Raw genomic sequence first — 57,100 nt, forward strand, 5'->3', positions numbered from 1 at the left:
AAGGCGGCAGATTGGCTTTGTGCCAGCAGCGGTTTCCAGCGGGCAGCATTGGGGATTTCCAGCGCAATTAGCAAATCGGTTAACGCCCGCCCTCGATTCTTTTCTTCCAGCAATAACTCGCTGGTCTCGCGGCTGGCGTTGAGGGTGTAAATCCAGTATTCCAACGCTTCCACATCAGCGCGTTCCACGGCGTGATACAGGCGTTGCAATACCGGAATATCCAGATGCGTCATACCGCTGTGCAACTGGCTTGCCAGCCAGTTTTGCAAATCGGTGGGAGTCGCAATCCAGCCGCATTCCACCGCCCATTCGATCCCCTGCGAATAGGTAAACGAACCAATCGGCAAGGTCGGGCTAACCAAATGCAGCAGGCGCAGCAGTGCGAGGTCAGTGATCATGGGAATGCGAATGCCCGCCGCCATACGCGCCCGCTTCCGGCTCGAATGGCGCTTGTTCCACCACCACATGCAAGCCTAAACCGTGCAGCATGTCATCCAGCACATGGTCGTGTTGGTAACGGATCATGCCCGGCATGATTTGCACCGGCACATGGCGGTTGCCGAGGTGGTAGCAGGCGCGTGCCAGCAACCACGGATCGGCGCACGTCAGGGTGGACACGGTTTCGGGGGCAGCTTGAATGCGAATGAGTTCGCCGCTTGCACCTTGCAGGACATCGCCGTGTTGCAGGCTGGAACCACGTGGCAGGAACAAGCCTGCATCGCTGCCATCGTCGAGGGTGACGCGCTGGCGGCTGATAATGCGGCGTTCGTGCGGCAAGGTCAGCGACAGGTGCGGCTGGCGGGGTGGGACGCTGCTTTTATCCAGAATACGTTCAATTTTGAGCATTACTTAACCTAGATAGAGGAAATATAACGTTTGCACATTCACAGAGCAGTTTTCATGCCAACACATAATACCCCGCCCTTGCATCCAGTCGAGCCTTTACCCTTTCCCAACTGGGCATCACCTGAGACAGCAAACGGTAAAAGCGTTCGCTGTGATTATGCTCGGCAAGATGACACAACTCATGCAGAATAACGTAGTCAATGCACTCGCGTGGGGCTTTCACCAGATGCGGGTTAAGCGTTAGCCTGCCTTGGGGGGAGCAACTGCCCCATTGGGTTTGCATGGTGAGGATGCTTAACGACGGGCGTTCAGCCACCCAAAGTGCCTGTTCCAGCATGGCATCCAGCCGTTTGGCAAACACTTCTTTAGCACGCGCCTTGTACCAGTCGCTCAGGAGTTGTTGCACCTTTTCTGCACTTTTTTGACGTAGCGTCACTTCCAGTTTGCCGCGTAACAATTTCACTTGCTGCGTGGCATTAGGGTCTTCCAGCACTTTCAGCAGGTATTGTTTACCCAAGTAGTAATGGCTTTCACCGCTGATGTATTGTCGTGGGGTGACGTAAGCGGATTGTTGGCGAAAATCACGCAGTTGTTGATAAATCCAGCGACCGCGTTTTTTCACTGCTGCCAGCACTTCGTTATCATCTGCTTGGGTAGGGGCAGCTACTTCAATCCGGCAATCAGGATGAACCTTGATCAGAACGCGCTGGATGCCTTCGCTACGCGGCAAACGCTCAAACGTAATCTGTTCATCGCCATAGCTAAACTGAAGCATCCGCTTACACTCCATTCAAACCCACACGCACAATCTGTATCACCCGCTCGACCATTGCTTTAGCCTGATCCATGCCACCGCCAATCGCTTTGCATTCCTTGAACAGCAGCGGCAACAGTTTCTTACGAATGTCAGCTTCAATGTTTTGTGGGTTGATGGAATGTTCGGCGACAGATTGTTCCACATGCGCATCCAGTGCGAAGGCCAGTTGCACCCATTGGTCTTGCGCGGCTTGATCGGCAGCCGTGAATACTTCCGGCAAGGTTTGTTTGAACACGCCGAAATACGCCTGCGCGTGGTGGTTGCCTGCAAACACATTCGGCATATCCGGTACGCGCCGTTGTTGCACTTGCTCGGCGAAATCGTGGAACAGCAGGTATTGCTTGAGCGGGTGGTCAAACAGCTTTTCTGCGTCGGCAATGGCTTGGCGCAACAGTTTGGAAAAGGCTTCCTGCGCGTAAGGGTCATCGCGCAAATCCTGCTCGATCAGGCGGGTCACGCGGGTTTTGATAATGTCGGTTTCGTTGCGGGTTTTGTCCGCGCTCCAATCTTCGGGGGCTTGCTTTTGCCCCAGTTTGTTGACTTCGTAAACGCCTTGCGCGTCTTTGATGTCAACGCCGACCACATGCTTGTCCAGCAGCTTTTTTACCTGCGCGGCGTATTGGTCGTACTGGACGGTTTCGCCTGCATCCTGTTTTGCCAACTGGCGCAGGCTGGAAAATTGCTTGAGGGTTTCCTTGTAGTGGCGGCGGTCAGTATCACTGAAACTGGTATCGGCAAAGAAGGTGGCGGATTGTAGTGCGACTTTCAGGCAACTGGCGAAGGCGGTCAGGGCTTCGTAGAAGTCTTCGCGCACTTTCAGGTTGGCATCAACCAACTCCCCGCTTTGCTCCACCATTTTCGGCACGAGTACCTGCCGTAATTGCTCAATGTCGTGTTTGTTTTTGACCCCGGCAAAAATCGCCCACAAGGTTTTGTAAAGTTGCGGCAAGCGTTTGTATTCGGTACTCATCTGGCTGTACAAACCCGCAATATCATTGATGTCGTAGCCACCTTGGGTACGCGCTGCCAAATCCTGATATTTTTGGAGGGTGGTATCCAGTTCCGCCAGAATGCCGCGATAGTCGATTAGCAAGCCGAACTTTTTCAGCGGGTGCAAACGGTTGACCCGCGCAATGGCTTGGATCAGGTTGTGTTGCTTTAAGGGTTTGTCGATATACAACACGGTGTTTTTCGGCTCGTCAAAACCCGTCAGCAGCTTGTCCACCACAATCAGCAGCTTCAACGCATCGTCTTTGTCGAAACGCTCGATAATGGCTTTGGTATAGGCTTGTTCGTCGGTTGAACCAATATTGTCTTTCCACCATTTAGCCACGGCGGGCAAAGCGGCTTCGTCGACATCGGTATTGCCTTCGCGGGTATCGGGCGGACTCATGACTACGGCGGATTCAAACAATCCGGCTTCGTCGAGGTATTGTTTGTACTTGATGGCGGAGGCTTTGCTGTCGCACGCCAGTTGCCCTTTCAAGCCGTCGTCGATGTTTTTCACGAAGTGATTGGCAATGTCGAGTGCAATCAGGCGGATGCGGTCATCCACGCTGTAGATTTCACCTTTGCGGGCAAACTTGCGTTTCAGGTCGGTCTTTTGTTCAGCGGTCAAGCCTTCGGTAATGCGCTCGAACCAGCTATCAATGGCGCGTTCGTTGACATCCAGATCGGGGATGCGCTCTTCGTACAACAAGGGCGTAACGGTTTGGTCATCCACGGCGCGTTGCATGGTGTAGGCGTGGATGATCTTGCCGAATTTGCCTTCGGTCTTGTCGTCTTTCAGCAAGGGCGTGCCAGTAAACGCCACAAAGGCGGCTTTGGGCAACACCTGTTTCATGCGGATGTGGTTTTCACCGCCTTGGCTGCGATGACCTTCGTCAATCAGCACAATGATATTCGGGCTGGAATTGCGGCATTCGGGCAGCTTGGTGGCACTGTTAAATTTCTGGATCAGCGCGAACATGATGCGTTCCGTGCCTTTGCCAATCTGTTCGGCAAGGCGTTTGCCGGAGGTTGCCATTGCCGCTTCTTTGTCTTTTTTGCTGGCTAACTCGCCGCCGGAGGTAAAGGTTTTGCTGAGTTGGCTTTCCAAATCTACCCGGTCGGTGACAACCAGAATGCGGCAGTGTTTGAGGGAGTCGTGCAGAATCAGGGCTTTGCTCAGGAATACCATTGTGAAGGATTTGCCTGAGCCGGTGGTGTGCCAGATAACGCCGCCTTCGCGTCCGCCGTCTGGGCGTGGGGTGTTGATACGCTCAATTAGCCGTTTGATACCGAAAACTTGCTGGTAACGGGCGACAATTTTCCCAACCTTTTTATCGAACAGCGTGTAAAACCGCATCATTTCCAGCAAACGTTGTGGCTGTAACAAGCTAATCAGCAAATGATCTTGACCTGTCACTGCCAACTCAGCAGCACTCCATGCCTGATACCATGCCCAATCTTGGGCAGTGCGGTGGGCAAACAGAAGTTCGGTTTGCAGCGCAGTCAGCGGGCGGTTTTTGATGGCGTGCATTTCAGCGGCACTGATGTCTTCTTCACGCCATGCTGACCAGAATTTGGTTGGGGTCGCGCAGGTTGCGTAACGGCCTTCTGCGCCATTGATGGAAAGCAATAATTGGCTGTAGGCGAACAGGTGCGGGATTTCGTCGGGGCGTTGATTGCGCAGGCTTTGTGAAATGCCTTCGTCGATGGTGGGGGCTTTTTTCGCATGACCATTGGGGCGTTTAGCTTCGATGACTACCAACGGGATGCCGTTGACGAAACACACGATGTCCGGGCGGCGCGTATCGACACCGCCAGCGCGGGTGATGCTGAATTCTTCGGTAAAGCTGAAATGGTTGTTGGCAGGGTTGTGCCAGTCGATCAGAGCAATGGTCGGGTTGGCTTTTTTGCCGTCGACAAATTCGGTGATGGAAATGCCGTACAGCAAGTGGTTGTAGAGCTTTTCATTGGCAGACAGCAAACCTTCATTGAGGGCGGGGCTGCACACTTCGGCAATCAGGTTATCCAGCGCGTGGCTCGACAGGGCGTATTCACGCCCCGCGAAGGTGAAACGGCGTTTTTGCAATTCGCTGCGCAGGATGTCACGCAACACCACTTGGTCGTAGTGACCTTGGCGGGCAATCACGGCTTGTTGTGGGGAGAGAAATGACCAACCCAATTGGCTCAACAGTGCCAAGGCGGGGAGTTTGGCACTGTATTCTTCTTGGAATTTGGGCATGGGCTGGTTCATTGAACGGCCTGTGTATAACGCTCATGCAAGCCTTCTAACCCCGCAATATCTGAATCTTGCGATGCCAGTTCCAAATCATGGCACTTGGCACTGGCAAGGTGGAACACATCAAACTTGCGCTTTTCAATATTGCGTTGCTGGTTTGTATTCTCTGCACGGTCAAAGCGGAATAAGTTGGCTGCCAGTTCGGAGACATGGCGATTAACATCCAACTCGGTCAAGCCATCCAGTGATTGTTTCAACTGGGCAAAACGTACCTGATCTTGCCAGCCAATGCCGCGCAGCACTTCGTAGCGAATCAATGGGGTGATAATCAGCGTCACCTCCTCATTGCTCAATAAGGCTGCCAAAGTCTGCTTGGCTTTGGTACGTTCGGTTTCGGAAGTTGTGCTACCGTCATCCAAGGCGGCGATCAATAAGTTTGCGTCTAATAAAACCTTGCGCATGGTCATTTACACCCCTTGCCCATTGATCAGATTCAACAACTGTTGTTTCGCTTGTTGTTGATCAGCGGGAACGAGACTGTCCAGCTTCAGACGATTTAGATCAATATCAAAGGCTTCTTGCAGCACATCAATCAACGAGGTGGTATTGGGTGAAGTAATCGCTTGGGTACGCACCACGCCATCGGTATCGCGTTGCAGGCGATAGGCTTCTCCTGCCTTTAGCTGTGACAGCACGATGGAAGAATGGGTGGTGATGTAAAAGGTGGTATTCGGGAATAATTGTTTGAGCAAGGGGATGATTTTTGCTTGCCAAGACAGATGCAGGTGGCTTTCGATTTCGTCAATCAGCACGATACCCTTCACCTGTTGCAAGCGGGTTTCATTGGTGAAATAGCCGTAACCGGAAACAATCGCCTGTAGCATTTTCAGGATGGAAGCAAAGCCGGTACTCAGATGGGAAAGTTCACGCGGCTGACCATCAATTTTCAGATTGACCCGACCATCACCGCTGATTTGCATGTATTTGGGGTCGATACGGCTGTCGATCTTGTTTAGCAACTCCAGCACTACCCGGATTTCGATGTCGCGGTTATCTTCCTGCTTCTGGTAGGGGTTAGCGGATTGGGCAAGGGTAACAAACCATTCTTCAATGCCCGTATCCATATTCAGGCTGGTGAAGTTGTTGTTCATGCCTTGAATCAAACGCTGGAAATAGGCATTACGGCGTTGTTCCAATGTACCGATAGCTTTAGCTGGTTTGTTGTCGTGTTGGATAAATCCCCGGTTTTGCGAAGCAAGAAACACAACAGGTAGGGCATGAGCAGGATATTTGATTTTATCTTTCAATGTCGCAGGAATATTATTTGACAGAGGGGCATTAAATCTATCCGTATTTAGCGACATTGTTTTAAATGACCAGCTTGCAGAGTCTATTACCGTCATTCCTGTAAATTTTTGCACGCTTTGATTGCTGAAAATACACATCTGAAACAACGCTTCTAGCGTCTTGGTTTTACCTACCCCATTTGCACCAATCAGGGTATAAACTCGCTGGTTTTCCTGTAAGTTCAACTCGATACTGCCTACGCCTTTGAGTCCTTCGATTTTAATCGGATATATCAACATACATTTTTCCTCATACCTTCACCCGCCGTTTTCCCGTCAGCAACTGCTGCATCAGGGCTTTTTTCTCCTGCTTCAAACCCTCAAGCTTTTGCTGCAAAACATCAATTTCACGATCAGCCGCCGAAAGCACAGCCGTGATCTTTTGCTGCTCCTCAAATTCTGGAAAAGCCCACGAAATTTTCCTGAAATAGTCAAACTTAAGATTCCATGTGTCTGACACCAATCCTTGTGAATGTCTATAGAAAACGTGTATTAAGGATGGATGTTTAAATAAGTAAGCCGCAAATTTTGGATATATATCCTTGTTAGGTATAACAATTGTATACGCAGGACTTACAATACCCTCTTTATCCGATCGGCTTGAACGACCTTGCCACATACGCATGGTGTTGTATCCAATGTCATTTACACATATTCTACGATACTTTGACTTATCTTCATTGGAAGTATCTTTTCGTCCAGTTTCATCCTGATAAACAACGCCATCTTCAGCAGTGATAGATAAAAGCGGTAATCCCTCACGACCAAGCTCAACTCGTTCTTTGAATATTTCTCCAAATTTTTTTTCTTTCCACTCTCCTCCAAACCCCTTCAGCCGCTTCTTCCCCGTCAGCAATTGCTGCATCAGGGCTTTTTTCTGTTGCTGGCTGTTGGCAAGCAGTTGTTCGGTAGTAGTGATGGCTTTGTCCCAAGTGGAAAGGATTTGAGCGATTTTCTTTTGTTCGGGGAGAGTAGGAATGTCAACAGGAAAAGATTTAATACTTTCCGTATCTAACCGTCCTGTGCCATGTCCAGCCGTACTAACCAATTGTCGTATTTCTTCTTTTTTTCCGACAAGAAGAAATGATAAAAACAAACCATCAATACCTTTTTTAGGAATTAAAGCCTTAATATCTTGATTAAATGATACGGTTTTTTCAACAAACCCAACTGGAAAATCTTTTAGAAGTGTCATTCCCCTAACAAGTATTAATGATGCACCTTTTGGTGCTTTGCTCACTACAGCAAATCCTTCTTCAGACAGCATGTCAATACTTGACGAGATGTAATGTTGCTTAAGATCTTTTCCTGAAATCCAAGGGTTGCTTCCTCCCCAAAACTCAGGCTTTGCTTTTGATGGTGTTCCACCTGACTTAAAGTCTGCTAATTTGCCAATTTCTGTAGATTGCCAACCTTCTGGAATCATGCTTTTACTCCCAACGCCCACCAATAGGGATCAAAACTTTCCACCACCACTGCTGCAATCAATGTCAGAAATGGGGCGTAGTCGTCGTGGCAATGCGCCCGATCCAAAGCTTCGTAGTATTCCAAGCGTCGTTGCACCGACAACACTGCCGCCGGAAACCCGGCTTTCATCAATTCCAAATTCATCAGCAGGCGCGAAGTCCACCCATTCCCATCCACAAACGGATGAATCTTCACAAATTCACCATGTACCCGCGCTGCCCGTTCCACCGGATGCAACTGCATTGCCTGTGTGTCATACCAACCGATAAAATCCGCCATCGCTTGCGGTACATGCAACGCTTCCACAGGTTTATGTTCCGCCCCGCAATCAGCACGTTGATTTGCCGATAGCGTCCTGCGTTGGCGTTATCAATGTTTTTCAGCACCAGTTGATGCAGTTGCTTGATGTCCCACTCATTCAGCGGCGCGTTTTGCTGTACCAGTTCCTCCATGAACAAAATGGCTTCACGGTGATTGATTGCCTCAAAATGTTCCCGCAAGGTTTTGCCACCAACGGTAATGCCTTCCAGCGCAACCTTGGTTTCCTTGAGGGTGAGGGTGTTCCCTTCGATAGCATTGCTGTGATACGTCCATTGCAACACCAATGATTCATGCAGGTTGGCAACCACCGCAGGCGGTAAGGGGCGGTAGCTGTCGAGTTTGGTTTTGAGGGTCTCCAAGGTTTGAAAGTTGACACTCATGGCTTATCTCCTTTGTGCAGTACAGCGCACAAGCCCTGCTTCTCCTCTATCCGCTGTTCCTTTTCTTGCAGTTCCCGCTCAATTTCTTCAATGCTAGGCAAGCTGGTTTTGAGTTCTTCGGGTAATGTTCTGGTGAGTTGTTGCTGCCATTCGGCAACACCAATGGGTTTATTATAACTGGCAAGTGCATATTCAACGATCAGGTTGTTTTTTTCCTTTACCAGCAACAGACCGATAGTAGGTTGGTCATCGGGATGGCGGAGTTGCTCGTCTATGATGGTTTGGTACATCTGAAGTTGACTGACAAAACCGGCGGTAAATTTACCCATTTTGAGTTCCACCACCACATAGCAACGCAACTTGAGGTGATAAAACAGCAAGTCAGCATAGAAATCTTCGTCGCCTACTTCCAAATGCACTTGTCGTCCCACAAAGGCAAAACCTTGTCCCAGTTCCACCAAAAACTTTTCCAGATGGTGGATGAGTTGCTGTTCAAGTTCTGCTTCCCTGCGTGGCGCATCCGTACCCAAAAAATCGAACAGGTAAGGGTCTTTGAAAAGCTGTACCACCATATCTGATTGTTCAGGTGGAAGTGTTGCCGGAAAGTTGTTTTGACTTTGCCCTTGGCGTAAATGCAGCCTGTTTTCAATTTGCAAATACAGTATATCCCTGCTCCAACCGTACTCTAGCGTGCGACTGGCATACCATAGGCGTTCATTAGAACAATGCAATTTATCCAGTAGAACAATATTTGAACGCCAGGAAATTAGTGCAACGGTGCGTTGCACTAATTCACGATCGTCCCAATTCTCAGCAAACTTGCGCATATATTTGAGATTACGAGGACTAAAACCGCTCATTTCGGGAAAGGCTTGTTTAAGATCGTAAGCAAGACGGTCGATAACTTTTGCTCCCCAGCCTTCCTGCTGTTGCTGTTGCAGAATTTCTTGCCCTATTTGCCAATACAACAAAATCATCTGCTGATTGGCACGCTGAACTATACGCAAACGTTCATTACCAACCAGTTTACGCAAACTGTCGAGCAAAGCTGGATAATTAGCCGGAAGATCGGACAAAGTGGTTGGCGTTGGCATCATAACAGCAGGATTGCTGGACTCGCCCCGCTGTTTACGTTGTTGTTTGTCACTCATACCCCAACTCCTGCAAATACCCCGCCATCTCCGTTTCCAACGCCGCCAACTGCTGTTGCAGTTGCAGCCGCTCGCGCCGAACCGCCATCAAATCAATGGTTTCCTCTTCCTCAAACGTATCGACATAGCGCGGAATATTGAGGTTGTAATCGTTCTCGCGGATTTCGGCAAGGCTGGCGAGGTAGGCGTATTTCTCCACGCTTTTGCCAGTCTGGTACGTTTCCAGCACCTTGCGGATATTCTCCGCCGTCAGCAAGTTCTGGTTTTTGCCCGCCTTGCACTCGCGGCTGGCATCAATGAATAACACGTTGGTATCGTGCTTATCCTTGCGGAACAGCAGAATCGCCGCCGGAATGCCCGTGCCGTAAAACAGCTTTTCCGGCAAACCAATCACCGCATCCAGCAAGTTTTCCTCAATCAGCTTCTGACGAATTTGCCCCTCGGATGAACCCCGGAACAACACCCCATGCGGCACAACCACGCCCATACGCCCGGTATCCGGCTTCAGCGTTTCGATCATGTGCAGGATGAAGGCATAGTCGCCCTTGGTTTTGGGCGGAATGCCGCGCCGAAAACGGCTGAACTTGTCATTTTCCGCGTCGTCATGCCCCCATTTATCCAATGAAAACGGCGGGTTGGCGGTCACGATGTCAAACAGCATCAGATTGCCGTTTTTATCCAGCAGCTTGGGGTTGCGGATGGTGTCGCCCCATTCGATCTTATGATTGTCTTCGCCGTGCAGAAACATATTCATCTTCGCCAGCGACCAAGTAGAACCAATCGCCTCCTGCCCGTACAGCGCGTATTGCCTGCTGCCGAAGTTGGCGACGATCTTACGCCCACACTTCATCAGCAACGACCCCGAACCACACGCCGGGTCACAAATGCTGTCGCCCGGTTGCGGCTCTAATAGCTCCGCCATCAAATCGGACACTTCCGGCGGGGTATAAAACTCGCCCGCCTTTTGCCCACCGCTGGCAGCAAAGTTCTTGATCATGTACTCGTAGGCGTTGCCAATCACATCCAGCGTCCCCACACGACTGGGTTTGAGATTAAGTTCCGGCTTGGCGAAATCTTCCAGCAAGTGGCGCAAGATGGTGTTTTTCTGCTTTTCCTCGCCCAGCTTGTCAGTGTTGAAACTGATGTCTTGGAACACGCTTTTGCCCGCATCCTTGAGTTTCGTGCCGTTGGCTTCCTCAATCGCGTGCAGGGCTTGGTCAATGCGCTCACCATTGCCCGGTTCATGGCGACGCTCATACAGGGCATAGAAACTGGCGATGGGCGGCAACACAAAGCGTTCGCTTTTCATCATTTCGGTAATCAGTTCCGGCTCATCACCGTACTCCACCTGATAGCGTTCGTAATGATCCTGCCACACATCCGAGATGTACTTGAGGAACAGCATGGTGAGGATGAAATCTTTGTACGTATCGGCACTGATCGTACCGCGAAAGGTGTCGCAAGCTGCCCACAGGGCTTTGTTGATGCTGTCTTGGCTGATTTTGTCGGTCATGCTGTTATTGATCCTTTTTACCCAATGCTTTTGTACCAGTTTCCAATTGTTTAATCGCCTTCTCTGGCGTAGGCAGGTTTTCTGGCATTGTTCCACCCAGTTCCTCAATGGTTTGCCTGACTTTCCGACCCACTGCAAAATGGGTTTGGTTAGCCTGATGCTTGCCTTGCACATTATCACGCTTTAGTTTTTCTTCTGTTTGCGTGGCTCGGAATAGATTGGCTGCCAGTTCGGTTGACCCCATGTGATCGAGGATTTTTTGGCTTTTCTTCAGCCCTTTGCGGGCATGAATACCTTTTTGATCAAGCCCACCGTACAGCCCTTTGTAACCGTGATTCTGAAAAATGGCGAAGTCCAAGTTGGTCGCCACCCCCGCCTGTTGGGCTGCTTCAACCAATTGCTTATTGTGTTCCCGGAGTTCGTTGCGTAAAAACAGGCGTTTTTCATCCTCCTTAAGCTGCTTGAATGCGTCATCGTCCGCCAGCTCTTGCCGCCGTGTTTGCACCGCAAAGTACGTCTGTCCTGCGGCGATGACAGGCTTGGAGGGATCGCCATTTTGTACCACCAGATAGCAGGCGTAACGGGAAAGGTGTATGTCATCCAGTTTGCGTTGAGAGCCTGAGCCAATGGAGACCATTTTGGTGGCTTCAACGAAATGGTCTACAACTACGTGGTTGCTGGTTTCGCAGGCTTGCATCGCCTTGTTGATAACTTTGTGGAAATTCCGCCAGTCACGGTATTCGAGAAGTGGCGCTAAATCTCTCGCCGACCAATACTCAAAACCATCGGTTGAGAGTTGCCTCAATTGTTCAAAAGACTGGTGTTGTTCGTTCATGGTGTGACTTCCTTGTTATTGAGTAAATCATTAGCAATGGTATTCATTAGATATTCGCTGTTACGCTGTAGCTGCGCTAGTACTTGCTGTTCCCGTGTGAGCGTGTTGGCAAAGCCAATAATGGCATGTTGTTTGCCCAGCGAAGGTGCAACGATAGGAGTATTTTCCAACACATTGCGGCGGATGCTTTTGGTCACACTGCCTTCGGCTTCACGCTGGAAATATTGCTGGCTGGGGTATTGATTGAGCCACCATGCTAGAAATGCAGGTAACACGCTGGGTGTTGTCAGACGTAATACATAAAAGTGAGGGGCTACCACTGCTTGGTAGTTCACAACCGCCGCATCGACTAACACGGCATAATTTTTCGTACCGCGTGCTACAAACAAAATATCATTTTCTGATAAAAAATCCGCTGAGCGTTGGCTGGGTAGCTCTGTGCAAATACAAGCCGACCACTCAATAGCTTGATCGACAAAGGTATCTTTCATTTGCACCACCCGCACTGCTGCGTTGGGTATTGCCGTGATTGCCCCGCGAAACGGATAACCTGCTTTGGCTGACACAATGTCCTTGAGCAACATTTTCTACATCCTCAATGGTGACGTAGACACAATAACAAGCCAAAACAGGAATGGCAATATGCTTTTTTTTGCGTAAATAGCAATGATGCAATGAGTGAGTGGTAGACAGAATCATTGTCTACCACCCACAAAGGAAGGGATCAGAACAAGAAATAACGTTGAGCCAACGGCAATTCACTCGCCGGTTCGCAAATCAGCAGTTCACCATCCGCCCGCACCTGATAGGTTTGCGAATCCACTTCAATCACCGGCTGGTAGTCGTTGTGAATCATACTGGCTTTGCTGATCGTGCGGCAGTTTTTCACCACACCAATCAGGCTTTGTAAGCCCAATTGCTGATGCACGCCCGCGTTGTAGCCCGCTTGCGAGAGGAAGGTCATGGTAGTGGCGTGTTTAGCTTTGCCGAATGCGCCAAACATCGGGCGGTAATGCACCGGCTGCGGGGTGGGAATCGACGCATTCGGGTCGCCCATCGGTGCGGCGATAATCATGCCGCCTTTGATAATCAGGCTCGGTTTTGCGCCGAAAAATGCCGGTTTCCACAGCACCAAATCCGCTAATTTACCCACTTCGATCGAACCGACTTCGTGGGAAATGCCGTGCGTAATCGCGGGGTTGATGGTGTATTTGGCAATATAACGTTTGGCGCGGAAGTTGTCGTGTGTGGCGGGGTCAGTGCCGAGGCTACCGCGTTGCACTTTCATTTTGTGCGCGGTTTGCCAAGTACGAATGATGACTTCGCCGACGCGCCCCATCGCTTGCGAGTCAGAGGAGATCATCGAGAATGCGCCCAAGTCGTGCAAAATGTCTTCGGCAGCAATGGTTTCGCGGCGAATGCGGCTTTCGGCAAACGCCACGTCTTCGGCAATCGCAGGCGACAGGTGATGGCAGACCATCAACATGTCGAGGTGTTCGTCGACCGTATTGATGGTGTAAGGGCGCGTCGGGTTGGTGGACGATGGCAAGATATTCGCTTGTCCACAGGCTTTGATAATGTCGGGAGCGTGTCCGCCGCCTGCGCCTTCGGTGTGGTAAGTGTGAATCACGCGCCCTTTCATGGCGGCAAGCGTGTCTTCGAGGAAACCAGATTCATTCAGCGTGTCGGTATGAATGGCAACTTGCACGTCCAGCTCATCCGCCACTGTCAGGCAGTTGTCGATGGCGGCGGGGGTTGTGCCCCAGTCTTCGTGCAGCTTCAAACCGATAGCACCCGCTGCAACTTGTTCGCGCAAGGGTTCGGGTAGGCTGACATTGCCTTTGCCCAAGAAGCCGAGGTTCATCGGTAAACTATCGGCGGCTTCCAACATACGGTGCAAATTCCAGATGCCGGGGGTGCAAGTGGTGGCATTCGTACCGGTTGCAGGCCCCGTACCGCCGCCGAGCATGGTCGTCACACCGGACATTAAGGCTTCGTCGATTTGCTGCGGGCAAATGAAGTGGATGTGTGAATCAATCCCTCCAGCGGTGAGAATATGGCCTTCACCTGCAATCGCTTCCGTACCTGCACCAACCAGAATGTTTACGCCCGCTTGGGTGTCGGGGTTTCCCGCTTTGCCGATGCCGACAATGCGCCCGTGTTTGATGCCGATGTCGGCTTTGACAATGCCCCAATGGTCGAGGATCAGCGCGTTGGTAATCACCACGTCCACGACTTCGGCGTCGTTGCGTTGGCATTGCCCCATACCGTCGCGAATGACTTTGCCGCCGCCGAATTTGACTTCATCGCCGTACACCGTGTGGTCGTGTTCGACTTCGATAATGAGTGCGGTGTCGCCCAACCGCACGCGGTCGCCGGTGGTAGGACCGTACATTTCAGCGTAAGCCTGTCTGCTAATCCGTGCCATTATAATGCCCCCATGATTTTGCCTTGGAAACCGTAGACTTCGCGTGTACCAGCGAGTGCTACCAACTCGACCTCGCGGGTTTGCCCCGGCTCAAACCTTACGGCAGTTCCGGCGGGAATATTGAGGCGGAAACCGCGTGCCTGGTCGCGTTCAAACGCGAGGGCGTTGTTGGTTTCAAAGAAATGGTAGTGCGAACCGACCTGAATCGGGCGGTCGCCGGTATTGGCAACGGTGAGGGTCACGGTTTCACGCCCTGCGTTGAGTTCGATGTCGCCTTCAGCAGCGAAAAGTTGTCCGGGAATCATGGGGTACTCCTTACACAATCGGGTCATGCACGGTGACAAGTTTAGTGCCATCGGGGAAAGTCGCTTCCACCTGCACGTCGTGGATCATCTCGGCAATGCCGTCCATTACGTCGTCACGGCTTAACAACGTCCGCCCGTAATCCATCATTTCGGCGACGGAACGCCCATCACGTGCGCCTTCCATAATCGCGCAACTGATGTAAGCAATGGCTTCGGGGTAGTTGAGTTTTAAGCCACGTGCTTTGCGGCGTTCAGCGAGTAATCCTGCGGTGAATAGCAGCAGTTTGTCTTTTTCGCGGGGGGTGAGTTCCATTGTGTTGTTCCTCCTAAGTATTCCAGATGCGCGGCGGTGTGGCGGAGCGCCCCGTGACCAAGGGACGGATAATCTGCCAAAGCTGCCGGAATAAGCGCTGTGCTTGCGCGGTGCTATTGCCGAGGTAACGCACGACCAATACACCGTTGAATAAAGTTACGCCAGCACTGCCGTTGGCAATGTCTTGACAATGTGGGCGCACGGCTTCGAGTAGTTCCGGCGTGGCAGGGGTAGCCAACAGCGTTGCCATGACGGGTTGCCCGCGTAATCCGGCGGCGGTGTGCAAAGCGGTTTCGTCGGCAATCAGCAAGCGATCCAGTAATAGCGGTTTGCCGTCACGATACAGTGCGGTTCTGAATAATGCCCTGCCTTGTGCGAAAGTTTCGCCAATCACGGGGCGACCGAGGCAGTGGATTTCCCAGCCGATGTATTGCGCCGTCGCATCCAAATGAATCGCGCTGTGCAAGGCTGTATTTGCGCCGGGGAAAAAGATGTTTTCCTGCGGCAACCACTCCAGACAGCCTTGCGTGACGTGGAAATGTTGGTGTTGTTGCGCTTGTAGTCCGGCGCTGCGGTAAAACTTGGTTGCACCGGGCGTGGTAAGCAGCGCATGGGCGGCGGGGTCAACCTGAAAGTCCATCTGCAAACAATCACCGCCCACGACACCGCCGGGCGGGTGTAGCACGTAGGCGTGGCAAACATCACCTTCGGGGTAAAACGGGCGTTGCACCGCCAACGGCCCCCGCTGGGAACGGCTGGCAAGCACGGTTTTGGTGCTACGCTGCTCGAAACCGAGTTGCAGTTTGGCTTGCCAGCCTTGCGTGGTAGTAGTTATGGTCACACTGTAAGATACCGCTGAATCAGCATGTCATCCAGCGTGTGCATCTCCCCCTCCGCCACGCGCCGCCCGCGATCCAGAATACAAAACCGATCGCCCACTTTCCGCGCAAACGGCAATTTCTGTTCCACCAGCAACACAGTCAGCCCAATGTCTTTATTGAGCTTGCGGATAATGTCGCCGATTTCCGCCACGATATTCGGCTGAATCCCTTCGGTCGGTTCGTCGAGAATCAGCAATTTCGGGTCAAGCACCAACGCCCGCCCAATCGCCAACTGTTGCTGTTGCCCGCCGGACAAGTCGCCGCCACGCCGCCCCAGCATTTCCTTCAACACCGGGAACAGCTCAAAAATGAACGGCGGAATGCTGCGCACCTTGTCACGCCGCGCTGGCAAACCAATCAGCAAATTCTCCTCCACCGTCAGTAGCGGAAAAATCTGCCGCCCTTGTGGCACGTAACCAATGCCGAGGTTGGCACGCTTTTCCGCATCCACCCCCAGCAGGTTTTGCCCTTGATACTGAATCACGCCATCCCGTGCTTTGATCAAGCCCATGATGCACTGGAGCAAGGTGGTTTTACCCACGCCATTGCGCCCCATCAGCACGGTGCATTGCCCTTCCGGGACGTGCATTTCCAGATCCCACAGCGTGTGGCTTTCGCCGTAATACTGGTTGAGTTGTTCGACTTTGAGCATTTATTCCCCCAGATACACTTCGATCACGCGCTGATCGTTTTGTACGTCGTCCATTGTGCCTTCGGCTAACACGCTGCCTTGGTGTAACACCGTGACTTTGTTGGCGATGGAACGCACAAAATCCATGTCATGTTCCACCACGACCACCGAATGTTTGCCTGCCAAGGAGGTGAGCAATTCGGCAGTACGCTCCATTTCCTGATGCGTCATTCCCGCCACAGGCTCGTCAACCAGCAACAAATGCGGTTTTTGCACCAGCAACATGCCGATTTCCAGCCATTGCTTTTGCCCGTGGGATAATGCGCCAGCTTGCTGATGGTAATGGTCAGTCAAGCCGATGGTGTGCAAGGTTGCGTCGATCAGGGCTTGCTGTTCGCCGCTTAACCGGGCACGGAGGCTGTACCACACGCTTTTATTGCCGTGCATCGCTAGTTCCAGATTTTCGGCAACGCTGTGCGACTCGAACACGGTGGGTTTCTGGAATTTGCGCCCGATACCGGCGTTGGCGATTTCGGGTTCGGAGAGTTTCAGCAAATCCACCGTTTGCCCGAACCACGCCTGCCCGCTATTGGGACGGGTTTTGCCGGTGATAATGTCCATCATGGTGGTTTTGCCCGCACCGTTGGGGCCGATGATGCAACGCAATTCGCCGGAATCAATGTACAGCGTCAGGTCATTGATAGCCTTGAAACCGTCAAAGCTGACGTTCAACCCTTCCAGATACAGAATCGCCTTGTGGCTGGCATCCGGTTGCCCCGCTTCCGGTTGGCGTAAATGTGCGCCTTCACTCATGCCGCAGCCCTCCGTTGTAACCAGCCTTTCGCTTGAAACTGTTGCACCAGCCCCGCCAAGCCTTGCGGCAAATACAGCGTGACCAGCACGAATAATGCACCTAACATGAAAATCCACGATTCCGGCATCAGTCCCGTGAACACCGTTTTGGCGTAGTTGACCAGAATCGCGCCCAACACCGCGCCGTAGAGCGTGGCACGCCCGCCAATCGCCACCCAAATCACGATTTCAATCGAGTTGAGCGGGGAAAATTCGCCGGGGTTGATAATGCCGACTTGCGGCACGTACAACGCCCCCGCGACACCTGCCAACATTGCCGACACGGTAAACACCCACACCTTGTAGTGCTCAACACGGTAGCCAACGAAACGGGTACGGCTTTCCGCATCACGAATCGCCACCACAATCCGCCCCAGCTTGGAGTTGATAATGTAACGGCACAGCAAATAGCCGCCTGCCAACGCCAGTCCCGACAGCACGAACAAAGTCATGCGCGTATTGTCCGATTGCAGGCTGAAACCGAGAATATCTTTAAAGTCGGTCAAGCCGTTATTGCCGCCAAACCCCATTTCATTGCGGAAAAACGCCAGCAACAGCGCGTAAGTGAGCGCTTGGGTAATGATCGACAAATACACGCCTGTCACCCGTGAGCGAAACGCCAACCAGCCAAACACAAACGCCAGCAACCCCGGTACGAGCAAGACCATCAGCATCGCAAACCAGAACATATCAAAGCCCTGCCAAAACCACGGCAGTTCCTTCCAGTTCAGAAACACCATGAAATCCGGTAAGTTGGCATTGCCATACACGCCGCGATCCCCGATTTGGCGCATCAAATACATGCCCATCGCGTAACCGCCGAGGGCAAAGAATGCCCCGTGTCCGAGGCTGAGGATTCCCAGATACCCCCACACCAAATCCACCGCTACGGCTAACAGTGCGTAGGTCAAATACTTGCCGAGTAACGTTACCAAATACGTCGGCATGTGCAGAAAATTGCCTTCCGGCACGAGCAAGTTCAGTACAGGGACAAGCACCAACACCAGCGCGAGTACCGCCAGCATGATTTGCCCACCCCGATCGTTTTGCAGAATACGTGTGATGAACATGACTTAATCCCCCGCTGCCCGACCTTTTTGCGGGAACAACCCGCGTGGACGTTTCTGGATGAACAAAATAATGAACACCAGCACCAGAATTTTGGCAAGCACTGCCCCGGCCCACGGTTCCAGCACCTTGTTGACCACGCCCAGCGACAAACCTGCCACCAGCGTTCCCCACAAATTGCCGACCCCGCCGAACACCACCACCATGAACGAATCGATGATGTAAGACTGTCCTAAGTTGGGACCAACGTTGGTTAACTGACTGAGTGCGACACCCGCGACACCCGCAATGCCCGAACCCAGACCGAAAGTGAGCGCATCGACTCGCGCCGAACGCACCCCCATTGCCCGCGCCATTGCCCGATTCTGCGATACCGCCCGTACCTGCAAACCCAGATTGGTATTGCGCAATACGAAATACAGCAGCGCAAACACCAGCAGGCAAAACAGCACGATGTAGAGGCGGTTATAGGTCAGCGACAACACGCTATTGATTTCCAACGAACCCGACATCCATGACGGATTGGAAACCGGCACGTTTTGCGGTGAAATCACCGTGCGCACCAGTTGTTGCAGGATCAAGCTAATCCCAAACGTTGCCAGCAAGGTTTCCAGCGGACGCCCGTACAAATGGCGGATCACAGTACGTTCGATCAAAATCCCCATTGCACCGGAGACAATGAATGCCGCAGGTACTGCCACAAACAGCGAGTAATCAATGGCGTGGGGCATGAGTTGTTGCACGATGTAGGTGGTATACGCCCCCAGCATGATCAGCTCGCCGTGCGCCATATTGATTACGCCCATCACGCCAAAGGTAATTGCCAAGCCAATCGCCGCCAGCACCAGCACCGAACCAAGGCTCAAGCCAAAAAACAGTGTTTCGACATGACCGTACAACGCTGCGGTGTCTTCAATACTGCGCAAGGCTTCCTGCGCGGCTTTGGCAACCTCCGTATCGCTATCGGTGGTCATGGTGGTCAAACGATTGCGCACACCGGGGTGTAAATTGCCTGCTAATGATTCAATCGCCGTTAGCCGCACCGCTTTATCGGCTGCATTCAAATCCGCCATTGCCAAACCGAGTGACAGGGCTTCTTTGACGGCGGAGTCGGTTTCTTTGTCCAGCAAGCCGCGTAATTGCGCTGCCATTTCTGGCGTAACCGTTTCCAGTAAACCATTGGCGGACTTGAGGCGTACTACGGCATCGGGGTGGCTTAAACTGAGTTGTCCCACTGCCGCCCGCACGTATTTGCGCAAACTGTTATTGGTAGGAATTTTGCGTAATTCATCGCCAGTGTTGCCATCCTTGGCGATGACTAGCGTTCCTTGTGCTTTGTGTTGGTAGAGTTGCCCGTCGAGCAAGGCTTGCAAATACGGCACGGCTTCAGCGTCGCCGCTCACTGCCAACAAGTCGACTGCCTCGCGGGTTTTGTCGAAAGAGGCTGCCTGAAAGAGCGGAACAGCTTGGGTGAGGGTTGCACTTTGCTGCTCAGCTTGTAGCGGTGGGCAAACCCACAACAACACGCTCAATAGCAAAAGGCGGGTGAAATCATACGTTTTCAGCATACTATTTCCTGAATACCGAGAAAGAGTTCCCCCCATCCCCAGCCCGTCCCAGCCGCTTGAACGCGGCGCTTCGCCCCCCGCAAGGGGTGAAGGGAGTCAAGAGAAAGAAGGGAGTACCCTCTTGTTCCTTCCCCCCTTGCGGGGGAAGGTTAGGATGGGGGGTATTTATTCGTATTTCTGCCCGGAACACTTCTTGGTTTCGGTGTTGAAGTTGCCGCACGGTTTGCCGTCGGTTTCTTTGCCTGTCCAGTCAGCGACGATGTTTTTGGAATCCGGCAAGAAGTCAGACCATGCGTCGCCCGGTACTTCAGGGGTTTTGGAGACGACTTCAAACTGACCATCTGCTTGGATTTCGCCAATCAGCACGGGTTTAGTCAAATGGTGGTTAGGCAGCATTTTCGCTGTACCGCCGGTGAGGTTAGGCACTTCCTGCCCGATCATGGCTTCAGCCACTTTGTCGGTGTCGGTGGATTTGGCTTGTTCAACCGCTTTTACCCACATCTTGAAGCCGATGACGTGCGCTTCCATTGGGTCGTTGGTAACGCGCTTGTCGTTTTTGGTGTATGCCTTCCACTGTTTGATGAACTCTTTATTGCCGTCATTTTCGACGCTCATGAAGTAGTTCCATGCCGCCAAGTGACCGACCAGTGGCTTGGTGTCGATACCGGAAAGTTCTTCTTCACCCACCGAGAAGGCTACGACAGGGATGTCTTCCGCAGAAATGCCTTGGTTGCCGAGTTCTTTGTAGAACGGTACGTTGGCATCACCGTTGATGGTGGAAACCACGGCGGTTTTCTTGCCTTCGCCGCCGAATTTCTTGATGTCAGCCACGATGGACTGCCAATCAGAATGACCGAACGGGGTGTAGTTGATCATGATGTCTTTTTCGTCGACACCTTTGGATTTCAGATACGCTTCCAGAATCTTGTTGGTGGTGCGTGGGTAAACGTAGTCTGTACCTGCCAATACCCAGCGTTTCACTTCGCCTTCTTTCATCAGGTAATCAACAGCGGGGATGGCTTGTTGGTTCGGCGCTGCACCGGTATAGAACACGTTTTTGGAGGATTCTTCACCTTCGTATTGTACGGGGTAGAATAGCAGGCTGTTTTTTTCTTCAAACACGGGCAATACGGATTTGCGGGAAACCGATGTCCAGCAACCGAAGGTTGCGGCAACTTTGTCTTTCTCGATCAAGTCACGCGCTTTTTCCGCAAACAATGGCCAGTTGGAGGCTGGGTCAACTACAACTGCTTCCAGCTTCTTGCCCAGTACGCCGCCTTTTTTGTTTTGTTCATCAATCAGCATCAGCATGGTGTCTTTCAGGGTCGTTTCACTGATCGCCATGGTGCCGGAGAGGGAATGCAACACGCCGACCTTGATGGTATCGCCATCCGCCATTGCTAAGCTGGATGCACCCAGCGCCGCAGCCATACTGACAACCAACAAAGTGCGTTTGAAAACGTTATTAAGAAACATTGGGTCACTCCTGAATGATGGATGAAAGGTGTAATCTGTTCAGGAATAAGCACAAAGCGTGCCAGAGATTGCAGTCGTTGTATTTGCGCACCAAGTCGATGCAAAAAAACAACGTTTGTGGCATTAATGCCCTGCAATAAGGCAGTGGGCATAAAAAAAGGGATGCGCGTTGCATCCCTTTTTCTCAACACATGGCTGATAGTGTGTTGCTATTATTTAGTCAACGGTATGCTGTAGCTCACCAAGAATTGTGGATCTTCATCCACCGTGTCGCTATCCACCACGAATTTGCTCATCGCAAAACTGAGGTTGTCGTTGTATTGATAACCGACTTGAACATGACCGGGATTCGCCGCGCCTTCCTTGCTGTGTTGCCCGTAAAGGGCAGAGTATTTCCCTTTGGTGTAAGCAACGGAGGCGTAACGGGATTCCGCTGCATCATCGCCTGCGACCGTTTCGTATAGCGTCGCTTTCACAGGGCCATAGCCTGCGGAGACGACGACATCCATCAAGTCGCCCGGTGCATTAGCGGGTTCACCGTCATCATTGGTATAAGTACCTTTATTATCGGGGTAAACATAAGACCAGAGGCTGGCATCCACATCCACTTTCCCGACCTTACCGGCCCAACCGCCGTACAAGTCATACTCATTGCCGCCTGTCGCATCGCCGGAAGAACCCCAGATACCTGCATAAGCGCCAGAATCATGCTTCAGTTTCAAATCACCCGAAATGGCAGCATCGCCATGACCCAGATCATAACCGCGCCACAAGTACATATTGGCAACACCTACAGAAGCCGATACTTCAGTACCCGCCTGTGCAGACGGAGCAGCAAACGCAGTTGCGGCTAGCAGGGCTACAAGACTGGTAGCGAACATCTTTTTGGCTTTTTGCATACGACACCTCAAGTATTTCAATTGTAATAAAAAATCAACACCACCACCCAACAATACGGCTTACGCGTCAGATGAATAGCAAACTGCAAAGCAAGATGTGTGCCAGTGTTAATCACCATCATCCTATCGCTTCACGAGAGTGCATCAGCCGAGTACCCCGCACTATTTCAAGGCAGCATAGCGTTATGCAGGTTTTCCTGCTTAACACTCAAGGGATTTTATGACGGACATCAAGCAATTGCTTGCTTTCTTGCCCTGATTGTTTTATTGCTTGCTCTTCGTTACCGTTGCTAGAGAGAGTTCATCTGAATGCCCCCGGAACACGCCCTCGTCGTCAACAATATCAAAAAACGCTTCGGTGATTTAACCGTCCTCAATGGCATCTCGCTAACCGCCCACAAAGGCGATGTGATTTCCCTCCTCGGCTCTAGCGGCTCTGGTAAAAGTACCCTGTTACGCTGCATCAATCTGCTCGAAACGCCCGACGAAGGCGAGGTCTACGTGACCGGCGAACGCATCGAAATGATCCATGACCGCCACGGTAAAACCGTTCCCAAAAGCCAAAAACAAGTCGACCACATCCGCACCCGCTTAGGCATGGTGTTCCAAGGTTTTAACCTGTGGAGTCACCGCACCATTTTGGAAAACATTATCGAAGCACCCGTGCATGTGCTCGGCATTCCTAAAGCGGAAGCCAAAGAATACGCGATGGAATTGCTTAACAAAGTCGGTATTGCCAACAAAGCGGACAGCTACCCCGATCACTTATCCGGTGGACAACAGCAGCGCGTGGCGATTGCGCGAGCGCTAGCGATGAAACCCGCCGTGATGCTGTTCGATGAACCCACTTCTGCGCTTGACCCCGAATTGGTCGGTGAAGTGTTGCGCGTCATGCGCCAGCTTGCCGACGAAGGCATGACCATGCTGGTCGTGACCCACGAAATGGGCTTTGCGCGGGAAGTATCCTCCCAAGTCATCTTTTTGCACCAAGGGCAAATCGAGGAGCAAGGTAGCCCCGAACAGGTATTCAACAATCCACGTTCAGAACGTTGCCAGCAATTTCTCGCCACCCAGCTCAAATAACCCAACAGGAGACAACCATGAAACTACTCACTACCTTACTGTCGAGCGCTGTACTGGCACTGGCTGTGGCTGGTACGGCGCAAGCTGAAGACAAACTACGCCTCGGCACGGAAGGCGCGTATGCCCCGTTCAATACCGTGGACAAAGATGGCAAGTTAGCAGGCTTTGACATCGACATCGGCAATGCTTTATGCAAAGCGATGGCAACTGAGTGTGAATGGGTCACCTCCGATTGGGATGGCTTGATTCCGGCACTGGATGCGAAAAAGTTTGATGCCATCGTTGCCTCCATGTCGATCACCGCCGAACGCAAGGAAAAAATCGACTTTACAGGCAAGTATTACACCACCCCGATTAAATGCATCCGCGCTGTCGGCACGGACGTTGACCCCACCGATGAAGCTAAACTCAAAGGCAAAATGGTCGGCGTGCAAAGCGGCGTGGTAGCGGATAATTTCGTTCGCGGCAAATTCAAAGACAGCGTGGAAGTAACGGCGTACAAAACCCAAGACGAAGCCAATCTGGATTTGCTGGCAGGGCGCGTGGATTTGGTGTGTGCAGATTCGGTGGTGCTTGCCCCCGTGGTCAAGGATGAAAAGAATGTCGGTAAAGTCGAATTTGTCGGGGGCGATTTCAAGGATGTGGAATTCGTCGGGGAAGGTGTCGGCATCGGTATCCGTAAAGGTGATACCGCTTTAGCAGAAAAGCTCAACAAGGCAATTGCCAAAATCCGCGAAGATGGCACTTACGCCGAAATCAATAAGAAATACTTCGACTTCGATTTGTACGGGGAATAAGCCTTGCTGGATTTACAAGGTTACGGTTGGTTACTCCTGCAAGGTCTGCAAATGACCGTGTTGGTGGGGCTGTGCGCCATGTTCGTGGCAATCCTATTCGGATTGCTGGGCGCATGGGGTAAGTTTTCGCACTCAAAGTTGGCGAATTGGGCGGCGGATACGTATACCACGGTGGTGCGCGGCGTGCCGGAGCTGATCCTGCTGTTGCTGGTGTATTACGGTGTGCCGAAGCTGATTCAGGATGGCGCGGCGGCGTTGGGGTATGAGTTGCGGCTCGACCTCAACCCGTTTGTGGCGGGTTTTATGACCATCGGTTTTATTTACGGCGCGTTTTGTACCGAAGTGTTGCGCGGGGCGTTTTTATCCGTCCCGCGTGGGCAGATGGAGGCAGCGCGAGCGATTGGCATGAGCAAAACGCTGGCATTCCGGCGGGTGCAATTGCCATTGGCGATGCGCATGGCATTACCCGGTTTGGGCAATGTGTGGATGGTGTTGATCAAAGCCACCGCGCTGATTTCCTTGATTCAGTTGGATGAGTTAATGCGTAATGCCAAACTCGCCGCCACCGCTACCCGTGAACCGTTTACCTTTTACTTTATTGCGTCCCTGCTGTTCCTCGCGATTACCTTGGTGTCGATGTTGGTGTTGAAACGCGCTGAAGCGTGGTCAAAACGCGGGGTGCGCGTATGAACTGGGAATTGATCGGCGAGAGTTTACCGAAATTGCTGGCAGGGGCGGGTGTCACCGTGCAACTGACCTTGTTTAGCCTTGCGATTGGTTTGTTGTTGGCTGTGCCGCTGGCATTGGCGCGGTTGTCACACAACCCCTTGTTGAAGTATCCGACGGCGGGGTTTGTGTTTTATTTTCGGGGTACGCCGTTGCTGGTGCAATTGTTCCTGATTTATTACGGCAGTGGGCAATTCCGTGACGTGCTGAGTGATATGGGTTTGTGGACGTATTTTCGCAATGCGTGGTTTTGCGCGGTGCTGACCCTGACGCTGAATACGGCAGCGTATACGGCGGAAATTTTCCGGGGCGCGATTCAAGCCGTGCCGCGTGGCGAGATTGAGGCGGGCAAAGCGTTTGGGATGTCGGGTTGGTTGCTGTTTCGGCGTGTAACCTTGCCGAAAGCGTTTCGGATTGCGCTGCCTGCGTATGGCAATGAGGTGGTGTTTTTGCTGCAAGCCACCTCGTTGGTGAGCGCGATTACGGTGATTGATTTGACGGGTGCGGCGGATTTGATCCGCTCGAAAACCTTTGCGGTGTATGAAATGTATCTCACCGCTGCGGTGTTGTACCTGATCATGACGTATGGGTTGGTGTATGCGTTTCGCTTGCTGGAAAAGCGTCTGAATGCTTACCAACACAGATCGGCTTGAAGCAATCCCCACGCAATCGTCCACATAATGATGCCGATCAGGATGTCGAGGATTTGCCATGTTCTGGGCTTTTGGAAGAGGGGCGAGAGTAATCTTGCGCCGTAGCCTAGCCCGAAAAACCAGATGCCCGATACGCTGACCGCGCCCAGCAGAAATAAGAGCTTGTCGTGCAAGGGTAGGGCGATGGCAACCCCGCCAAGGATGACCACGGTATCGAGATATACGTGCGGGTTCAGCAAAGTCAGCGCAAAGGTGGTGGTGATGACTGCTGACAAGCTGGTTTTGGTGGCATCGCTTGCCGCTGCTTCGAGATGGCTAGTGGCTTGATAGGCACTGCGGAAGGCGTTGAAGCCGTACCAAAATAAGAATGCTGAACCCAATAGTGCAAGGCTGCACGTTGCGATGCTGCTGTCTTTGATTAACGCGCCTAAACCTAATACGCCTGCCGACATTAATACCGCATCGCATAGGAAGCAGATCAGCGCGACCCAGAAAATGTGGTGACGGGCTAAGCCTTGCTTCAGCACGAAGGCGTTTTGTGCGCCGATGGCGATGATTAGACCGCTGGCGATCATCGCGCCTTTGAGGATGGTTTCGAGCATAGCGCCTCTTGTTGGCAGAAAGGGGAAAGGGTGACAGAGGAAATAGGCTGCCTCCCAAGTCAGGTATAGTAGATACGGGTGTTATTCTCGAAAATGACGCACTTTCTACAATATGGATTTTCTTATTGTAGAAAGTGGGTGGGTTTCTCCAATAAGGCAGGGCAAACTGCGCTATTCACTCCTTATCCAGCACGTCTGGTTTCCGTAACACTTTTTTCTCTTCGGATGCCAAGCGGCGTTCCACTTTTTTCACATCTTCGGCGGGCGGCAGATTTTCTGGACGAATACCGCGTTCCAGCAACGTTTTGCGCACGGCCTGATTGTTGGTGATGTGTTCGCTGGAAATAGCGGCTTCTGTTTTCATTTTGTGTTCACGGGCGTTGAAGATGGTGATTTCCGTGGCGAAGTCTTTGGCTTTAAGGATGATGGTTGGGGCGAAATCAGCCAGCGGACGGCTATCTGGCACGTTCCATTGGGCTTTCATGGATTGCGTTGGTTTGCAGAACAAAGCTGTATCGCCTGCATCTGAATAACGTTCTTGGGCTGTGTGAACCAATTCCTTTTTCATGGCTTATCTCCGTATCACTCAAAATCATCATCATATTGGTTATGTATGGTAGCCTATTTTGTTGAATTCAGGAATGGTAACCATCATAATATGCGCTATGAAACAAACCGACACTATGACAACCACTTCTGATGCACTCGCCTCCCTGAGCCTATCGCAGCGCGAACGGCTGGCGTACATTGAGTTCCGCCTGTTCTTTTTGGGGGATGTGCGCCGTCAGGATTTGATGGATCGCTTTGCGATTGCCCCCGCTGCCGCAACTCGCGATTTTGCGCAATACCGCGAGCTTTGCCCCGATAACCTCAAGCTGGATGGCAGCAGCAAGGCGTATGTGCTGGGCGGTTGCTTTCGGCCTGCGTTTGCGCACAATGTCGAGCGGGTGTTGATGATGTTGTCGCAAGGGTTTGGCGATGGCATCAGCCAGATGCAGGATGCGTTTTTGGCGTGTGAACTGCCGCCGATGTTGAACCGCCCTGTGGTTGACATCCTTGCGCCTGTGACGCGGGCAATTTATCAGCGCAAAGCGGTGCGGATGCGTTATTTCTCGCATTCCAGCGGGGTGTCGGAGCGGGAAATCGTGCCGTTCGCACTGGCAAATGACGGGCTGCGCTGGCACGTCCGCGCTTTTGACCGCAAATCCGGCGAATTCCGCGACTTTGTGTTTACGCGCATGGAATCCACCGAACTGCTGGATGGCAACCCCGCCAAACACGAACTCCCCGCGCAGGACATCCAGTGGAATCGCATTGTCGAACTCGACATCGTGCCGCACCCTGAGCGTCCGCACCCCGACATCACCGAACGCGACTACGGCATGGTTGATGGCGTGCTGCATTTGAAACTGCGGGCGGCGATGGCGGGGTATGTGCTGCGGCAATGGCAGGTGGATTGCTCGGCAGATCATAGTGTTAAAGAGCAAGGGTGTCGGTTGTGGTTGCGGGATGTGCTGGCGTTGTATGGGGTGAAGAATGCGATGCTGGCGTTGGGGATATGTACAGCTAAAAAACAATGACTCACATGAAGTCGCAACTGTTGACATCAGACGCAAACCGTGTAACTCTTGATTTAACCTTTTTTGGTTTACAAAGTTCTCCTAAAATGGCATTATAATTTAACTTAACTGGGAGGCTAGGCGGCAATGGCAACTACATTTGGAAAATTTGTACGTAAACTCAGGATTGATCGAGGCAAAGTATTAGGGGATATGGCAGCAGCGTTAGGCTTATCAAGTGCGTATTTGTCTGCTGTTGAGAATGGGAAAAAGAATGTTACTGATCAGTTACTTGTCAGTGTGATTAGTTATTTCTCTTTGGATGAGAAAGCAACGGTAGAACTGCGAGAAGCGGCTGCAAACTCACAAACATCAGTAAAATTTGACTTACAAGATTCTCCAGAAATGGAGCGTATGTTGGTTAGTTCATTTGCAAGGAAAGTACGAGATCTTTCCCCAAATCAGCAAGGAGACTTGCTGGATTTTTTAGGTAAATTATAACAGGGTGGTTTTATTGATGAATAAAGGACGCAAGGTTAAGCCGCGATATATTAAAGATATAAGAGATCTAAGTCATCTGATAAGGCAAGAATTTGATCTCCCAAAAGCATGGTTTCCTATTGTAGAACTGGTTGAGAAACTAGCTGCAAATGAGGCTATAGAATTCATGATTCTTGCTGAAAATGAAATGCCTCATGATTACGGCTTAACATTTCCGAGGAAAAATCTTATCCAAATAAGAGAAGATGTATATGAGGATGCTGTAAGTAAAGGAGGATTTGGGCGTTTTACTATGGCACATGAATTAGGACATTTATTTTTACATCGAAATGAGCCAGCCTTTGCAAGAAATCAATCAGTTACCAAACACCAAACTATTGAAGACTCAGAATGGCAAGCCAACAAGTTTGCTCAAGAGCTTCTGGTTGATGTTCGTCATCTTGACCCATACTCAACTCCTGAACTAATGGCTAAAAAATTTGGCATTACCGGACAAGCAGCACAGGTAACATTTAATGCATTGAAAAGAGAAGGGATATTAAGATAGGTAAGGCTCTATGCGGGAACACAGAGCCTTAGTTTTTTAAGTAGCCTACAGAAAGAAGGTGAACAGAGCGCACCACACTTTCTATATTTGCAGAACCACTTTGTATTGGCGTGCTGAGTATAGTTCTGAAAATAGGGTATGTCCAATTCGCTCAATAGCAAAGAGGATACTGACATGAATATGTGTCACTACCCTAGAGCGGTGTTTGTGCGTGCATATCACCGTTTTCGCTTTGGACAGTGGGAGTTTGTGCGCCAGCACTGCCGTAGCTATCCGGGGCAATTGTCTTTTCCTTGGTAAATCATGAATATCATCAACCGATGATGCTTTATTGGTCAAAAATAGACAAATCCGGTGCTTATGCGCCGGATGATGCTACCTCATGATTAAATGGAAAATATGGAAGATTCTTTAAGGGTTTCTAATCAATTATTAGTAGACAATTCACTGGAGTGACCCCTTCTCTACCCCCTGACGATCAAACCCGCCTCGAAGTCCGCCTGCAAGACAAAACTGTGTGGCTTTCCCTCACCGACAATATTTAGAAATAATGTTTGCCGAGCTTACTGAACATTGAGTCCCAAAAACCCCCGCAAATCCCCATTCCCCAACGCCCTCCGACGCGGCGGCAACTTATCCACATCCGCCGCCATCACCTCTCGATACGCCGCCCGCACAAACGCCATGCACAGCGGATCAACCGCCCCCGTTTCCGCCTCAGTTTTCGTCGCTTTATCCCAAATCTGTCGCTGAAACGCCTCCAGCACCGCCACATCATCCGTCAAAGCCTGCAACAAATCCGGGAACACCACGGTAGGCATCGTGTGTTCGCGCATCACCCACAACGCACTCAGCGTGGCGCGGCTGATGTAAAAAAACCGCTTCAGCTTGATGTCCGGCGCATCCAGCGCAGCAATCATGTTGTGCGCCATCGCGCTATAATGGTGGAAAGTCGCCTTGGCGTTGAAGGTACGCGCCACCATCTCACGCAGCAGCGCCGCCCGTTGCGGGTCTTCGCGGTAAACCAGTGGTGAAATCAGCCATTCCTGAATCACACTATTGCCGCTGTTAGCGAGTGTCATCGCTTTACGCACATCCCAGCCGCCAATATCCAGCACCGCGTTGACGGGCAGTTCGATCACATCGCGTTCCGGGTCAAGCTGGATGTACCACTCCGGCGCATGGGCATACACAAAGCGCACATCGTAATCACTATCCGGTGAAGGAAACCCCCACGAACGGCTGCCGCTTTCAATCGCACTAATAATCGTCACCTGATGCTGGCGAGCCAGCTCCTCCAGCTTGCCCAACACTTCCGTGCGGATGCTGGTATTAATCCGTTCCTGCATTTACACCTTCCCCTGATAACGTTGCAACACCTGCCCAATCTCCTCCAACGCCCGCTCCGCCGCGTGCGGACGACTCACCGCCTCGCTAATCGAGCCGAAATGCTGTTCCAGACAATCCGTCAGCAACTGGCGGATGGCGTCAGTATCCGGCGCATCCGGCAAGCGGCTGGCGAGATACACCCGTTCCAGATCGGCTTCCTTGCGGGCAAAGTAATCTTCCAGTTGCGGCAGCGTCCATTCACCCCGGCGGATCGCTTTCATCTGCTCGGCATCGCGCTGCAAATCCATGTCCTGATGCATCAGCAATTGCTCAACCTCACCCAACAAGCGCACCACGTGATAGGCAAATTTCACGTCGTAACCGAATTGCTCCGTCAATTCCTTGCGCTTGCCCTCCGGCTGTTTGGTACGGATTTTGTGCATCTGCCCGTAGGCATAACCCTTGAACTTCGCCCAGCAGCCCTTGTACAGGAACAATTGCCGCCGTTCGCGCACCAGCTTGCCGATGGGCGAGGCATACAGCACGCAATTTTCCGGCACATACAGGCTGTCGATAATGTTGGGGTTATTGTCAGCCAGCAGGCGGAAATACTTGGCAATCGCAAACACCGTCACGTCATACACCCGCCCCTTGCCACCCAACGCCGCCGCATCGCGGATATGGTGCTGCTGGTACTGCTCGAATTGCACCGAGTAGCTGTCAAAACCCGGAATTTCGCCGCGCAAATGCGGAAACATCATGGTCTTGGGCGGAATCGCAAAGGCGTAGAGGTCCATATCGGAACTGTCGTTGCTGACGCCATACGCCACGGAACCCATGATGACTTCGTACTGCACGGCATCGGTCAGAAAGTCGGGTGGGCTGGGCAGGAGCTTTTTGTGTTGGAGTGACTGGATGTGGCTGCTCATCGGGTGACTTCTCTGGTTATTTTTCGACTTTTATTCTGCATTTATTCTGCATCCTTTTCTGCAAGTACCCACTCAGGTGCTTTACGTGAACCGCTGTTGCGGATTTTTCTTGACCTCACTCCGAACTTACCCCCCATCCCCAGCCCTTCCCCCGCAAGGGGTGAAGGGAGCAAGAATGAAGCGAACCAAGGATCTTGTCCCCTCCACCCCTTGCGGGGGGAGGGTTAGGGAGGGGGGAGGTTCGGAGTGAGAATATTCAAATTTTGGCAAGGTCGAGTAACGCCTATTGGAGTCTACCAAAGCATGGTGTAAGTTGTTTACCCCACATCAATAATAAGCAAACCACACGCACCGCACAAACTGCGCTAGAATAGCCGCTTTCACCCGTTATTGAAGCCACCCGATGCTGCCCAACGCCAATCCCCACGTACCTGTCGCCCTGTTCGACCACCCTAAATACTGGGCGGAATGCTACGACACCTCGCCGTATCTCCCCATGAGTCGTGCGGAAATGGACGTGCTGGGCTGGGATTCTTGCGACATTATTATCGTCACGGGCGACGCTTACGTCGACCACCCCTCGTTCGGCATGGCGGTGATCGGGCGGATGCTGGAAGCACAAGGTTTCCGCGTCGGCATCATTGCGCAACCGGATTGGCATTCCAAAGACCCGTTCATGGCACTGGGCGTACCCAATCTGTTCTTCGGCGTGGCGGCAGGCAATATGGACTCGATGATCAACCGCTACACCGCCGACCGCAAAACGCGCTCCGACGACGTTTACACCCCCGGCGGCATGGCAGGCAAACGCCCCGACCGCGCCACGCTGGTGTACACGCACCGCTGCCGCGAAGCCTACCCCGACGTGCCGATCATTATCGGCGGCATCGAAGCCTCGTTGCGGCGCATTGCGCATTTCGATTACTGGCAGGAAAAAGTGCGCACCTCGATCCTGCTGGATGCCGCTGCTGACCTATTGCTGTACGGCAATGCCGAACGCGCCGTGGTCGAAGTCGCGCACCGCATCGCTTCCGGCGAACCCGTTTCCAGCATTACCGACGTGCGTGGCACAGCCTTCATCCGCCGCGATACCCCGCAGGGCTGGATGGAAATCGACTCCTCCCGCATCGACCAACCGGGCAAAATCGACCGCATTATCAACCCCTACCTCAACACCACCGAGATGAGCGAATGCGAAGTCGAAAAGCGCAATGTGCAATGGTTTGAATACGAAGACCCGCGCAGCAAACGCCCCGACGAACACAAGCTGATCTTCCATCCCCGCGCCCGTTTAGACCGCGACACCACCGTGATCCGCCTGCCGTCTTACGAAAAAGTCAGCAAAGACAAAGCCTTGTACGCCCACGCCAACCGCGTGCTGCACTTGGAAACCAACCCCGGCAACGCTCGCGCCTTGGTGCAAAAACACGGTAACCTTGACGTGTGGCTGAACCCGCCACCGATTCCGCTGACCACGCCGGAAATGGATTTCGTGTTCGGGCTGCCCTACGCACGCCTGCCGCACCCGTCCTATAACGGCGTAAAAATCCCGGCGTATGACATGATCCGGTTCTCGGTGAATATCATGCGCGGCTGCTTTGGCGGCTGCACCTTCTGTTCGATTACCGAACACGAAGGGCGCATTATCCAAAGCCGTTCCAAAGAATCCATCATCCGTGAAGTCGAGGAAATCCGCGACAAAGTGCCGGGATTTACCGGGGTGATTTCCGATCTTGGTGGCCCCACCGCGAATATGTATCGCCTCGCCTGCAAAGACCCGAAGATCGAAGCCGCGTGCCGCAAACCTGCGTGCGTCTACCCCGATGTGTGCCACAACCTCAACACCGACCACGCCGCCTTGAAGGAATTGTACCGCGAAGCGCGTACCCTACCCGGCATCAAGAAAATCCTGATCGGTTCAGGAGTGCGCTATGACCTTGCCATCAAAGACCCCGAATACGTCAAAGAATTGGTGACGCACCACGTCGGCGGCTATTTAAAAATCGCACCGGAACACACCGAATCCGGCCCCCTGTCCAAAATGATGAAACCGGGTATCGGCGCGTATGACGAATTCAAACGCCTGTTCGAGAAATACACCAAGGAAGCGGGCAAAGAACAATATTTGATCCCTTATTTCATCGCCGCGCACCCCGGCACATCCGACGAAGACATGCTCAACCTCGCGCTGTGGCTGAAGAAACACGGCTTCCGCGCCGACCAAGTGCAAGCGTTTTACCCCTCACCGATGGCATCCGCCACCACCATGTACCACACCGACAAAAACCCGCTGCACAAAGTCACCTACAAAAGCGAAAAAGTCGCCACCGCAAAATCACCGGAACAGCGCAAGCTACACAAAGCCTTTTTGCGCTGGCACGACCCGAAAAACTGGCCACTGCTGCGCAAAGCGATGGCAGAGATGGGGCGGCAGGAACTGATCGGCGATGGCGAGAACCAGTTGATCCCGCATTACAAAGCGGGCGAGGAACAGTTGGTGTATGAGGCGCATCGGCGCAAGAATAAGGGCGGGGAGCATCAGAAGCGGGTGGGGAAGCCTGTTGCTGCAACGGCTGGGAAGCCGAATTATGGTAAACCTGTGCAAAGTGCAGCGGCTGGTAAACCCAATACTGGCAAACCCGCGCAAACAACAACGAGTAAACCGAATGCGGGTAAGCCGCAGGGTGGGAAGATGTTGACTCAGCATACGGGGTTGCCGCCGAAGGCGCAGGCGGATGTTGGCGGTAAGCCGAAACCTACAGGGAATACAAAGCACCGAAGTAGGTAATATCTACACACTCAACCGGAGAGGTGAGCTAAAAAAACACTATGCTCGGTAACTTCAGGATAACTAAATGGCAAATTTAGTTTCCCTAAATTATTTGTGACGAATAACTTTGCCTTGTCCAATTCGTCAACCGCAAATTCATTTGGAATCTCTGATGTTAGTTCCTTTTCGAGAGGGGATGTCTTATTAAGCTCTAGTAATAAGCACTCGTCTTTCAATAATTCATAACTTTCACTAGCACGGACAGCCACCAATACAGAATTAACTTGTCCCTCGCTAGTTGTTACTCTATCAATAATTGAAAAAATATAGATAGAGGCATCTAGTGTTGGCAAGAACGTCACTCTCGACTTAAAGTCAATCGCTTGCCCAATTGCTTGATCCATCATCGGATGCCCAACTCCCATAATGTCACTATCAGGATATGTTTCTCGGCTGAATAGCATTTTCTCATAGCGTCGCTTGATAGCAGGCGATTTCTTCCGCCAGTTATCAGGCGTTATAAAATCAAAACCTCTTTCTTGATTCTTACTTAAGCGATTGCCATTCATAGAGAGCATTGCTTTGAAGAATGGTTGTAAATCTGCCAAGTCAAGTTTAGGTACGCCTTTCAAGCCACTTAGATCAAAACTTTGAGCTTTTCCAATCAGTTCTGAAACAGTTTGAACAACATCCTTTCCACCGAGTGTTTGCGTTTTTTCATCAAACCATGAATCCAGTGATTCAGCAGAAATGCTATTTGCATCTGTAAATAATTCATCAAACAGTGCAGGGGATGCCATGCCCAAGACCAATTGCATCAAATCTTCCGATTCTGTCATGGCTGCGCCCAATGCCAACATGATAGAACGAATTTTTTCCTCCAGTTTTCTCCAGATTTTGGATTCAACTGTGCTAGGGTTGCGTAATGACACGACTTCAACCGGATATTTTTGACCATAACGGTTCAAACGCCCCACCCGTTGATGTAAACGCATGGGATTCCAAGGCAAATCTGCATGAATCAGACAATGGCAGTTCTTTTGTAAGTCGATACCTTCCCCTGCCGCTTCAGTTGAAACTAAATATTTGAGCTTCCCTGAATTGAACTGGTCTGCGGCAATATCACGGGTCGCATTCAGTTGTTTAATTGAGCCATCGGGATAGCGGATATTGCGCAGTGTATTTTCACCATTAATAAAACCAACGACCTCCGCACCGTACTCTTTAATCAGAGATGAGACGATCAATGCTTGAGTCGTTTTATATTCAGTGAAAATCAGTACTGGTCTGGCATTAAATCGCTCTTTGGTAATATCAATGATCCGTTGCACACGTGTTTCTTGAGTAACGACTTTAGCAGATTGAATGAGTTGTTCAAGGTGCTGAACTTCATTTTCCATGAGATTAATTTTGGATTTTTTATCCGCTTTAATCCAGCTTTCAAACAGATGTTCAATCTCATCAGCTTTATGTTCTTCACCAAGGTCAAGTGCATCACCTTCCTCAACTTCCTTACGTAATTCTCCTGCTTGTTTAAGCAAATTGTTACGTCGCGTTTGCAGTGCAGCCAAAACCGCCGCAACGGAACTAGAAGCCAGTTTCTGCAAGGCAATCAAGACGAGCGTGACCTGTCCACGCCCTTTGCTACTCAGATTAGAAGCATAAGCATGACCTGCTTGTATGAATCGTGTCATCAATTGGTAAAACGCTGCTTCATCTTCACTGTATTGATAAGTTTCAGGGTATTGTTGGATAGGCTTAAATAAAGGAGTGCCCTCCATATCCACTACTTTTTGTTTGTTGTTTCTAATAAGAAAACTGGATAAATGGGTAAGTTGCTCAATGTCTTTCTTACTGGGATTAAACAGTGTGTTATCCAACAGGCTCATCAATGACCAAAAGCCGTAGGGTTTTCCACGGTGGGGTGTACCCGTGAATAACAGCAAAGAGGTAATTTTGTCGTGTTCCTGCATTTTTTCTAATAGCTTAAACCCTAGTGTCTTTCCTGTGGTCTCGGTGGCATGTAAATGGTGCGCTTCATCAACGACGACTAAATCCCAAGACTCAGAGTCTAGTAAGCGTTCATGGCGGTTATTGTTATCTGCACGGAGTGTGGGAAGTGATGCGACGACTTGAGAATGCGTATTCCAGAAATCCGCCTTACCACGATCCAGTTCAGGGCGGTAAATGGCTAGGCGTATGTCGAACATCTCACGCATACGTTGTTGCCATTGTTCCACTAAAGGGGCAGGTGTCAGAATTAATAAGCGTTTTACTTTTCCGCTAGAAATTAGTGGCCATAGAATTAAACCCGCTTCAATGGTTTTACCTAAACCTACATCATCGGCAATTAATTTGCGGATAGGCCAATGACGCAGGGCTTGGTGACACGTCCATAATTGATGCGGTAACAATTTAATGCGGGAGCGTGAGAATACTCCCCACGACATATTGATGGATTGGATAGCGGCAGCTTGAGCACGTAAAACTGTTTCTAGCGGCGAAGAAAAATGACCTGAGACTAAGGCTTCTCGGACGCTTAGGCGTGTTTCCAGTTCACTGCTTGGAACTTCTTCAATACCGTGGTCGAAGCGGATGATTTTGGTTTGTCCATTGTCGAGGATAACCGTGCCTAAACCAAATTTAGGATGGTTGACTTGTGGGGTGCTCATTCAAACAGTCCTTCTACTTCGTCATCTTCTTCTAACTTTATGCCAGAAATTTTAGTTAATAAATCTTTATTACTGGCAAGAACGAGCAATGGAATATCAAAATCTCCACCAAACGTTGCTTTTTCCTCACCTAAGCTGTCAAGAAGTAATTGGTAAATTGTAAGACTTTCTTCATAAGTTTCCCAATCAGTATCGCTAAGCTGGGCTAGTATTCGCTGAACACGTGGAGCTGCCATATAAGCGTGAGCGTGAGCCTCTTTAGTATCAATAATCCCCGTTCTCAGTAGCTCACGCACAACCAGACTGAAGCCTTTTCGCAGCGTTCGACGAATCGGTGAAATATGTCCGAAGCCAGAACCTTGTAGTAAGGGATCAAGGTTGGGATTTAAGACGTTTGGTATATTTTCTTGCTGGCGATATTGAATACCTTCAAATAAAGTGACATAGCTATTTAAGTTCAATGCAACCTTGAACAAATTCGGTAACATGGTCATCCAGTAACTATACTCTTCATCGTAATCTTGGCTTTCAGAGTATTCATACAGCATATTCAGCCATCCCTCACCATTTTCTTTGGGGTTTGTGCAGAATGTGTCCCACCAGCCTTTGTGCTGCAAGTATTCTATAAATCCCTTTGTACCAAAATCTCGCACACGTCCAAGACGTTGAAATACACCAATGCTCAAGAGGAGCATCCAGCCTTGACGGCTGTAATCACCATTTTCATGGATGGTGAGATTAGGTATTTCGCCTCTCGGATAAAGCTGAGATAAATACTTATTTCGGTAGTATTTGCGTCCTTCTTCTTCCCACCATTGATGAATTTGAGCTAGGCTAGCTTGGGATTCTGGAGGTTCAGGTGGTGATGAAAAGACAATAGGCGAAAGGCTCACATCACTATCTGACTGAAGTCGATGGCGAATTATTTTTTTGTCATTATCATCCCAAGTTTTTATCAGACTTTCCAAGGATGTTTTATCAAACCATTTACTTGTTCTTTGATTTCTTACCTTATCTGCTAATTTCTGTCCATCATCACTTTTTGCTATGTATCGTAATGCTGCTTCTTGTTTTTCAGCCGATGCACTGATAAACCATTGTTCTAATTCTTCCGCACAGTCCATTTGTTTGCGGCAATTCCTAAAAAATTTCTTACCATTTTCTTGATAGGTATCAGATAACACATGCTTATCAGGTGCAAACGCAACTCGAAGTTTTTCTTCTTTGTCTGCTCCATGCGCTGACAGCAGTTTACCAGATGGCTGATAAGTGTCTTGTTTTGATAAGAACTGTATGTCACTAAGCTGATTTTTTTCGTTATCAGTTGGTTTTTCATCTTGATAAACAATAGCAAAGAAACTACCTAATTTATCAGCAAGTTCTACATTGCATTTTTTATCTTCGATGAGGTCAATGAGATTGCCCAAGCCAAGTTCAGAAATTCTCGAATCTGGCCTAAGCTCCCGCCAAATTTGCATAACCCAAGCAGTAACAACTTTATTGCTTGGATACGCTTTATCAAAAGTAGCCCATCCTCTTAAATACTGAAGTGCATTACTTGAATGCCAATTTTCAGGAATAGAATGACTAATACTGTCAGCTTGAACCAATCTTGCTTGTTCTTGAGGCAAACCATTAGGAATCAACCTTGTGTTTTCAGACCATGACAATAACAATGACTTAACGAAAGATTTTGCCAAGTGAAAAGGTGCATCATCTTTTTTCCAAGTGTCACTGTCAGAAAATTGTTTCCAAAGTGATGTCCACCATTCAGCCTTTGACACATCTTCAGCCAATCCCAATTGTGGCATCAGCACTGCCCAATCCATTTTATAAAGATCAGCTAAGGCAAATCCGAATCGTTTGCCAAGTTGTTCCGCTAAAGCTTTGTTTTGATCGTCGTGTGTACCAGCACCTGCTAATTTTCCGCGTCCTGCATCAATCTGAAATGGCGCACTAATAACAAAACCAACACTTGCCGTTTCACGAGTCGGTGCCACTACCCAGAAAGAAGGCGTTTCATCAGTCAAAAGCTCAAAACCACGGGCGGAAACATGAAAGATAACAGCTACATAACCCTGTTCTAATTGATCACGAAATACTAAGTAGTGTTTTCCATCTAGTCCGCCGAACTCTAAGGTTTTACTAGCATTCAAATGATTTGGCTGCCATGTAACAGCAATATCATTGATCACAATGCTACGTAGCATCTTTCCTGTCAGGCACAACATGGCTTGCTGTTTCTGAAAACGAGATAGCACGTCGGCTGGTTGCGCTTCGTTACTCAATGGTAAAACTACTAATGTCCCTTGATAACGTGGATTATTAGTTTGCTCTATCAAAATGTTGACTGCTTCTATACATTCATCCCCACCCCAAACCTCAGGAAGAAAACCTGCTACAATGTTGACTTTTAAATCTCCACTGATAATTTTGGGTGAGTCACAAGCTAAAAAAACGCTTTTAAAGCCTAAGCCAAATCGACCAGTCACTCCAGTATCATCAGATTTTCCACTAGCCGAAAGTGTAAGCATCTTTTTTAGGTCGTAAGCAAAGTGAGGCCACTTTTTTTGAACTTCTGAAGTTCCACGATAATTAATAGGTCTTCCCCAGTGGGAAATATAAAGTACATTTCCTTCAAGCTTTATATTAAAATGCTTAGTTTTATTATCAAAGTCTTCTTCTTGTAAATATCGCCTCATTTCCAGTACAGCATCGTCAGCATTCTGAAATAATTCAAATGGTATGCTACTTGCCTCATACTGATAATCAGATAGTTTATCTCTTAACTTACGAAGAATATAATTATGGACATTTAATTCTTTTAAGCTAATAATTATCTTTTCTTGATTGATTTTTAATTCTCTTTCTAGTTTTTCTTTCTCTTCTTGATTATTGCTTTTTTCATTAATAGCAAGACCAAATTCTATATTTTTGGCTTCACTCAAGTATTCTTTTAGTGGAGACTCATTATTCGCATTTAATAACTCATCTAGGTATGGAACCATATGTTTGAAGATAACTCTTCGAGTAACATCAATATCTAATTGATGGCTTTCTGATAATTGATCAAATAGCTTATTTAGACTGTCTTCATCTTGTAGGTAAAGCTCAGTCCATAACCAACGGCATGTTTCTCTTACTATTTTGTTTGCATGTTCGCTATTGTTTAACGAAATTGATTTGTTATCCCATAAGTATAATCTAGTGCTAACCTTTTGCTCTTTTTTATCAATAAATAGATTGCTTTTATCTATAAAGAGATTATCTATATTTTCTTTTAATTTAAAGGTGGTTCTATTACCTAGTATATTATTGGTCTCTGCGAATTTACTATTTTTCTGTTGTTTCTCCAACTTAATATGTAATCCGTTGACTAGAGCTGACTCGCATGATTTTTTGTTCTCCACTTCAAACGAACGGGTGATTTTAAAATCATAATTGAGTATATTTAATGAGTTTAATATAGGTGGATTCCACTTTAAACTATTAAATATTTCATCAATACGAAAAGGATTAAGATAGGCTTTTATTTGCTCTTGTTTATCTTTTGATTTTCCAAGCAATATTAATAGTAAGCCTAATAGTTGGTTTTTCGATAAGCCTTCAAATAACTTCAAGTAATTATCAAGCTGGGCTGACTGAGATGAATCATTGGTTTGCTTATCAACCAGTTCATTGCCATAATTTAAATGATTTTTGAGAATTGAGCGTTGTTCATCACACAATACAAATGCATCATCAACGCCTGGTGCGTCAATACACAACTCACTTGCTAGTTTCCAGCTTTTACCATCTTTCGCTAATAACTTGATCTGAGGTAGCAATTCCTCTACATAACCCGCCACTACCATTTGGCGCAAGTAAAAAGCATAAGCTGATTGTGCTTGTTGGGAGTTTTTCTTTTGCAACCAGTCGAATATATTGATTAACGTTTCTTTTTCAGGAAGCCTATTAAAATTAGCCAACAAATGACGTTTACAATCATCCAGTGTAAATTTTGCTTTTTGATCATCATTGGAAATTTTAACATCAAGTAATGCTTTAATAATTCCCCAGCTTGGTGCAGATTCGCAATCCGCTAAAGTCTTTGCCAGCTTGCCAATATCATCAGACTCACATAAAGAACCAATTGCATAGGCGGAAACTTCATTCATCAATAAAGCCAGTGTTTCCAAAACCGACTCTGACTTAGTAAAAAATAGAGGTTTTACTTTTTTGTCAAAGGCAGAATGCTGAATAATGCTGTCATGCAAGTCTTTATCACTGGCATAGGCATAACTAGCGGATGCTGCCAATTTTTGAATAGCATCTTCCAGTCCTGTAATGGTAATAATATCATTAGGTGACAAGATTTGATTGTTTTTTAATAACAACCATTTTGTAGATTTAAGTTTTTCTTGTGACTCAAGATTGAGTTTATCTTTACCTAACCAAGTCAGAATTTCTTTGTTATATTCGCTAGATTTACCGCTATCTAGTGCAATACTGATAGCTACTTGTTCATCTAGTTTGGTAATCCAATTTTGCTTTTCAGAAATTTCACTAACAGGCTCAATAATACTAATATCATCTTTCAAGGAGCTAGGTAATTCAATCGATGTTTTTAAATAAGTATTGGCTTCAATGGATACCCAGCGCCCATCAACCGTTTTGTGCCAAGGCAAACGACACCAGAAATTTTTATCAGCAATCTTATTAAGAATTTCAGTACGTTCATCTGTTGTAAAATCTTCAGCTTGTAATGATGTAAGACTCTCTAACTTTTCAAGTTCTTCTAGAATTTTATCAGGTTTGATTTCTTTAATACTAAGAATTCCCGAAGTATTACGAGAAAGCACATTAACCAGTTCTGGCCCTATGACTTGCCAATGATTATTACCTATAAGTTTGCGCTGTAATTTTTCCCATGCTGACGATTGATCGTGAGCATTTATCCATAAAACTGCATCAGTATTATCTTTATATGCACAATTCGCATGAAGGACATAACGGACTCCTTTTATTACATGAGCCTTGTCAGTGATTTGGCAGATTTCTAATATTTTCTTCCTCGGCAATAGTTCTGGATTCAATTTTTCATCAGATTTCACTAACGCATTAAATATTGCTTCATCTTCATTTTCTTTAGGTAAAATTTTATCAAAAAGTATTTCATTATACTCTGCATCAATCGCTAAAACCAAAGAACTCGACAAGCAATTAGATAGTACTTTTATTTTTTCATGCATATCTTTTCCTGCAAATGAAAACAGTAAAGACTTTTCGTTTGATTTTGATAGTTCTCGATAGCTAACTACTATTTTTTTGTCTTGTTTCGCATCATAAGCAGAAATAATTCTCCAATCTTGATTTTCTTTAATGAGCAGTAAGCAATCATTTTTATCTAAATCTTTTAAAACAGTCTTCGTTAAATGCAATATTTTTTCAGGTTTAAATTCCTGCAAAGATTTCAACCATTGTTCTGCTGCTTGTTTTGTTGGTTTTCCTTGTGCAGATTTATCATTGCTATCAAGGAAAGCAGGTATGGGTAGAATTTCTCCTTCACATTGCCATAATGCTTTTAAAATATCATCACTAATATTTGATTGTGATTTTTCTTCAAGAGCACCAAATCGCCAGCGTTTTTCAGCAGGAACATGCTCTAATACTCTGGCAATTTTAGTCTTATTGTGTCTAAGTCGTTGTTGTCCATGATGGCTAATGGCTTCTCGAATAAATTTCAATAAGGCTTGTTGTACCTTTCCAAAACCAAGTTGAGGATTAATGAGACTGAGAAAGTCATTAAAATAATCTAACTGAATAGATTCAGCAAATAAGCTAGCCGATGGTTTTTGCAAAATAGATAAAATACTTTCTTCATTCCATTGGTAATGTGCTACAGATATAGCCGTGCTATTATTATCTGCAAAAAATGTATTTTGCAATTCTGCTAAACAAGGCAGCACTTCCCACGGGCGTTTGGTTGAATCTTGAGGCGGAGCAGGCAAAGGCAGAATATTTATTGCATCACTATTTTTATGTAATCGCCATTGACTGCCAGATGGTAATAACTCACGAAACCAACTATACTCATTGCAAATAAATTTTAGATACTCAAAGCCCTCTAGTGCTTGCTTAAACGCTATAGTGAGTTCTTCGATTTCATTATTTTTGAGTTGGTTGGCTTTAATATATTCATTTAATGCTGGCAAAATCAAAGGGAAACACATTTCCTGAGCTAATGCTTGATTCCAAACTTGACGTAGTGATTGCTCATTTTTTACATCATCTATGTTTATACATAGCTTGCTGAGACTATCGAAAGAATGAATTCCAAGTCGCCCCGCATCAATAAAAAACTGACCATGCAGTACAAAATGATAATGTCGGGAGCTATTAGGTATTTTAACTTCTTTAATATGGGTCTTTTCTTCAAGAGGTAAAAATACTGCCCACTGCATTGTAAGCTTTCCTGACACTCCATCTTGATGAGAAATAAGAATAGCTCCTTCTGCACTAGATTTATCTTCTTTTGTCTTTTCTTCGCCATATTCCTTATCTATATAACGTATTTCTGGCCAATATTGATGGTGTTTTAATTTATCAAATAACGTACCGCATTGATTTATTCGATTTCTTTTTCCCCATATTGGCATTTCAACAATAGTACCAATTTTTATTTTCCCAATACTAGTAACGCTATTCTCTCCATCTGGTTTAATCAATCGCGGCTTTATATCTAAATGAATAGTAAACTCATATTTTTTCCAATTTTCCATATTAACAAGAAAACTAACTTCTTTGATGTTGGCTAATAAAGGTAATAATTTTCCTATTTGTATTGATAGGTTTTCATTGGTCAGAAAATTCAGTTCTTCTAACTTATCACCTGGGCGATTAGGTGTAATGCTGCTATATTTTTTATCTGTTCGATTTGGAATTTTTAGATGACACTCCGTCCTTAATGGAATCCATAACAAAAACCATGAGCTTTCTTTATTAATAAGTCCAGCAAACTCATTTTTTAGTATTCGTATGTCTTCTGATTCATAATTAACCCAATCATCTTCCCAGTTTTTATGTGGGTAATTATCTTTATGATTATTCCAAGGATTTATTAAATCCGAGCAATTAATAGATTTTTCTTTATCAAATGCAATATACAAAAATGATTCACACCAATGAAAAACACTTTTCATCCCCAAACCAAACTTACCAATTGGTTCACTCTCACCTGCTTTAGCATTAATCCCCATTGAGCCAATAGATTCTTTATCAGCAGTTTTGAATTCACCATCATTGAAGCACCATAAGCCTACGCCTTGCAACAATGGATGTTTACAATCAGGTATTCCACTATGAATACCAAAGACAAAGCGAGGTGCTTTGGCATCATCGGCATTTTGGATTAGCTCTTTGATGATAGGAAAATCTGATTTGTAACGATCACTGAGGTTTTTCTTGATGTCGCTAATATTATCATTGGTGAGAGCTGTCATACTTGTTTATCCATCGCTGTGAAGAGGTAAGGTGATTATCTATAAAAATTACCTATTACAGAAGACAATTTTAGTCAGAAAAATAAATTTCAACCAACATCGTTTCCGTGATTTGGAAAATTTCCATCAAACACCTTCACGAATGAGGTAGGCTAATAGCCCCTTTGAGCAACAAAGTGATCCTCCACTACCTCAACACCACCGAGATGAGTGAATGCGAAGTCGAAAAGCGCAATGTGCAGTGGTTTGAATACGAAGACCCGCGCAGCAAACGCCCCGACGAACACAAGCTGATCTTCCACCCCCGCGCCCGTTTAGACCGCGACACCACCGTGATCCGCCTGCCGTCTTACGAAAAAGTCAGCAAAGACAAAGCCTTGTACGCTCACGCCAACCGCGTGCTGCACTTGGAAACCAACCCCGGCAACGCCCGCGCCTTGGTGCAAAAACACGGCAACCTTGACGTGTGGCTGAACCCGCCACCGATTCCGCTGACCACGCCCGAAATGGATTTCGTGTTTGGGCTGCCCTACGCTCGCTTGCCGCACCCGTCCTATAACGGCGTAAAAATCCCCGCTTATGACATGATTCGTTTCTCGGTGAATATCATGCGCGGCTGCTTTGGCGGCTGCACCTTCTGTTCGATTACCGAACACGAAGGGCGCATTATCCAAAGCCGTTCCAAAGAATCCATCATCCGCGAAGTCGAGGAAATCCGCGACAAAGTACCGGGATTTACCGGGGTAATTTCCGACCTTGGCGGCCCCACCGCGAATATGTACCGCCTCGCCTGCAAAGACCCGAAGATCGAAGCCGCGTGCCGCAAACCTGCGTGCGTTTACCCCGACGTGTGCCACAACCTCAATACCGACCACGCCGCATTGAAGGAATTGTACCGCGAAGCGCGTACCTTACCCGGTATCAAGAAAATCCTGATCGGTTCAGGGGTGCGCTATGACCTTGCCATCAAAGACCCCGAATACGTCAAAGAATTGGTGACACACCACGTCGGCGGCTATTTAAAAATTGCACCGGAACACACCGAATCCGGCCCCCTATCCAAAATGATGAAACCGGGCATCGGCGCGTATGACGAATTCAAACGCCGCCCCCCTCAACCTCGCGCTGTGGCTGAAGAAACACGGCTTCCGCGCCGACCAAGTGCAGGCGTTTTACCCCTCACCGATGGCCTCCGCCACCACCATGTACCACACCGACAAAAACCCGCTGCACAAAGTCACCTACAAGAGCGAAAAGGTGGCAACGGCGAAATCACCGGAACAGCGCAAGCTGCACAAAGCGTTCTTGCGCTGGCACGACCCGAAAAACTGGCCGCTGCTGCGCAAAGCGATGGCAGAGATGGGGCGGCAGGAACTGATCGGCGATGGCGAGAACCAGTTGATCCCGCATTACAAGGCGGGTGAGGAACAGTTGGTGTATGAGGCGCATCGGCGCAAGAATAAGGGCGGGGAGCATCAGAAGCGGGTGGGGAAGCCTGCGCAAGTGGCAGCGAAACCGAATGCGGGTAAGCCGCAGAGTGGGAAGGTGTTGACGCAGCATACGGGGTTGCCGTCGAAGCCACGCTCAGACTTTGGCGGCAAACCGAAGCCGACGGGGAAGCCCAAACAGCGTAGCGATCGATAGACTCTTGCCCCAGCTTGCGTCCGGCGTATACTGTTAAGCATTAACCACTTGCAGACTAATACCATGCAAACTTTTGACCAGATTGTTGACCAGACACGCAACCTGCCGGAAAGCATTCAGCGGGAAATCCTGCACTTTGTGGAGTTCATCGTTACCAAGTACCGCTCTGCCCCAGTGCTTGAGCAACAGGCAGTGCCGAATGCGTTTGCCATCTACCAATCACTGGATTTGGGGCAAGGCGGCTACGCCAAAGTACCGTCGAATCGGGCGAAGCAGGGAATCCGTGAACTGCTGCTGAAAAAGCACGCCCGATGATTTTAATGGATACCGGGCCATTGGTAGCCCTGTTTGACCCGCAAGACCCTTACCACAAGCATTGTAGCGGTTTGCTGAAAACCATCCGTGAGCCGCTGATCACAACCATTCCAGTATTGACCGAAGTATTTCATCTGTTATCCCCCGATAGCCAAGGCAGCAAAGCGTTGCGCCAGTTCATTGAGCGCAAAGCCTTAAGCGTCTGGTTTATGGATGAATCTGCCCTCAGTACCGCATTGAACCTAATGGAAAAGTACATTGACCGCCCGATGGATCTCGCCGATGCGTCATTGGTTGTGGCAGCACAACGGCTGGGAACAAATCGTGTATTCACCGTTGATCGCAATGACTTTTTTGTTTATCGCGTGGCAGTCGGACATGAGTTGCGGGCGTTTGATGTGATTATTTGAACAGTTAGGCATTAAGACACTACTCCCCATGCCTAGCCATAAGCAGAGCGGCGGTAGATAGCTTCAAACCAACAAGCGTAATATCATCATCTGCCTCCCTTGATAGGTAAACGATTATGAAGGTGATCATGCTGATACCTGAAAAAACGGAAACGGCACAAGCAACCTCTCAAACAGCACTCAAAGAACGGTTGTTAACGATTGCCAAACGTTGTGCAGCGTTGCCTCTGCTTGATCGGCACACACCTGATGAAATTCTGGGTTACGATCAATTTGGGATGCCCAGCGCATGATGATTGCCCCCTCGGTGCTAATCGCCTATGGCATTCAACCACTCTTGAATCCCTGCATATACAAGGCATGTACTAACCTCACGTTTCCAAACAAGAGGGTATTGCCATGACTGCCATAGCCGCCAAATTATTCAAAAACGGAAAAAGCCAAGCCGTCCGCATCCCGCGCATCTTCCAGTTTGAAGGCATTGATGAAGTACTAATTCGACGCGAAGGCGATGCGCTCATCATCACGCCCAAGCGCAAAAGCTGGACATCGTTTGCGGACATCCCGAGTGCCGACGATGATTTCATGGCAGAACGCCCTGATCTTTTTGACCTTGGACGGGTGGTATTCTGATACTTTACATGCTTGATACGAACGATAAAGGCATTGCAGGAACGCCTGCATCAACAGCAGAGGGAATGATGAGCAAACCAACCCACGACAAACAAGGATTTTCCACCCGTGCCATTCACCACGCCTACGATGCTTATGCAGGTACAGGCGATTTGAATCCGCCGATACACCTGAGTTCCACCTACACCTTCCCCACGGTGGAAGACGGCAGTGCGCGGTTTGCCGGTGAGCAGCAAGGCTTCGTCTATTCCCGCGTTGGCAACCCCACCACGGTCTTGCTGGAACAACGCCTCGCCGATTTGGAAGGCGGGGAAGCCGCGCTGGTGACAGCCTCTGGCATGGGTGCAACCGCTGCCTTGCTGTGGACGCTGCTCAAACCGGGCGACGAAATCATTGCCGACAAAACGCTGTACGGTTGCACCTATGCGTTTTTCAATCACGGGCTGGCGAAATTCGGCGTAACCATTACCCACGTCGATATGGCTGACCCTGCCAACCTTGCGGCTGCCATCAGCGCGAACACCCGTATTGTGTTCTTTGAATCGCCCGCCAATCCCAATATGCGGCTGGTGGATATTCCGGCGGTTGCCGCTATTGCTCACCAGCACGACAACTGCAAAGTCGTAGTTGATAACACCTATTGCACGCCTTACCTGCAACGTCCGCTGGAATTGGGCGCGGATTATGTGGTGCACTCCGCCACCAAATACCTCGGCGGACACGGCGACCTGATTGCGGGGGCGATTGTCGGCGATGCCGAAACGCTGACTCAAGTACGCTTTTACGGCATCAAGGATATGACGGGTGCGGTGATGTCCTCGCAGGATGCGTTTCTGGTATTACGCGGTTTGAAAACCCTCGCGCTGCGGATGGATCGGCACTGCCAGAATGCGCAAGCAATTGCCGCCTTCCTTGCCAATCATCCCAAGGTGGAAGTCTGCCATTACCCCGGTCTGGAAAGTTTCCCGCAATACGCTTTGGCGCAGCGGCAAATGGTGCAACCCGGCGGTATGATTGCGTTTGAACTCAAGGGCGGCTTTGCGGCGGGTTGCCGTTTCATGAATGCCTTGAACCTGATCACCCGTGCAGTGAGTTTGGGCGATGCGGAAAGTTTGGCGCAACATCCTGCCAGCATGACGCATTCCACGTATACGCCGGAAGAGCGAGCGGAACACATGATCAGCGAAGGGCTGGTCAGGGTGTCGGCGGGGTTGGAAGATGTGGCGGATTTGCTGTCCGATGTTGAACAGGCGTTGGCGTTTGCCTGAGTGTGCGGCTAGGTTGCCGGTTTGTGCTATAGTTGAATGAAAGGGGCGGATCTCCGCCCCAGTGCGGTTTGCCTATTGCAGGCATCCCTTGTTTGTCCAGTCACAGGCGGGGGGCTTGGCTTGTTGCAGGCAATCATCTGCTGTGCATTGCACCGCACCCCGTGTCCAACTGACATCCATTTTTGCCGAATCGGCAGGCACGTCCAGATTGCGCAGGTATTCCTTCAGGTAAACGGCACGGAAGCAGGAGGTTTGTTCTTCAAAGCACTTGTCCGTGCCACCGCAACAGGTGTCGATATTTTTATCATCCATGTAGTTGAATGCCCCGGTCAGATACCATTTTCCGGCATCCGCCAAGCGGCTGGGAACCTGTTCGTGCGCCCCACGCTGATTGCCTGCGAAGTTGTAAGGGTTACGGATGCCCAGCTTGTCGGTCAGGCGCATACTTTGTGCGCACATGCTTTCCTGCCAAGTTGGCATGATGGTTTTGACACCGTATGCACAGGCGGAAGCCATTCCCAATGATTTCGGCGCTTCATCCTGCCCCAGTCCGAGGAAGGAATAGCTGTACATTTGCAGCGGTTTGCCATCCACCTGCACGGTTTTCACCGCTTCATCAGCGGCATTGCACTGGGTGCAGGGGAAGGCAATCTGGGTCGAGGCTCCGCCCATTTCGACAATGCCAAACTGGTTGTCTTTTTGTTCTGAGCGGGCTGCCAGCCAAGCATACAAGCCTTCTTCAAAGCCGGTCAGTGTGCGTGCATTCACTGCCACGTTGTTGCCTACCTTGGCTTGCAACTTTTGTTTCAGGTTGCTCCACAAGGTGGCACTGACCGCGCGGTTTTCTTGTTCGGCAATGCGCATCCCAGCAGTGGCAAACACATTGGCAGAAACCGGACGGCATTGCTCGCTCCAGTCAAACGCTTGCCATTTGGGTTTGCCATCTTTCAGCGGGCCATCCTGCTGGATACTGTCCAGTGCGGCAACGACTTCGGTAGTGACCGCATCCAGATCGCGGGGACTTTTGCCCCGGATGGAACGCACCGGGTCAGCCAGTGCACTGACCTTGGGGCCTGCGTGTTCCACCCATGTCTCGCCTTGCTGTTGATAGATGTACAGGCGTGTACCACTGCTGCCAGCGTCATAGACGATGTGGCAATCGGTCTGGGTTGTTTGGGAAGGGGTTCCATCGGATTTGGTGGTAGTCTGTTCCATGGTGGCACAGCCGTGCAGCAACACAATAAACAGACCGATAAACAAGGCTTTGGCGGTGATACGCATCAATACTCTCCTGCAAGTTGGGGTAAGTATGAAAGTAGCACAGTTTTTATCCTTTTCTATCAAGCTGAACGGTCGATAATGCTATACTTTTCCTATTCCTACCCATCATCAAAAGGAGCTTGTTCATGATTGTTTACCACGTTGCACAGGCCGCGAAACGCTGATCTTCTGATCTCTTTGCGTCCCGGTTTGTGCCGGGATTCTGCCGAATCCCCAATAACTTTCGCCTGACAACAGGCGGGTGTTTTGTTTTTGCTTATTGGGAATACAGTCATGCAAATCACACATCTCCATGAACTGGGATGGAATCATTTTTTTCAGTCACAACTTACGCTGGAAGCGCTGGCAACCAGCCTGCCGTTTCGTGTCACTGGCGTGCAACGCAACCTGATTGAATGCCTAGGGCTGGATGCGCAAGGGCAGGCGCAATCGCTCCAGCTTTCCACCTATCCGTGGCGGCACGAAGCGCCCGAAAATCATCCCACGGTCGGCGATTGGCTGCTGCTGGACAGGGACTTGCAGCCACTGCATCTGCTGGAACGTAAAACGCTAATCAAGCGCCGCAGCGCAGGCAGTGAAGCCGTACTCCAGCTTATTGCCGCCAATATCGACACGCTGTTTGTAGTGACTTCCTGCAATGAGGAATTCAGCCTTAACCGGCTGGAACGCTATCTGGCGTTGGCGGCGGAGGCTGCGATTGATGTGGTGGTAGTGCTGACCAAAAAAGACTTGTGCGCGGATACGTCGGAGTACGTGGATGCGCTCCGCAAGCCTTACCCCAGCCTTCCAATTGAAGTCATCAACGCGACCGATGCGCAGGATGTTGCAACACTCGCCATGTGGTGCAGCAGTGGGCAAACCATTGCCTTGCTGGGGTCATCCGGCGTGGGCAAATCCACCCTCCTCAACAGCCTGCAAGGCGATGATGGGCAGGCGACCGCGCCCATTCGGGAAAAGGACAGCAAGGGGCGGCACACCACCACATCCCGCAGCCTGCATCGTTTACAGGGCGGCGGCATCCTGCTGGATACGCCGGGAATGCGCGAGTTGCAAATGGTGGATTGCGAGGAAGGGATTCAGTCCACCTTCGCCGACATTGAACAGCTAGCGCGGCAATGCCACTTCCACGACTGCCAGCATCTGGCTGAACCAGAGTGCGCCGTCCGGCAAGCGGTCGAGGCTGGCAAGCTGGAACAACGGCGGCTGGATAATTACCACAAGTTGCTGGCAGAACAGGCACGCAACAGCGGCTCAGTCGCGGAACGACGTGAGCAGGATCGGGCGTTGGGGCGTTTTTACAAGCAGGCGAAAGCGTCTGCCAAACGCTTTAAGTCGCGGGACTAGCGGGCTTCGTTTACCGAGTCTGCCCGTTTGCCGACCGTTACCAACGCCTGCTCCACCTCCGCCGTCCATGGCTGCGCACAACTGAGGCGGATACAGTGGCGGTATTTTTGCGTGGCGGAAAAGATTTGCCCCGGTGCAATGCTAATCCCTTGCTTCAGCAAGTCTTGCGTCATGCGCAAGGTATCCGTGCCTTCCGCCAATTCCACCCACAAGACGAAGCCACCTTTGGGTTGTGTGACCCGTGTGCCTGCGGGGAAATGCTGACTGATGGCATGGCTGAACAAATCGACTTGGCGGGCATAGCGGGTTTGCACTTGGCGCAAATAACGTTCGTAGCCGCCGTGCGCGAGGAAGTCCGCCAGTGCCAATTGGGGCAAGGTCGGCGCGGCAAGGTTGGCGACGTACTTGAGGTATTCCGCACGGCAGAAAAAGCGTTCCGGCAATACCATCCAGCCGATACGCAAGCCTTGCGCCACAGTTTTGGAAAACGATGAACAGTAAATCACATTGCCGTTGGCAGGGTCTGGTTCAACACTGAGCAGGTTGGGCGGGCGTGCGCCGTTGAAACCGAGGTCGCCGTAAATATCGTCTTCGATCAGCAGCAAGTTGTGACGGTGGGCGAGGGCGACCAGTTGCCGCTTGCGCTCCACTGGCATCAAACTGCCGAGCGGGTTGCTGAAGTTGGGGATTAGCACGCAGGCTTTTACCGTCCACTGTGTCAGCGCGAGTTCGAGGGCGGGCAGGCTGATACCTTCTTGCGGGTCGGTAGGGATTTCCAGCGCCTTCATGCCCAGCGCTTCAATGACTTGCAGCAAGCCGTAAAAGGTCGGTGATTCGATAGCGATAATATCGCCCGCACTGGCAACGGTTTGCAAGGCAAGGGAAAGCGCTTCCTGACAGCCGTTGGTGATGAGGATACGGTTGGCAGCAACGGGGCTGCCGCACAAGTGCATTCGCCGTGCTAATTGTTGCTGCAATTCGGGCAAACCGGGTGGGAAGGCGTAGTTGGCGGCGCGTTTGCCATAGTGCCGCACGGTTTTGGCGAGGCTGCGCTGGAAGGCTCGCATCGGCATGAACGATTCGTCTGGCACGGCAGCACCAAGCTGCACGAAACCCGCGCGGCTGGTGGCTTGCGCGAGTTGTAACACCAGTTCTTGACCCGTTACGGGCGTGGGTTTGAGGACAGGTTGTGAAGTGGTAGGCAATTCGGGTTTGAGCCAGGGGCGCAGGCGAATGTAATAACCGGAACGCGGGCGGGCTTCGATCAGACAAAGGTTTTCGAGCTGGCGTTGCGCTTGCACGATGGTGGAAATGCTTACGCCGAATTGCTGGCTGAGGCGGCGTACACCGGGCAGGCGTGAGCCTTGTGGGTAAACGCCGTTGTCGATGTGCGCAGTGAGTTGGGTGGCTATGCCGTGGTAGAGGGTCATGGGTATTCCATTAAACTGTACTGCTAATTTAAACAGAATCTACACCTGTACCGCTATATTGCGCGACCTATAAACTGCTATGCCTGACAAGTAACTATTGGGACAGTCCACCATGTTTGAACAAGCCCGCTGCTGGCAAGCATTTTCCGCCCTGATCCAACAAGAAACCGGAGGCTGATACACTATGAAAAACAGCGCCATCAACGCCACTGACATTCCGCCCCGCATCAAGCCCTCCGTTTACCCGGAACCCTTCGCCTCGCGTATGACCGGGCGGGAAAAACGCCAGCTTGGCGACTTTTTCGGGCTGAATAATTTTGGTGTCAACCTGACCCAGCTGACTCCCGGTGCGATTTCTGCCTTGCGCCATTCCCACACCAAGCAGGATGAGTTTGTGTATATCCTGCAAGGCTGCCCGACCCTGCACACCAACGACGGCGCAACCCGGCTTGAACCCGGTATGTGTGCAGGTTTTCCAGCAGGTGCTGGTAATGCTGCCAATCTGAGCAACGACACGGATAGCGACGTGCTGTATCTCGAAATCGGCGACCGGATGGCAGGCGATTCAGCCAACTACCCAGACGATGATCTTCAGGCTGTGCAAGTTGCTGGAGAATGGTTATTCACCCACAAGGATGGTACACCGTATGAATAACATACCTTTATTTCAAGTCGATGCCTTCACCAGTCAACCATTTTCCGGCAATCCAGCCGCCGTGTGCCTGTTGGATAAGGCAGCCGATGCACGTTGGATGCAAGCGGTCGGGGCGGAAATGAACCTGAGCGAAACCGCGTTCGTGTGGCGCGAAGCCGACGGTTTTGCATTACGCTGGTTTACCCCAACGGTTGAAGTTGATTTGTGCGGACATGCCACGCTGGCTACTGCCCACATTCTTTGGCAGGAAGGTTGGTTAGCCAGCAACGCAATCGCACGTTTTTATACCCGCAGCGGTGTTCTGACGGCGCAACTCGTCGGCAAGCGGATTATGCTGGATTTTCCCGCGACACCTGCAACAGCGGCATCAGCACCCAGCGGGCTGTTGGCAGCCTTGGGCGTGACGGACGCGACGGTATTTTCCAACCATGTCGATTATTTGGTGCTGCTGGAGAGTGAAGCCGAAGTAGGGCGGATACAAGTGGACTTTGCCGCCCTCAAAGCCTGCCAAGTCACACGCGGCATCATAGTGACGGCTGCGGCGCACGGCACGGAATATGATTTCGTGTCACGCTTTTTTGCCCCTGCTGCTGGCATTGACGAAGACCCAGTAACAGGCTCGGCGCATTGCACGCTTGCCCCTTTTTGGGCGGAGCGTTTGGGTAAAAACAGCCTGCAAGCGTATCAAGCATCCGCCCGTGGTGGTGAAGTATTGGTTGAATGGCTGGGTGAACGGGTATTGCTGGCGGGTTCAGCCGTGACGGTATTCAGCGGAACATTGTGGGTTTGAGTTTAAAAAACCAAATATTGGAAGGAAAAAAGCATGGAATCAGCAATATTCAACCTCACCGCTTACTGCCAGCGCATCGGCTACACGGGTGAATTACGCCCCGACCTTGCCACCGTGCAAGCCTTGATGCAACACCAGTTGCGCAGTGTACCCTTTGAAAATCTGGATGTATTGGCAGGCAAACCCATTTCCCTCAACCCCGCCGACATTGTGGCGAAAATCGTTGGCAAGCAGCGCGGCGGCTACTGCTACGAAGTCAATGGACTGTTTGCAATGGCACTGCAAGCGCTGCAAATCCCTTACCAATTCGTTGCCGCCCGCCCGATGTTTTACCCCATGAAACGCCCGCGTACCCACATGGCCTTGCTGGTCACGCTGGAGGGTACGGAATGGCTGTGTGATTTAGGTTTTGGCAGCTACGGCATCCGCGCACCGCTACGGTTGGATGTGTTGGAAGCGCCAATTCCACAAGGCTGTGACACTTTCATGCTGAGTGGGGAAGGCGGCGATATTGTCCTCAAAGCGCAAGTAGATGACGCATGGGTGAAGCAATACGGTTTTAACCGCTGCCCGGTCGAGTGGATTGATTTTGCCCCGGCAAACTGGTTGAACTCTACCCATCCTGACGCGGTGTTTACCCAGAAACCGTTGGTGGTGCGCTTCACGGTTAGCGGGCGCAATATCCTGTTTGGCGACAGTTTTAAGCAGGTGGAGGAAGGTTTGACCACGCAACACACCCTTGCCCCACACGAACAAGCGGCGGTATTGGCGGAACATTTCGGCCTCGGTGCAGTTTAGCGGTTAGATTGGCTGGAGGCGGCGAAATCCGTACTACTCATAAGCGTCAAGTTTTTGGCTACAAAACCGGCATCATTCGACAGGATAATGTCACATCCCGCTTGTGTTGCCAGCACGTATTGCACCGTATCCTCAAGATCGGTGTAATCGGTATCTTGTTGCATCAAGGTAATCGCATCGGCTAACTGGTTATTGCCAAACGGCACAATCTCAAAAATGGCATTGACCTGTTCCAGTGCATCCAATGCTTTGGCACGGTCTTGGCTTTTGGCGGTGATGTAGTACACCGTGGTCACAATGTCACAAGTCGTTACCAAGGTCAGCCCTTGCTCTAGGCAGTATTCAAGGCATTGGTAACTAGCTTCGTGAAAACGCCGCTTGGCATCGAAAATGTCATTGATAACGTTGGCATCGACGAAAATCCGTTGGCTCATAGCGTGCGCTCACTTTTCATGCGTTGAATCGACTGTTCGTCGCCAATCAAACCCGTAAAAGCTCCTTTCAATTGCTTTAGCTTGGCAAGGCGCAGGTCATTACGCAGAGCTGCCGATGCGTTGTGAATCAATTCCTGAATGACCTGACTTTGCTTCTTGTGGAGAAACGTTGCCAGAAAATCCAATTCCCGCGCTGTTTCATCGGGCATGGTGAAGTTTTTGCGCGTGGCTTTGGATGGGGGGATTTTGTGTGCTGTTATCATGATGTATTCAAAAGTGTGTATTTTATTATGTGTATGGTACGCCTTGCTCCTTCGTATTGGCAATATGCCTAACTATCTATAACGTTGCTCCAATGTCAGCAAAAACTGCTTCGCTGCCAACCCGCCTGCGTACCCCGCGAGTTTGCCCGATTTGGCAATCACGCGGTGGCAGGGAATCACAATACTGATCGGGTTCAAACTGTTGGTGTGCCCAATTGCCCGCACCGCTTGCGGCTGCCCTACGGCATTCGCTTGTTCGGAATAGCTGCGGGTTTCGCCGTAGGGGATGTTACGTAAGGTTTGCCAAGTGCGCTGCTGGAAAGGTGTGCCGTTCAAGTGTAAGGGCAACTCAAACGTCTGGCATTCGCCCGCGAAATAGGCTTGTAACTGTACGATGGTTTGCACAATCAGCGGGTTGGTTTGTGCCTGCATTGTACCCAGCGTGGCACGGATTCGTGCCCAATTGCTTTCAAACGCAATGGCGCGTAAAGCATCGTGATCGGCGGCGATAAACAGTCGCCCTAAGGGTGAATCCCACGTTTGAAAACTGATGCTGAGGGTCGAAGCGCTCATGTGTCGTGCCAGCGGTGAATAATACGCGTTAGTATAGTGGATGCTGGGCAACTAACACGGCGGGATTAATGCCGCCAATTCTTTGCCATCCACCGCTTGGCGCAAATCGTAATCGACCAACAAGGGCAGATAGCCCGACTCCCTATCCAATTGCAGGAAGGTCGTGGCGGGGATTTTGCCTGCGGGCAACTCAGTCTTGCGGCACGCATCCACGCTTACGCCCATCGTACTTTCCGGCTTCTTGCCACCATCGGCTTTTTTTGCTTGCAGCGTGTCGCGGAAGTGTTGAAGGCGTGGAATATCCGCCGGTGCAAGCCGATACGCATATAGTTTATAGCCCGATTTGTCGGCATCGGTAAGCGTTTTGCCTTCCAGCGCCAAGGGGATGGCTTCGAGGTTGAAGTGTTCGTTAATGGGTGTTTCACCGTCACGCTTCATGCCGAGTTCCAGCTTGACGCCATCAGGGCGTGGCGCCACCCAATCCGGCATTTGCGCGGCAACCCGTAAAATGCTTGGATCAACCGTCATCAAGTCAGCGGTGGCGAGTTTGTACAGCGTTTTGACAGGGATGGAAGTACATGCGCCGAGCATGACAGCGGCAGCGATGGGGATGAATCGTTTCATGTTTTAATACCTTTTTGGTTGAAGTAATTATTGTATTACGATAATATTTTCAAACTCAATAAGAAATTCAGGTAACTACCATGCGCTTGCACACCACCCGTCTGAAACATTGGCTTGCACCTGCTGCGAAAGTGATTTCAGTACTATTGCTCTTATCCAACACGCTGCTATGGTGGCTATCCGATGGGCAGGCGCTTATCCTAAAAAACTTTGCCACCCTCACCAATGAACCACTCCAGTTGACACCTTTTGGCGTGTGGATGGGCTGGGGACTTTCTACCCTACACTTGTTGATTATGATGTGGGGGATTTGGGCAATGGCGGGGGTGTTTCGTTGGTTGGCGCAAGGCGACTATTTTCACGCGGACATTGCGCGGCAATTGCGGCGTTTTGGCGTGGCGTTGATGGTGTTTGGCGTAGCTAGCCCCGTGGTGCGATTGTTGATGGTGCTGGCGGTAACGTTGGAGAACCCAGAAGGGCATCAGGTGATAGCGATTAGCCTTGAGATGAATGATGTGCTGGTGGTGTTAATCGGGGCGTTAATGGTGATGCTTGCCCATGCCTTGCAAGCCGCTGCTGTGATTGCCGACGATAACCGCCAGATTGTGTGACCCCATGCCTATTATTGTGAACCTTGATGTGATGCTCGCCAAACGTAAGATGCGC

The 57,100-nt window shown here is 50.0% G+C and carries 54 protein-coding genes and 1 pseudogene (2 of these 55 running past the window's edge); 20 read left to right on the forward strand and 35 right to left on the reverse strand.

The features are described 5' to 3' along the window. The 23 genes from J1836_RS08075 to J1836_RS08185 all read right to left on the reverse strand — a co-directional run. Positions 1-467, reverse strand: the 5' portion of a protein-coding gene (locus tag J1836_RS08075; RefSeq protein ID WP_242632773.1) for an urease accessory protein UreF. 277 nt of this gene lie to the left of the window's left edge; 467 of the gene's 744 nt are visible here — the first part of the coding sequence; it begins with the start codon at positions 465-467; the stop codon falls past the left edge of the window. Beyond that, entirely contained in the window at positions 388-846 is a 459-nt protein-coding gene (ureE, locus tag J1836_RS08080) for an urease accessory protein UreE (protein WP_207250563.1), read from the reverse strand. Before ureE ends, J1836_RS08075 begins: the two co-directional genes overlap by 80 nt. A 52-nt stretch (positions 847-898) precedes the next feature. Next, on the reverse strand, positions 899-1,621 hold the full coding sequence (locus J1836_RS08085; RefSeq protein WP_207250564.1) for a M48 family metallopeptidase: 723 nt from the start codon (positions 1,619-1,621) through the stop codon (positions 899-901). A 4-nt stretch (positions 1,622-1,625) separates the two neighbouring features. Then, positions 1,626-4,892 carry a type I restriction endonuclease subunit R gene (locus J1836_RS08090; protein WP_242632774.1) on the reverse strand — a complete coding sequence of 1,089 codons (3,267 nt, stop codon included), beginning with the start codon at positions 4,890-4,892 and terminating at the stop codon, positions 1,626-1,628. 8 nt (positions 4,893-4,900) lie between these two features. Beyond that, on the reverse strand, positions 4,901-5,356 hold the full coding sequence (locus J1836_RS08095; protein WP_207250566.1) for a type II toxin-antitoxin system VapC family toxin: 456 nt from the start codon (positions 5,354-5,356) through the stop codon (positions 4,901-4,903). Further along, on the reverse strand, positions 5,357-6,475 hold the full coding sequence (locus J1836_RS08100) for an AAA family ATPase (RefSeq protein WP_207250568.1): 1,119 nt from the start codon (positions 6,473-6,475) through the stop codon (positions 5,357-5,359). Positions 6,476-6,485: 10 nt separating this feature from the next. Then, a complete protein-coding gene (locus J1836_RS08105) occupies positions 6,486-7,661 on the reverse strand; it encodes a restriction endonuclease subunit S (protein WP_207250571.1) in 1,176 nt (391 codons plus the stop codon). Beyond that, a complete protein-coding gene (locus J1836_RS08110) occupies positions 7,658-7,981 on the reverse strand; it encodes a Fic family protein (RefSeq protein WP_242632775.1) in 324 nt (107 codons plus the stop codon). The genes J1836_RS08105 and J1836_RS08110 overlap by 4 nt, the downstream gene beginning before the upstream one ends. Next, positions 7,894-8,403 (reverse strand): Fic family protein, encoded by a 510-nt coding sequence (locus tag J1836_RS08115; RefSeq protein WP_207250573.1) that lies wholly within the window; start codon positions 8,401-8,403, stop codon positions 7,894-7,896. The genes J1836_RS08110 and J1836_RS08115 overlap by 88 nt, the downstream gene beginning before the upstream one ends. Continuing rightward, the gene (locus J1836_RS08120) at positions 8,400-9,554 is read right to left on the reverse strand and encodes a PDDEXK nuclease domain-containing protein (RefSeq protein ID WP_207250581.1); all 1,155 of its coding nucleotides are present in this window, start codon (positions 9,552-9,554) and stop codon (positions 8,400-8,402) included. The genes J1836_RS08115 and J1836_RS08120 overlap by 4 nt, the downstream gene beginning before the upstream one ends. Next, positions 9,547-11,067, reverse strand: a complete 1,521-nt coding sequence (locus J1836_RS08125) for a type I restriction-modification system subunit M (protein ID WP_207250582.1) — start codon at positions 11,065-11,067, stop codon at positions 9,547-9,549. The genes J1836_RS08120 and J1836_RS08125 overlap by 8 nt, the downstream gene beginning before the upstream one ends. Positions 11,068-11,071: 4 nt before the next feature. Further along, entirely contained in the window at positions 11,072-11,902 is an 831-nt protein-coding gene (gene dinD, locus J1836_RS08130) for a DNA damage-inducible protein D (protein WP_207250584.1), read from the reverse strand. Then, positions 11,899-12,486 (reverse strand): restriction endonuclease subunit S, encoded by a 588-nt coding sequence (locus J1836_RS08135; protein WP_207250587.1) that lies wholly within the window; start codon positions 12,484-12,486, stop codon positions 11,899-11,901. Before J1836_RS08135 ends, dinD begins: the two co-directional genes overlap by 4 nt. Before the next feature lie 140 nt (positions 12,487-12,626). Further along, positions 12,627-14,330: an urease subunit alpha gene (gene ureC / locus J1836_RS08140; protein ID WP_207250589.1), complete on the reverse strand. Its 1,704-nt coding sequence runs from the start codon at positions 14,328-14,330 to the stop codon at positions 12,627-12,629. Continuing rightward, the gene (locus J1836_RS08145; protein ID WP_207250597.1) at positions 14,330-14,635 is read right to left on the reverse strand and encodes an urease subunit beta; all 306 of its coding nucleotides are present in this window, start codon (positions 14,633-14,635) and stop codon (positions 14,330-14,332) included. Before J1836_RS08145 ends, ureC begins: the two co-directional genes overlap by 1 nt. 10 nt (positions 14,636-14,645) lie before the next feature. Next, on the reverse strand, positions 14,646-14,948 hold the full coding sequence (gene ureA, locus J1836_RS08150; protein WP_207250598.1) for an urease subunit gamma: 303 nt from the start codon (positions 14,946-14,948) through the stop codon (positions 14,646-14,648). Positions 14,949-14,961: 13 nt separating this feature from the next. Further along, complete coding sequence (locus J1836_RS08155; protein WP_207250600.1) at positions 14,962-15,789, reverse strand: urease accessory protein UreD; 828 nt, start codon at positions 15,787-15,789, stop codon at positions 14,962-14,964. Further along, positions 15,786-16,481, reverse strand: coding sequence for an urea ABC transporter ATP-binding subunit UrtE (urtE, locus tag J1836_RS08160; protein ID WP_207250602.1), 696 nt, complete (start codon positions 16,479-16,481; stop codon positions 15,786-15,788). Before urtE ends, J1836_RS08155 begins: the two co-directional genes overlap by 4 nt. Next, the gene (gene urtD, locus J1836_RS08165) at positions 16,482-17,273 is read right to left on the reverse strand and encodes an urea ABC transporter ATP-binding protein UrtD (protein ID WP_207250610.1); all 792 of its coding nucleotides are present in this window, start codon (positions 17,271-17,273) and stop codon (positions 16,482-16,484) included. It lies immediately after the preceding gene. Further along, positions 17,270-18,382: an urea ABC transporter permease subunit UrtC gene (gene urtC, locus J1836_RS08170; protein ID WP_207250618.1), complete on the reverse strand. Its 1,113-nt coding sequence runs from the start codon at positions 18,380-18,382 to the stop codon at positions 17,270-17,272. The genes urtD and urtC overlap by 4 nt, the downstream gene beginning before the upstream one ends. A gap of 3 nt (positions 18,383-18,385) precedes the next feature. Further along, positions 18,386-19,948: an urea ABC transporter permease subunit UrtB gene (urtB, locus tag J1836_RS08175; protein WP_207250620.1), complete on the reverse strand. Its 1,563-nt coding sequence runs from the start codon at positions 19,946-19,948 to the stop codon at positions 18,386-18,388. 165 nt (positions 19,949-20,113) lie between these two features. Continuing rightward, positions 20,114-21,424 carry an urea ABC transporter substrate-binding protein gene (urtA, locus tag J1836_RS08180; RefSeq protein WP_207250623.1) on the reverse strand — a complete coding sequence of 437 codons (1,311 nt, stop codon included), beginning with the start codon at positions 21,422-21,424 and terminating at the stop codon, positions 20,114-20,116. A gap of 212 nt (positions 21,425-21,636) precedes the next feature. Continuing rightward, the gene (locus tag J1836_RS08185) at positions 21,637-22,323 is read right to left on the reverse strand and encodes a TorF family putative porin (protein WP_207250625.1); all 687 of its coding nucleotides are present in this window, start codon (positions 22,321-22,323) and stop codon (positions 21,637-21,639) included. A 309-nt stretch (positions 22,324-22,632) separates the two neighbouring features. Here J1836_RS08185 and J1836_RS08190 point away from each other — a divergent pair, with 309 nt between their 5' ends. From J1836_RS08190 to J1836_RS08205, 4 genes are read left to right on the forward strand one after another with little or no spacing between them, the layout of a single operon-like run. After that, the gene (locus J1836_RS08190) at positions 22,633-23,406 is read left to right on the forward strand and encodes an ABC transporter ATP-binding protein (RefSeq protein WP_207250629.1); all 774 of its coding nucleotides are present in this window, start codon (positions 22,633-22,635) and stop codon (positions 23,404-23,406) included. A 17-nt stretch (positions 23,407-23,423) separates the two neighbouring features. Further along, positions 23,424-24,203 carry a lysine/arginine/ornithine ABC transporter substrate-binding protein gene (locus J1836_RS08195; RefSeq protein WP_207250630.1) on the forward strand — a complete coding sequence of 260 codons (780 nt, stop codon included), beginning with the start codon at positions 23,424-23,426 and terminating at the stop codon, positions 24,201-24,203. 3 nt (positions 24,204-24,206) lie between these two features. Next, entirely contained in the window at positions 24,207-24,893 is a 687-nt protein-coding gene (locus J1836_RS08200; RefSeq protein ID WP_207250631.1) for an ABC transporter permease, read from the forward strand. Continuing rightward, the gene (locus tag J1836_RS08205) at positions 24,890-25,582 is read left to right on the forward strand and encodes an ABC transporter permease (protein ID WP_207250632.1); all 693 of its coding nucleotides are present in this window, start codon (positions 24,890-24,892) and stop codon (positions 25,580-25,582) included. Before J1836_RS08200 ends, J1836_RS08205 begins: the two co-directional genes overlap by 4 nt. Here J1836_RS08205 and J1836_RS08210 read toward each other — a convergent pair. Both J1836_RS08210 and J1836_RS08215 read right to left on the reverse strand, forming a co-directional pair. Continuing rightward, complete coding sequence (locus J1836_RS08210) at positions 25,561-26,184, reverse strand: LysE/ArgO family amino acid transporter (RefSeq protein ID WP_207250633.1); 624 nt, start codon at positions 26,182-26,184, stop codon at positions 25,561-25,563. The two genes, J1836_RS08205 and J1836_RS08210, sit on opposite strands and share 22 nt — an antisense overlap. 175 nt (positions 26,185-26,359) lie before the next feature. Beyond that, positions 26,360-26,752, reverse strand: coding sequence for a hypothetical protein (locus J1836_RS08215; protein ID WP_207250634.1), 393 nt, complete (start codon positions 26,750-26,752; stop codon positions 26,360-26,362). 115 nt (positions 26,753-26,867) lie between these two features. Between J1836_RS08215 and J1836_RS08220 the strand changes: the two genes are divergently transcribed. The 3 genes from J1836_RS08220 to J1836_RS08230 all read left to right on the forward strand — a co-directional run bounded on the left by J1836_RS08220 (position 26,868) and on the right by J1836_RS08230 (position 28,791). Beyond that, positions 26,868-27,764 carry a WYL domain-containing protein gene (locus J1836_RS08220; protein ID WP_207250641.1) on the forward strand — a complete coding sequence of 299 codons (897 nt, stop codon included), beginning with the start codon at positions 26,868-26,870 and terminating at the stop codon, positions 27,762-27,764. A 126-nt stretch (positions 27,765-27,890) separates the two neighbouring features. Further along, positions 27,891-28,244, forward strand: a complete 354-nt coding sequence (locus J1836_RS08225; protein WP_207250642.1) for a helix-turn-helix domain-containing protein — start codon at positions 27,891-27,893, stop codon at positions 28,242-28,244. A 16-nt stretch (positions 28,245-28,260) separates the two neighbouring features. Beyond that, a complete protein-coding gene (locus tag J1836_RS08230; RefSeq protein ID WP_207250643.1) occupies positions 28,261-28,791 on the forward strand; it encodes an ImmA/IrrE family metallo-endopeptidase in 531 nt (176 codons plus the stop codon). 563 nt (positions 28,792-29,354) lie between these two features. Here the strand turns inward: J1836_RS08230 and J1836_RS08235 are convergent. Both J1836_RS08235 and J1836_RS08240 read right to left on the reverse strand, forming a co-directional pair. Next, complete coding sequence (locus tag J1836_RS08235) at positions 29,355-30,140, reverse strand: nucleotidyltransferase domain-containing protein (RefSeq protein ID WP_207250645.1); 786 nt, start codon at positions 30,138-30,140, stop codon at positions 29,355-29,357. After that, the gene (locus tag J1836_RS08240; RefSeq protein ID WP_207250647.1) at positions 30,141-31,049 is read right to left on the reverse strand and encodes a nucleotidyltransferase domain-containing protein; all 909 of its coding nucleotides are present in this window, start codon (positions 31,047-31,049) and stop codon (positions 30,141-30,143) included. Positions 31,050-31,452: 403 nt separating this feature from the next. Here J1836_RS08240 and J1836_RS08245 point away from each other — a divergent pair, with 403 nt between their 5' ends. Continuing rightward, entirely contained in the window at positions 31,453-33,837 is a 2,385-nt protein-coding gene (locus J1836_RS08245; RefSeq protein WP_207250649.1) for a YgiQ family radical SAM protein, read from the forward strand. A gap of 11 nt (positions 33,838-33,848) precedes the next feature. Here the strand turns inward: J1836_RS08245 and J1836_RS08250 are convergent, their stop codons facing one another. Together J1836_RS08250 and J1836_RS08255 are read right to left on the reverse strand one after the other, a co-directional pair. Then, the gene (locus tag J1836_RS08250) at positions 33,849-36,491 is read right to left on the reverse strand and encodes a DEAD/DEAH box helicase (RefSeq protein ID WP_207250651.1); all 2,643 of its coding nucleotides are present in this window, start codon (positions 36,489-36,491) and stop codon (positions 33,849-33,851) included. Beyond that, a complete protein-coding gene (locus J1836_RS08255) occupies positions 36,488-43,972 on the reverse strand; it encodes a sacsin N-terminal ATP-binding-like domain-containing protein (RefSeq protein ID WP_207250653.1) in 7,485 nt (2,494 codons plus the stop codon). Before J1836_RS08255 ends, J1836_RS08250 begins: the two co-directional genes overlap by 4 nt. 296 nt (positions 43,973-44,268) lie before the next feature. Between J1836_RS08255 and J1836_RS08260 the strand changes: the two are divergent. From J1836_RS08260 to J1836_RS08285, 6 genes and pseudogenes are all read left to right on the forward strand, one after another. Then, positions 44,269-45,616, forward strand: a pseudogene (locus J1836_RS08260) (DUF3362 domain-containing protein); the annotation flags it as partial. Positions 45,617-45,679: 63 nt separating this feature from the next. After that, positions 45,680-45,931, forward strand: a complete 252-nt coding sequence (locus tag J1836_RS08265) for a hypothetical protein (RefSeq protein WP_207250655.1) — start codon at positions 45,680-45,682, stop codon at positions 45,929-45,931. Beyond that, positions 45,928-46,341, forward strand: a complete 414-nt coding sequence (locus J1836_RS08270; protein WP_207250661.1) for a type II toxin-antitoxin system VapC family toxin — start codon at positions 45,928-45,930, stop codon at positions 46,339-46,341. Before J1836_RS08265 ends, J1836_RS08270 begins: the two co-directional genes overlap by 4 nt. 128 nt (positions 46,342-46,469) lie before the next feature. Beyond that, the gene (locus J1836_RS08275) at positions 46,470-46,634 is read left to right on the forward strand and encodes a hypothetical protein (RefSeq protein WP_207250662.1); all 165 of its coding nucleotides are present in this window, start codon (positions 46,470-46,472) and stop codon (positions 46,632-46,634) included. A 106-nt stretch (positions 46,635-46,740) separates the two neighbouring features. Further along, positions 46,741-46,974: a type II toxin-antitoxin system VapB family antitoxin gene (gene vapB, locus J1836_RS08280; protein ID WP_207250663.1), complete on the forward strand. Its 234-nt coding sequence runs from the start codon at positions 46,741-46,743 to the stop codon at positions 46,972-46,974. An 8-nt stretch (positions 46,975-46,982) separates the two neighbouring features. After that, a complete protein-coding gene (locus tag J1836_RS08285; protein WP_242632776.1) occupies positions 46,983-48,242 on the forward strand; it encodes a methionine gamma-lyase in 1,260 nt (419 codons plus the stop codon). 72 nt (positions 48,243-48,314) lie between these two features. Here J1836_RS08285 and J1836_RS08290 read toward each other — a convergent pair whose 3' ends face one another. Beyond that, a complete protein-coding gene (locus tag J1836_RS08290) occupies positions 48,315-49,523 on the reverse strand; it encodes a hypothetical protein (protein ID WP_207250664.1) in 1,209 nt (402 codons plus the stop codon). A gap of 273 nt (positions 49,524-49,796) precedes the next feature. Between J1836_RS08290 and rsgA the strand changes: the two genes are divergently transcribed. Beyond that, on the forward strand, positions 49,797-50,867 hold the full coding sequence (gene rsgA / locus J1836_RS08295) for a ribosome small subunit-dependent GTPase A (RefSeq protein WP_207250665.1): 1,071 nt from the start codon (positions 49,797-49,799) through the stop codon (positions 50,865-50,867). Here the strand turns inward: rsgA and J1836_RS08300 are convergent. After that, the gene (locus J1836_RS08300; protein ID WP_207250666.1) at positions 50,864-52,297 is read right to left on the reverse strand and encodes an aminotransferase-like domain-containing protein; all 1,434 of its coding nucleotides are present in this window, start codon (positions 52,295-52,297) and stop codon (positions 50,864-50,866) included. The genes rsgA and J1836_RS08300 overlap by 4 nt on opposite strands. 184 nt (positions 52,298-52,481) lie before the next feature. Between J1836_RS08300 and J1836_RS08305 the strand changes: the two genes are divergently transcribed. Genes J1836_RS08305 through J1836_RS08315 form a run of 3 tightly spaced genes read left to right on the forward strand, consistent with a single transcriptional unit; the run spans position 52,482 to position 54,540 of the window. Further along, complete coding sequence (locus J1836_RS08305) at positions 52,482-52,952, forward strand: cupin domain-containing protein (protein ID WP_207250667.1); 471 nt, start codon at positions 52,482-52,484, stop codon at positions 52,950-52,952. Continuing rightward, positions 52,945-53,742, forward strand: a complete 798-nt coding sequence (locus J1836_RS08310) for a PhzF family phenazine biosynthesis protein (RefSeq protein WP_207250668.1) — start codon at positions 52,945-52,947, stop codon at positions 53,740-53,742. Before J1836_RS08305 ends, J1836_RS08310 begins: the two co-directional genes overlap by 8 nt. 33 nt (positions 53,743-53,775) lie before the next feature. Then, positions 53,776-54,540: an arylamine N-acetyltransferase family protein gene (locus J1836_RS08315; RefSeq protein WP_207250669.1), complete on the forward strand. Its 765-nt coding sequence runs from the start codon at positions 53,776-53,778 to the stop codon at positions 54,538-54,540. Here the strand turns inward: J1836_RS08315 and J1836_RS08320 are convergent. The 4 genes from J1836_RS08320 to J1836_RS08335 all read right to left on the reverse strand — a co-directional run bounded on the left by J1836_RS08320 (position 54,537) and on the right by J1836_RS08335 (position 56,434). Continuing rightward, positions 54,537-54,974, reverse strand: a complete 438-nt coding sequence (locus J1836_RS08320) for a type II toxin-antitoxin system VapC family toxin (RefSeq protein WP_207250670.1) — start codon at positions 54,972-54,974, stop codon at positions 54,537-54,539. The two genes, J1836_RS08315 and J1836_RS08320, sit on opposite strands and share 4 nt — an antisense overlap. Next, on the reverse strand, positions 54,971-55,237 hold the full coding sequence (locus J1836_RS08325) for a hypothetical protein (RefSeq protein ID WP_207250671.1): 267 nt from the start codon (positions 55,235-55,237) through the stop codon (positions 54,971-54,973). Before J1836_RS08325 ends, J1836_RS08320 begins: the two co-directional genes overlap by 4 nt. Before the next feature lie 72 nt (positions 55,238-55,309). After that, positions 55,310-55,810 carry a methylated-DNA--[protein]-cysteine S-methyltransferase gene (locus tag J1836_RS08330; RefSeq protein ID WP_207250672.1) on the reverse strand — a complete coding sequence of 167 codons (501 nt, stop codon included), beginning with the start codon at positions 55,808-55,810 and terminating at the stop codon, positions 55,310-55,312. Positions 55,811-55,861: 51 nt separating this feature from the next. Beyond that, positions 55,862-56,434 carry a hypothetical protein gene (locus J1836_RS08335; RefSeq protein ID WP_242632777.1) on the reverse strand — a complete coding sequence of 191 codons (573 nt, stop codon included), beginning with the start codon at positions 56,432-56,434 and terminating at the stop codon, positions 55,862-55,864. Positions 56,435-56,514: 80 nt separating this feature from the next. Here J1836_RS08335 and J1836_RS08340 point away from each other — a divergent pair, with 80 nt between their 5' ends. Both J1836_RS08340 and J1836_RS08345 read left to right on the forward strand, forming a co-directional pair. After that, the gene (locus J1836_RS08340) at positions 56,515-57,045 is read left to right on the forward strand and encodes a DUF2975 domain-containing protein (protein WP_207250673.1); all 531 of its coding nucleotides are present in this window, start codon (positions 56,515-56,517) and stop codon (positions 57,043-57,045) included. A gap of 4 nt (positions 57,046-57,049) precedes the next feature. Then, positions 57,050-57,100, forward strand: the beginning of a protein-coding gene (locus J1836_RS08345; RefSeq protein ID WP_207250674.1) for a helix-turn-helix domain-containing protein. The gene runs 174 nt beyond the window's last position; 51 of the gene's 225 nt are visible here — the first part of the coding sequence; it begins with the start codon at positions 57,050-57,052; its stop codon lies beyond the right edge, outside the window.

It is taken from the genome of Thiothrix fructosivorans, assembly GCF_017349355.1.
Classification (GTDB): domain Bacteria; phylum Pseudomonadota; class Gammaproteobacteria; order Thiotrichales; family Thiotrichaceae; genus Thiothrix; species Thiothrix fructosivorans.

What these genes read in the sequence shown, in the direction of transcription:
- J1836_RS08195 (WP_207250630.1), top strand. Translation starts at nt 23,424, where the DNA reads ATGAAACTACTCACTACCTTACTGTCGAGCGCTGTACTGGCACTGGCT.
- J1836_RS08270 (WP_207250661.1), top strand. Translation starts at nt 45,928, where the DNA reads ATGATTTTAATGGATACCGGGCCATTGGTAGCCCTGTTTGACCCGCAA.
- J1836_RS08115 (WP_207250573.1), bottom strand. Translation starts at nt 8,403, where the DNA reads ATGAGTGTCAACTTTCAAACCTTGGAGACCCTCAAAACCAAACTCGAC.
- J1836_RS08205 (WP_207250632.1), top strand. Translation starts at nt 24,890, where the DNA reads ATGAACTGGGAATTGATCGGCGAGAGTTTACCGAAATTGCTGGCAGGG.
- J1836_RS08320 (WP_207250670.1), bottom strand. Translation starts at nt 54,974, where the DNA reads ATGAGCCAACGGATTTTCGTCGATGCCAACGTTATCAATGACATTTTC.
- dinD (WP_207250584.1), bottom strand. Translation starts at nt 11,902, where the DNA reads ATGAACGAACAACACCAGTCTTTTGAACAATTGAGGCAACTCTCAACC.
- J1836_RS08245 (WP_207250649.1), top strand. Translation starts at nt 31,453, where the DNA reads ATGCTGCCCAACGCCAATCCCCACGTACCTGTCGCCCTGTTCGACCAC.
- J1836_RS08210 (WP_207250633.1), bottom strand. Translation starts at nt 26,184, where the DNA reads ATGCTCGAAACCATCCTCAAAGGCGCGATGATCGCCAGCGGTCTAATC.
- J1836_RS08145 (WP_207250597.1), bottom strand. Translation starts at nt 14,635, where the DNA reads ATGATTCCCGGACAACTTTTCGCTGCTGAAGGCGACATCGAACTCAAC.
- J1836_RS08240 (WP_207250647.1), bottom strand. Translation starts at nt 31,049, where the DNA reads ATGAGCAGCCACATCCAGTCACTCCAACACAAAAAGCTCCTGCCCAGC.
- J1836_RS08315 (WP_207250669.1), top strand. Translation starts at nt 53,776, where the DNA reads ATGGAATCAGCAATATTCAACCTCACCGCTTACTGCCAGCGCATCGGC.
- ureA (WP_207250598.1), bottom strand. Translation starts at nt 14,948, where the DNA reads ATGGAACTCACCCCCCGCGAAAAAGACAAACTGCTGCTATTCACCGCA.
- J1836_RS08215 (WP_207250634.1), bottom strand. Translation starts at nt 26,752, where the DNA reads ATGAAAAAGGAATTGGTTCACACAGCCCAAGAACGTTATTCAGATGCA.
- J1836_RS08330 (WP_207250672.1), bottom strand. Translation starts at nt 55,810, where the DNA reads ATGAGCGCTTCGACCCTCAGCATCAGTTTTCAAACGTGGGATTCACCC.
- J1836_RS08220 (WP_207250641.1), top strand. Translation starts at nt 26,868, where the DNA reads ATGACAACCACTTCTGATGCACTCGCCTCCCTGAGCCTATCGCAGCGC.
- urtD (WP_207250610.1), bottom strand. Translation starts at nt 17,273, where the DNA reads ATGAGTGAAGGCGCACATTTACGCCAACCGGAAGCGGGGCAACCGGAT.
- J1836_RS08230 (WP_207250643.1), top strand. Translation starts at nt 28,261, where the DNA reads ATGAATAAAGGACGCAAGGTTAAGCCGCGATATATTAAAGATATAAGA.
- J1836_RS08250 (WP_207250651.1), bottom strand. Translation starts at nt 36,491, where the DNA reads ATGAGCACCCCACAAGTCAACCATCCTAAATTTGGTTTAGGCACGGTT.
- J1836_RS08120 (WP_207250581.1), bottom strand. Translation starts at nt 9,554, where the DNA reads ATGAGTGACAAACAACAACGTAAACAGCGGGGCGAGTCCAGCAATCCT.
- J1836_RS08085 (WP_207250564.1), bottom strand. Translation starts at nt 1,621, where the DNA reads ATGCTTCAGTTTAGCTATGGCGATGAACAGATTACGTTTGAGCGTTTG.
- urtC (WP_207250618.1), bottom strand. Translation starts at nt 18,382, where the DNA reads ATGTTCATCACACGTATTCTGCAAAACGATCGGGGTGGGCAAATCATG.
- ureC (WP_207250589.1), bottom strand. Translation starts at nt 14,330, where the DNA reads ATGGCACGGATTAGCAGACAGGCTTACGCTGAAATGTACGGTCCTACC.
- J1836_RS08125 (WP_207250582.1), bottom strand. Translation starts at nt 11,067, where the DNA reads ATGACCGACAAAATCAGCCAAGACAGCATCAACAAAGCCCTGTGGGCA.
- J1836_RS08235 (WP_207250645.1), bottom strand. Translation starts at nt 30,140, where the DNA reads ATGCAGGAACGGATTAATACCAGCATCCGCACGGAAGTGTTGGGCAAG.
- J1836_RS08310 (WP_207250668.1), top strand. Translation starts at nt 52,945, where the DNA reads ATGAATAACATACCTTTATTTCAAGTCGATGCCTTCACCAGTCAACCA.
- vapB (WP_207250663.1), top strand. Translation starts at nt 46,741, where the DNA reads ATGACTGCCATAGCCGCCAAATTATTCAAAAACGGAAAAAGCCAAGCC.
- J1836_RS08190 (WP_207250629.1), top strand. Translation starts at nt 22,633, where the DNA reads ATGCCCCCGGAACACGCCCTCGTCGTCAACAATATCAAAAAACGCTTC.
- J1836_RS08285 (WP_242632776.1), top strand. Translation starts at nt 46,983, where the DNA reads ATGCTTGATACGAACGATAAAGGCATTGCAGGAACGCCTGCATCAACA.
- urtB (WP_207250620.1), bottom strand. Translation starts at nt 19,948, where the DNA reads ATGCTGAAAACGTATGATTTCACCCGCCTTTTGCTATTGAGCGTGTTG.
- J1836_RS08265 (WP_207250655.1), top strand. Translation starts at nt 45,680, where the DNA reads ATGCAAACTTTTGACCAGATTGTTGACCAGACACGCAACCTGCCGGAA.
- J1836_RS08225 (WP_207250642.1), top strand. Translation starts at nt 27,891, where the DNA reads ATGGCAACTACATTTGGAAAATTTGTACGTAAACTCAGGATTGATCGA.
- ureE (WP_207250563.1), bottom strand. Translation starts at nt 846, where the DNA reads ATGCTCAAAATTGAACGTATTCTGGATAAAAGCAGCGTCCCACCCCGC.
- J1836_RS08255 (WP_207250653.1), bottom strand. Translation starts at nt 43,972, where the DNA reads ATGACAGCTCTCACCAATGATAATATTAGCGACATCAAGAAAAACCTC.
- J1836_RS08090 (WP_242632774.1), bottom strand. Translation starts at nt 4,892, where the DNA reads ATGCCCAAATTCCAAGAAGAATACAGTGCCAAACTCCCCGCCTTGGCA.
- J1836_RS08325 (WP_207250671.1), bottom strand. Translation starts at nt 55,237, where the DNA reads ATGATAACAGCACACAAAATCCCCCCATCCAAAGCCACGCGCAAAAAC.
- J1836_RS08185 (WP_207250625.1), bottom strand. Translation starts at nt 22,323, where the DNA reads ATGCAAAAAGCCAAAAAGATGTTCGCTACCAGTCTTGTAGCCCTGCTA.
- J1836_RS08305 (WP_207250667.1), top strand. Translation starts at nt 52,482, where the DNA reads ATGAAAAACAGCGCCATCAACGCCACTGACATTCCGCCCCGCATCAAG.
- J1836_RS08105 (WP_207250571.1), bottom strand. Translation starts at nt 7,661, where the DNA reads ATGATTCCAGAAGGTTGGCAATCTACAGAAATTGGCAAATTAGCAGAC.
- J1836_RS08095 (WP_207250566.1), bottom strand. Translation starts at nt 5,356, where the DNA reads ATGACCATGCGCAAGGTTTTATTAGACGCAAACTTATTGATCGCCGCC.
- J1836_RS08135 (WP_207250587.1), bottom strand. Translation starts at nt 12,486, where the DNA reads ATGTTGCTCAAGGACATTGTGTCAGCCAAAGCAGGTTATCCGTTTCGC.
- J1836_RS08335 (WP_242632777.1), bottom strand. Translation starts at nt 56,434, where the DNA reads ATGAAACGATTCATCCCCATCGCTGCCGCTGTCATGCTCGGCGCATGT.
- J1836_RS08300 (WP_207250666.1), bottom strand. Translation starts at nt 52,297, where the DNA reads ATGACCCTCTACCACGGCATAGCCACCCAACTCACTGCGCACATCGAC.
- urtE (WP_207250602.1), bottom strand. Translation starts at nt 16,481, where the DNA reads ATGCTCAAAGTCGAACAACTCAACCAGTATTACGGCGAAAGCCACACG.
- J1836_RS08100 (WP_207250568.1), bottom strand. Translation starts at nt 6,475, where the DNA reads ATGTTGATATATCCGATTAAAATCGAAGGACTCAAAGGCGTAGGCAGT.
- J1836_RS08110 (WP_242632775.1), bottom strand. Translation starts at nt 7,981, where the DNA reads ATGGCGGATTTTATCGGTTGGTATGACACACAGGCAATGCAGTTGCAT.
- rsgA (WP_207250665.1), top strand. Translation starts at nt 49,797, where the DNA reads ATGCAAATCACACATCTCCATGAACTGGGATGGAATCATTTTTTTCAG.
- J1836_RS08340 (WP_207250673.1), top strand. Translation starts at nt 56,515, where the DNA reads ATGCGCTTGCACACCACCCGTCTGAAACATTGGCTTGCACCTGCTGCG.
- J1836_RS08275 (WP_207250662.1), top strand. Translation starts at nt 46,470, where the DNA reads ATGCTGATACCTGAAAAAACGGAAACGGCACAAGCAACCTCTCAAACA.
- urtA (WP_207250623.1), bottom strand. Translation starts at nt 21,424, where the DNA reads ATGTTTCTTAATAACGTTTTCAAACGCACTTTGTTGGTTGTCAGTATG.
- J1836_RS08290 (WP_207250664.1), bottom strand. Translation starts at nt 49,523, where the DNA reads ATGCGTATCACCGCCAAAGCCTTGTTTATCGGTCTGTTTATTGTGTTG.